Origin of the sequence: Streptomyces sp. A5-4 (assembly GCF_051131715.1) — a bacterium.
Classification (GTDB): domain Bacteria; phylum Actinomycetota; class Actinomycetes; order Streptomycetales; family Streptomycetaceae; genus Streptomyces.
The window spans coordinates 3108809-3164835 of sequence record NZ_CP178591.1 but is presented as its reverse complement, the minus strand read 5'-3'; the positions used below and the strand labels follow the sequence as shown (position 1 = coordinate 3164835).

56 protein-coding genes, 1 tRNA gene and 1 pseudogene (2 of these 58 running past the window's edge) are annotated in these 56027 nt (G+C 70.4%); 40 read left to right on the top strand and 18 right to left on the bottom strand.

Annotated features, from left to right (window positions below; translation table 11 throughout):
• The 6 genes and pseudogenes from ACLLJJ_RS14540 to ACLLJJ_RS14515 form a co-directional block, all read left to right on the top strand.
• A protein-coding gene (locus ACLLJJ_RS14540) for an MFS transporter (RefSeq protein WP_434590853.1) crosses the window boundary here: on the top strand, positions 1-563 show its 3' portion. Its footprint begins 547 nt before the window's first position; only the last 563 of its 1110 coding nucleotides appear in the window; its start codon lies off the left edge, out of view; the stop codon is at positions 561-563.
• Positions 560-2854, top strand: a pseudogene (locus tag ACLLJJ_RS14535) (molybdopterin oxidoreductase family protein); the annotation flags it as partial. The gene ACLLJJ_RS14540 and the pseudogene ACLLJJ_RS14535, both read left to right, overlap by 4 nt.
• A 91-nt stretch (positions 2855-2945) precedes the next feature.
• The gene (locus ACLLJJ_RS14530) at positions 2946-3545 is read left to right on the top strand and encodes a 4Fe-4S dicluster domain-containing protein (protein ID WP_434590851.1); all 600 of its coding nucleotides are present in this window, start codon (positions 2946-2948) and stop codon (positions 3543-3545) included.
• Entirely contained in the window at positions 3542-4189 is a 648-nt protein-coding gene (locus tag ACLLJJ_RS14525) for a Rieske (2Fe-2S) protein (RefSeq protein WP_434590849.1), read from the top strand. The genes ACLLJJ_RS14530 and ACLLJJ_RS14525 overlap by 4 nt, the downstream gene beginning before the upstream one ends.
• Positions 4186-4554: a hypothetical protein gene (locus ACLLJJ_RS14520; RefSeq protein WP_434590846.1), complete on the top strand. Its 369-nt coding sequence runs from the start codon at positions 4186-4188 to the stop codon at positions 4552-4554. Before ACLLJJ_RS14525 ends, ACLLJJ_RS14520 begins: the two co-directional genes overlap by 4 nt.
• A 60-nt stretch (positions 4555-4614) precedes the next feature.
• Positions 4615-4878 (top strand): hypothetical protein, encoded by a 264-nt coding sequence (locus tag ACLLJJ_RS14515; RefSeq protein WP_434590843.1) that lies wholly within the window; start codon positions 4615-4617, stop codon positions 4876-4878.
• 7 nt (positions 4879-4885) lie between these two features.
• Here ACLLJJ_RS14515 and mscL read toward each other — a convergent pair whose 3' ends face one another.
• From mscL to ACLLJJ_RS14485, 6 genes are all read right to left on the bottom strand, one after another.
• Positions 4886-5356 carry a large conductance mechanosensitive channel protein MscL gene (mscL, locus tag ACLLJJ_RS14510; RefSeq protein ID WP_434590841.1) on the bottom strand — a complete coding sequence of 157 codons (471 nt, stop codon included), beginning with the start codon at positions 5354-5356 and terminating at the stop codon, positions 4886-4888.
• 156 nt (positions 5357-5512) lie between these two features.
• Complete coding sequence (locus ACLLJJ_RS14505) at positions 5513-6091, bottom strand: hypothetical protein (protein WP_434590838.1); 579 nt, start codon at positions 6089-6091, stop codon at positions 5513-5515.
• A gap of 164 nt (positions 6092-6255) precedes the next feature.
• A complete protein-coding gene (locus tag ACLLJJ_RS14500; protein ID WP_434590835.1) occupies positions 6256-7092 on the bottom strand; it encodes an S-methyl-5'-thioadenosine phosphorylase in 837 nt (278 codons plus the stop codon).
• 157 nt (positions 7093-7249) lie between these two features.
• Entirely contained in the window at positions 7250-7627 is a 378-nt protein-coding gene (locus ACLLJJ_RS14495; protein WP_434590833.1) for an FmdB family zinc ribbon protein, read from the bottom strand.
• Positions 7628-7693: 66 nt separating this feature from the next.
• Entirely contained in the window at positions 7694-8959 is a 1266-nt protein-coding gene (locus ACLLJJ_RS14490) for an MFS transporter (protein ID WP_434590830.1), read from the bottom strand.
• A gap of 284 nt (positions 8960-9243) precedes the next feature.
• Positions 9244-10770, bottom strand: coding sequence for a potassium/proton antiporter (locus ACLLJJ_RS14485; RefSeq protein ID WP_434590827.1), 1527 nt, complete (start codon positions 10768-10770; stop codon positions 9244-9246).
• A 181-nt stretch (positions 10771-10951) separates the two neighbouring features.
• Here ACLLJJ_RS14485 and ACLLJJ_RS14480 point away from each other — a divergent pair, with 181 nt between their 5' ends.
• Entirely contained in the window at positions 10952-13711 is a 2760-nt protein-coding gene (locus ACLLJJ_RS14480; RefSeq protein ID WP_434590824.1) for a penicillin acylase family protein, read from the top strand.
• On the opposite strand, the gene ACLLJJ_RS14475 is transcribed toward ACLLJJ_RS14480, so the two are convergent.
• Positions 13701-14294, bottom strand: coding sequence for a 5-formyltetrahydrofolate cyclo-ligase (locus tag ACLLJJ_RS14475; protein WP_434590821.1), 594 nt, complete (start codon positions 14292-14294; stop codon positions 13701-13703). The two genes, ACLLJJ_RS14480 and ACLLJJ_RS14475, sit on opposite strands and share 11 nt — an antisense overlap.
• 83 nt (positions 14295-14377) lie before the next feature.
• Between ACLLJJ_RS14475 and galU the strand changes: the two genes are divergently transcribed.
• The 8 genes from galU to ACLLJJ_RS14435 all read left to right on the top strand — a co-directional run bounded on the left by galU (position 14378) and on the right by ACLLJJ_RS14435 (position 20672).
• Positions 14378-15280 (top strand): UTP--glucose-1-phosphate uridylyltransferase GalU, encoded by a 903-nt coding sequence (galU, locus tag ACLLJJ_RS14470; RefSeq protein WP_434590818.1) that lies wholly within the window; start codon positions 14378-14380, stop codon positions 15278-15280.
• Positions 15281-15284: 4 nt separating this feature from the next.
• Positions 15285-16625: a molybdotransferase-like divisome protein Glp gene (glp, locus tag ACLLJJ_RS14465; protein WP_434590816.1), complete on the top strand. Its 1341-nt coding sequence runs from the start codon at positions 15285-15287 to the stop codon at positions 16623-16625.
• A 62-nt stretch (positions 16626-16687) separates the two neighbouring features.
• A complete protein-coding gene (gene moaC / locus ACLLJJ_RS14460) occupies positions 16688-17167 on the top strand; it encodes a cyclic pyranopterin monophosphate synthase MoaC (protein WP_434590813.1) in 480 nt (159 codons plus the stop codon).
• A complete protein-coding gene (locus ACLLJJ_RS14455) occupies positions 17164-17685 on the top strand; it encodes a MogA/MoaB family molybdenum cofactor biosynthesis protein (RefSeq protein ID WP_434590810.1) in 522 nt (173 codons plus the stop codon). The genes moaC and ACLLJJ_RS14455 overlap by 4 nt, the downstream gene beginning before the upstream one ends.
• Positions 17682-18308 carry a GNAT family N-acetyltransferase gene (locus ACLLJJ_RS14450; RefSeq protein WP_434600419.1) on the top strand — a complete coding sequence of 209 codons (627 nt, stop codon included), beginning with the start codon at positions 17682-17684 and terminating at the stop codon, positions 18306-18308. Before ACLLJJ_RS14455 ends, ACLLJJ_RS14450 begins: the two co-directional genes overlap by 4 nt.
• A 162-nt stretch (positions 18309-18470) precedes the next feature.
• Positions 18471-19661 carry a hypothetical protein gene (locus ACLLJJ_RS14445; protein WP_434590807.1) on the top strand — a complete coding sequence of 397 codons (1191 nt, stop codon included), beginning with the start codon at positions 18471-18473 and terminating at the stop codon, positions 19659-19661.
• A gap of 60 nt (positions 19662-19721) precedes the next feature.
• Positions 19722-19795: transfer RNA gene (locus ACLLJJ_RS14440), tRNA-Ala, on the top strand.
• Positions 19796-20030: 235 nt separating this feature from the next.
• Positions 20031-20672, top strand: a complete 642-nt coding sequence (locus ACLLJJ_RS14435; RefSeq protein ID WP_434590804.1) for an NAD(P)-dependent oxidoreductase — start codon at positions 20031-20033, stop codon at positions 20670-20672.
• Positions 20673-20699: 27 nt separating this feature from the next.
• Here the strand turns inward: ACLLJJ_RS14435 and ACLLJJ_RS14430 are convergent, their stop codons facing one another.
• Positions 20700-21185, bottom strand: coding sequence for a GNAT family N-acetyltransferase (locus ACLLJJ_RS14430; protein ID WP_434590801.1), 486 nt, complete (start codon positions 21183-21185; stop codon positions 20700-20702).
• Positions 21186-21250: 65 nt separating this feature from the next.
• On the opposite strand from ACLLJJ_RS14430, the gene ACLLJJ_RS14425 reads away from it, so the two are divergent.
• The 9 genes from ACLLJJ_RS14425 (at position 21251) to ACLLJJ_RS14385 (ending at position 27599) form a co-directional block, all read left to right on the top strand.
• Complete coding sequence (locus ACLLJJ_RS14425) at positions 21251-22048, top strand: exodeoxyribonuclease III (protein WP_434590798.1); 798 nt, start codon at positions 21251-21253, stop codon at positions 22046-22048.
• A 192-nt stretch (positions 22049-22240) separates the two neighbouring features.
• Entirely contained in the window at positions 22241-22474 is a 234-nt protein-coding gene (locus ACLLJJ_RS14420; RefSeq protein WP_434600418.1) for an acyl carrier protein, read from the top strand.
• Positions 22471-23715 (top strand): beta-ketoacyl-[acyl-carrier-protein] synthase family protein, encoded by a 1245-nt coding sequence (locus ACLLJJ_RS14415; RefSeq protein ID WP_434590795.1) that lies wholly within the window; start codon positions 22471-22473, stop codon positions 23713-23715. The genes ACLLJJ_RS14420 and ACLLJJ_RS14415 overlap by 4 nt, the downstream gene beginning before the upstream one ends.
• Before the next feature lie 30 nt (positions 23716-23745).
• On the top strand, positions 23746-24654 hold the full coding sequence (locus ACLLJJ_RS14410) for an alpha/beta fold hydrolase (protein ID WP_434590792.1): 909 nt from the start codon (positions 23746-23748) through the stop codon (positions 24652-24654).
• 126 nt (positions 24655-24780) lie between these two features.
• Positions 24781-24951, top strand: coding sequence for a hypothetical protein (locus ACLLJJ_RS14405; RefSeq protein ID WP_434590789.1), 171 nt, complete (start codon positions 24781-24783; stop codon positions 24949-24951).
• 126 nt (positions 24952-25077) lie between these two features.
• A complete protein-coding gene (locus tag ACLLJJ_RS14400) occupies positions 25078-25521 on the top strand; it encodes a helix-turn-helix domain-containing protein (protein WP_434590786.1) in 444 nt (147 codons plus the stop codon).
• Positions 25522-25795: 274 nt separating this feature from the next.
• Positions 25796-26029 carry a chaplin gene (locus ACLLJJ_RS14395; protein WP_434590783.1) on the top strand — a complete coding sequence of 78 codons (234 nt, stop codon included), beginning with the start codon at positions 25796-25798 and terminating at the stop codon, positions 26027-26029.
• Positions 26030-26162: 133 nt separating this feature from the next.
• A complete protein-coding gene (locus ACLLJJ_RS14390) occupies positions 26163-27032 on the top strand; it encodes a chaplin family protein (RefSeq protein WP_434590780.1) in 870 nt (289 codons plus the stop codon).
• 258 nt (positions 27033-27290) lie between these two features.
• Complete coding sequence (locus ACLLJJ_RS14385; RefSeq protein WP_434590777.1) at positions 27291-27599, top strand: hypothetical protein; 309 nt, start codon at positions 27291-27293, stop codon at positions 27597-27599.
• Positions 27600-27805: 206 nt separating this feature from the next.
• Here ACLLJJ_RS14385 and ACLLJJ_RS14380 read toward each other — a convergent pair whose 3' ends face one another.
• Both ACLLJJ_RS14380 and ACLLJJ_RS14375 read right to left on the bottom strand, forming a co-directional pair.
• Positions 27806-28027 carry a chaplin gene (locus ACLLJJ_RS14380; RefSeq protein WP_434600417.1) on the bottom strand — a complete coding sequence of 74 codons (222 nt, stop codon included), beginning with the start codon at positions 28025-28027 and terminating at the stop codon, positions 27806-27808.
• A 234-nt stretch (positions 28028-28261) separates the two neighbouring features.
• Positions 28262-28657: a rodlin gene (locus ACLLJJ_RS14375; protein ID WP_434590774.1), complete on the bottom strand. Its 396-nt coding sequence runs from the start codon at positions 28655-28657 to the stop codon at positions 28262-28264.
• Positions 28658-28859: 202 nt separating this feature from the next.
• Between ACLLJJ_RS14375 and ACLLJJ_RS14370 the strand changes: the two genes are divergently transcribed.
• Entirely contained in the window at positions 28860-29255 is a 396-nt protein-coding gene (locus tag ACLLJJ_RS14370) for a rodlin (RefSeq protein ID WP_434590772.1), read from the top strand.
• Between the two features lie 179 nt (positions 29256-29434).
• Here the strand turns inward: ACLLJJ_RS14370 and ACLLJJ_RS14365 are convergent, their stop codons facing one another.
• Both ACLLJJ_RS14365 and ACLLJJ_RS14360 read right to left on the bottom strand, forming a co-directional pair.
• Entirely contained in the window at positions 29435-29935 is a 501-nt protein-coding gene (locus ACLLJJ_RS14365; protein ID WP_434590769.1) for a DUF5949 family protein, read from the bottom strand.
• A gap of 73 nt (positions 29936-30008) precedes the next feature.
• Positions 30009-30725, bottom strand: coding sequence for a MerR family transcriptional regulator (locus ACLLJJ_RS14360; RefSeq protein ID WP_434600416.1), 717 nt, complete (start codon positions 30723-30725; stop codon positions 30009-30011).
• Positions 30726-30887: 162 nt separating this feature from the next.
• Here ACLLJJ_RS14360 and ACLLJJ_RS14355 point away from each other — a divergent pair, with 162 nt between their 5' ends.
• The 4 genes from ACLLJJ_RS14355 (at position 30888) to ACLLJJ_RS14340 (ending at position 34607) form a co-directional block, all read left to right on the top strand.
• Positions 30888-32468 (top strand): flavin-containing monooxygenase, encoded by a 1581-nt coding sequence (locus ACLLJJ_RS14355; protein WP_434590766.1) that lies wholly within the window; start codon positions 30888-30890, stop codon positions 32466-32468.
• A complete protein-coding gene (locus ACLLJJ_RS14350; RefSeq protein ID WP_434590763.1) occupies positions 32465-33427 on the top strand; it encodes an alpha/beta fold hydrolase in 963 nt (320 codons plus the stop codon). Before ACLLJJ_RS14355 ends, ACLLJJ_RS14350 begins: the two co-directional genes overlap by 4 nt.
• Positions 33424-34305: an SDR family oxidoreductase gene (locus ACLLJJ_RS14345; protein WP_434590761.1), complete on the top strand. Its 882-nt coding sequence runs from the start codon at positions 33424-33426 to the stop codon at positions 34303-34305. The genes ACLLJJ_RS14350 and ACLLJJ_RS14345 overlap by 4 nt, the downstream gene beginning before the upstream one ends.
• 119 nt (positions 34306-34424) lie before the next feature.
• Complete coding sequence (locus tag ACLLJJ_RS14340) at positions 34425-34607, top strand: hypothetical protein (RefSeq protein WP_434590758.1); 183 nt, start codon at positions 34425-34427, stop codon at positions 34605-34607.
• Positions 34608-35346: 739 nt separating this feature from the next.
• Here ACLLJJ_RS14340 and ACLLJJ_RS14335 read toward each other — a convergent pair.
• On the bottom strand, positions 35347-38619 hold the full coding sequence (locus ACLLJJ_RS14335; protein ID WP_434590755.1) for a S41 family peptidase: 3273 nt from the start codon (positions 38617-38619) through the stop codon (positions 35347-35349).
• Positions 38620-38768: 149 nt separating this feature from the next.
• On the opposite strand from ACLLJJ_RS14335, the gene ACLLJJ_RS14330 reads away from it, so the two are divergent.
• Together ACLLJJ_RS14330 and ACLLJJ_RS14325 are read left to right on the top strand one after the other, a co-directional pair.
• On the top strand, positions 38769-39341 hold the full coding sequence (locus ACLLJJ_RS14330) for a TetR/AcrR family transcriptional regulator (protein ID WP_434590752.1): 573 nt from the start codon (positions 38769-38771) through the stop codon (positions 39339-39341).
• A gap of 104 nt (positions 39342-39445) precedes the next feature.
• Entirely contained in the window at positions 39446-41683 is a 2238-nt protein-coding gene (locus ACLLJJ_RS14325; protein WP_434590749.1) for an MMPL family transporter, read from the top strand.
• Between the two features lie 168 nt (positions 41684-41851).
• Here ACLLJJ_RS14325 and ACLLJJ_RS14320 read toward each other — a convergent pair whose 3' ends face one another.
• The gene (locus ACLLJJ_RS14320) at positions 41852-42283 is read right to left on the bottom strand and encodes an SsgA family sporulation/cell division regulator (protein WP_434590747.1); all 432 of its coding nucleotides are present in this window, start codon (positions 42281-42283) and stop codon (positions 41852-41854) included.
• Between the two features lie 155 nt (positions 42284-42438).
• Here ACLLJJ_RS14320 and ACLLJJ_RS14315 point away from each other — a divergent pair, with 155 nt between their 5' ends.
• From ACLLJJ_RS14315 to ACLLJJ_RS14295, 5 genes are all read left to right on the top strand, one after another.
• A complete protein-coding gene (locus ACLLJJ_RS14315; RefSeq protein WP_434590744.1) occupies positions 42439-43503 on the top strand; it encodes an energy-coupling factor ABC transporter permease in 1065 nt (354 codons plus the stop codon).
• A 1-nt stretch (position 43504) separates the two neighbouring features.
• On the top strand, positions 43505-44266 hold the full coding sequence (gene cbiQ, locus ACLLJJ_RS14310) for a cobalt ECF transporter T component CbiQ (RefSeq protein WP_434590741.1): 762 nt from the start codon (positions 43505-43507) through the stop codon (positions 44264-44266).
• Complete coding sequence (locus ACLLJJ_RS14305) at positions 44254-45045, top strand: energy-coupling factor ABC transporter ATP-binding protein (protein WP_434590738.1); 792 nt, start codon at positions 44254-44256, stop codon at positions 45043-45045. Before cbiQ ends, ACLLJJ_RS14305 begins: the two co-directional genes overlap by 13 nt.
• Before the next feature lie 147 nt (positions 45046-45192).
• Positions 45193-46350: a serine hydrolase domain-containing protein gene (locus ACLLJJ_RS14300; RefSeq protein ID WP_434590736.1), complete on the top strand. Its 1158-nt coding sequence runs from the start codon at positions 45193-45195 to the stop codon at positions 46348-46350.
• A gap of 7 nt (positions 46351-46357) precedes the next feature.
• Positions 46358-47158 (top strand): SDR family NAD(P)-dependent oxidoreductase, encoded by an 801-nt coding sequence (locus ACLLJJ_RS14295; RefSeq protein WP_434590734.1) that lies wholly within the window; start codon positions 46358-46360, stop codon positions 47156-47158.
• A 162-nt stretch (positions 47159-47320) separates the two neighbouring features.
• On the opposite strand, the gene ACLLJJ_RS14290 is transcribed toward ACLLJJ_RS14295, so the two are convergent.
• The 4 genes from ACLLJJ_RS14290 to ACLLJJ_RS14275 all read right to left on the bottom strand — a co-directional run bounded on the left by ACLLJJ_RS14290 (position 47321) and on the right by ACLLJJ_RS14275 (position 52220).
• Positions 47321-48172 (bottom strand): EamA family transporter, encoded by an 852-nt coding sequence (locus ACLLJJ_RS14290; RefSeq protein WP_434590732.1) that lies wholly within the window; start codon positions 48170-48172, stop codon positions 47321-47323.
• On the bottom strand, positions 48169-48660 hold the full coding sequence (locus ACLLJJ_RS14285) for a YbaK/EbsC family protein (RefSeq protein ID WP_434590729.1): 492 nt from the start codon (positions 48658-48660) through the stop codon (positions 48169-48171). Before ACLLJJ_RS14285 ends, ACLLJJ_RS14290 begins: the two co-directional genes overlap by 4 nt.
• 74 nt (positions 48661-48734) lie before the next feature.
• A complete protein-coding gene (locus ACLLJJ_RS14280) occupies positions 48735-50366 on the bottom strand; it encodes a penicillin-binding transpeptidase domain-containing protein (protein ID WP_434590727.1) in 1632 nt (543 codons plus the stop codon).
• A gap of 123 nt (positions 50367-50489) precedes the next feature.
• Complete coding sequence (locus ACLLJJ_RS14275) at positions 50490-52220, bottom strand: dolichyl-phosphate-mannose--protein mannosyltransferase (protein WP_434590724.1); 1731 nt, start codon at positions 52218-52220, stop codon at positions 50490-50492.
• A 139-nt stretch (positions 52221-52359) separates the two neighbouring features.
• Between ACLLJJ_RS14275 and rsmI the strand changes: the two genes are divergently transcribed.
• From rsmI to ACLLJJ_RS14255, 4 genes are all read left to right on the top strand, one after another.
• A complete protein-coding gene (rsmI, locus tag ACLLJJ_RS14270) occupies positions 52360-53241 on the top strand; it encodes a 16S rRNA (cytidine(1402)-2'-O)-methyltransferase (RefSeq protein ID WP_434590721.1) in 882 nt (293 codons plus the stop codon).
• Between the two features lie 127 nt (positions 53242-53368).
• Positions 53369-53749 (top strand): hypothetical protein, encoded by a 381-nt coding sequence (locus tag ACLLJJ_RS14265; protein ID WP_434590718.1) that lies wholly within the window; start codon positions 53369-53371, stop codon positions 53747-53749.
• Positions 53750-53808: 59 nt separating this feature from the next.
• Complete coding sequence (locus ACLLJJ_RS14260; RefSeq protein ID WP_434590715.1) at positions 53809-54678, top strand: TatD family hydrolase; 870 nt, start codon at positions 53809-53811, stop codon at positions 54676-54678.
• A gap of 229 nt (positions 54679-54907) precedes the next feature.
• Positions 54908-56027, top strand: partial view of a ubiquitin-like domain-containing protein gene (locus tag ACLLJJ_RS14255; protein ID WP_434600415.1) — the 5' portion only. 200 nt of this gene lie beyond the right edge of the window; 1120 of the gene's 1320 nt are visible here — the first part of the coding sequence; it begins with the start codon at positions 54908-54910; its stop codon lies beyond the right edge, outside the window.

Sequence of the window (56027 nt, the reverse complement as noted above, 5' to 3'; positions counted from 1 at the left end):
AGGTGCTCGGCTTCGACTCGGCGAACATCATCGGCTGGCTGCTGTTCCACGGCCTGGACATCGCGGCCGTGCTCGTCATCCCCGGCGCGTCCTACTTCCTGTGGCGCCGGATGAAGGACCGCGGCGCCATGACCGGCCAGCGCTTCGCGTACGACCTGGTGCCGCTCATCGCCCTGATCGTCATCTCCGTGACGGGCCTGCTGCTCACCTTCTCGTCGATCTTCCTGCACGGCGGCGGCTACGAGTTCCTGGCGATCCTCCACATGGTCTCGGTCGTCCTCACCCTGATCTACATCCCGTTCGGGAAGTTCTTCCACATCGTTCAGCGCCCGGCCGCCGTCGGCATGCAGTTGTTCAAGTACACGGCGAGGCAGAAGGACGAGATCTTCCACTGCCGCCGCTGCGGGACGCCGATCGACACCGCGCCGTACGTCGAGAACCTCGAAGCCACCATGCGCGACCTGAAGCTCGACTTCGCGACCTGGACCGAATACTGCCCACGCTGCAAGCGGGAACTGCGCGGCAACGCCTATCTCTCCCAAGTCAAGAAGGGCTTCAAGTGACGCAGCAGTTCATCCCGCTGGACCCGTCGATCGCCCCTCCCGGCACCCGCAACTTCCGCGACGCGGGCGGCATCCCCGCCGACCAGTGGCACGCCGACCAGAACGGCGAGACCCTCGTCCCCACCCACTGCTGCTTCTGCGGGGTGCAGTGCGGCATGTACCTGCGGGTCGACAAGGGCGGCAAGGTCTTCGGCGTCGAGCCCCGCAACCACGACATCAACCGGATGCGGCTGTGCCCCAAGGGCATCAACGCGTATCAGCAGGTCAACCACCCCGACCGGCTCACCGCCCCGCTAATGCGCCGCTCCCGCGACGAGGAGTTCCGCGAGGCGTCCTGGGACGAGGCCCTGGACTTCACGGTCTCCGAGATCAGACGCATCCAGGAGGCGTACGGACATGACGCGTTCGGCCTGCTCGGTGGGGCCAGCCTGTTCTCCGAGAAGACCTACCTGGTCGGCAAGTTCGGCCGGGTCGCCCTCAAGACCCGGCACGTCGACTACAACGGCCGGCTCTGCATGGTCAGCGCCGCGGGCGCCAACAAGCTGGCCTTCGGCATCGACCGCGCGGGCAACCCCTTCTCCGACATCCTCCTCTCCGACTGCCTCCTGATCGCCGGCTCCAACGTCGGCGAGTGCTTCCCCGTGATGACCCAGTACCTGTGGGGCGCCAGGGACCGCGGCGCGAGCCTCATCGTCATCGACCCGCGCGAGACCGCCGTGGCCCGCACCGCCGACATCCATGTCGCCCTCAAGCCCGGCACCGACTCGGCGTTCTTCAACGCCGTGCTCAACGTCGTCATCACCGAGGGCCTCACCGACGAGACCTACCTCGCCGAGCACACCACCGGCTGGGACGAGGTCCGCGCCAAGGCCCTCGAATACCCGCCGTCCCGCGCCGCCGAGATCTGCGGCATCCCCGCCGACCAGGTCGTCCAGGTGGCCCGTACGTTCGCCCGCGCCCCCAAGGCCATGGCCTGGCACGCCCGTGGCATCGAGCACCACTCGCAGGGCGTCGAGAACTGCCTCTCCGTCATCAACCTCTGTGTCGCCACCGGCCACATCGGCAAGCCCGGATCCGGTTACGGCACCATCACCGGCCAGGGCAACGGCCAGGGCGGCCGCGAACACGGCCAGAAGTCCGACCTCCTCCCCGGCGGCCGCTCGATCATGAACGACGAGCACCGCCGTCAGATCTGTGAGATCTGGGGCATCGAGGAGTCCGACCTCCCGCTCGCCGGCACCTCGATGATGGAAATGGTCTGGCAGATGCAACGCGGCGAGATCCGCGGCCTGATCGGCATCTGCAACAACCCGTTCGTCTCCCTTCCCAACTACAAGGTCACCAAAGAGGGTTACGACGCGACCGAGTTCCACGCCCAGTTCGACTTCTTCCTCTCCGAGACCGCGGCCAACGCCCATGTGGTATTCCCCGTCACCACCTGGGCCGAGGACGAGGGCGTGATGGCCAACGCCGAGGCCCGGGTGGTCAAGCACAACAAGGCCCAGGAACCGCCCGCCGGCGTACGCACCGACACCTGGGTGATGTGCGAGCTGGCCCGCCGCCTCGGGGTCGGCGACAAGTTCTCCTACCCCGGCGGCTCCCGCGAGGTGTTCGAGGAGCTGCGCGTGGCCTCCGCCGGCACGATCAACGACTACTACGGCATCACCTACGAACGCCTGGAGGAGACCGGCGGCATCGCCTGGCCCTGCCCCTCCACCGATCACCCCGGCACCCCCCGCCTCTTCGAGGACGGCAAGAGCTACCACGCAGACGGCAAGATCCACCTCCAGGTCGTCGAATGGCACCTCCCGATGGACCCGTACAGCGACGAATACCCCCTCTCCCTTACCACCGGCCGTACCGTCGCCCACTTCCTCTCCGGCAACCAGACCCGCCGCCTGGGCGCCCTCGTCGAACAGACCCCACGCCCCTGGGTCGAGGTCCACCCCTCACACGGCTTTCGCAGCGGCGACCCGGTCCGCGTCGTCACCCGGCGCGGCAGCGAGGTCTTCCCCGCCCTGGTCACCGAGGCCATCCGCCCCGACACCGTCTTCATCCCATACCACTGGCCGGTCCCCACGGCCGCCAACGCACTCACCATCGACGCACTCGACCCCCGTTCCAAGATTCCCGAGTACAAGGTCTGCGCCGCCCGGATCGAGGCAGCCGAACGGATCGACGAGGTGCCCGCGCCCCCGGTGGCTCCCGGCCACGTCGCCTACCCGGAAGCCCAGGCCTCCCGCACCGACCCCCTGCCGCCCACGGCCCCGCAGGGCCGGTCGACGTCGGAGGACCGATCGCTGACGGACGAGCGTCCCCTGCTCGACGTCCAGCCCATGTCCGACGCACGGCCCATGCCCGACGAGAGGAGTTGACCCCGCCATGATGGGTAAAACGATCTTCATCGACCCGGGGCGCTGCATCGGCTGCCAGGCCTGTGTCTCCGCCTGCCGCGAATGCGATTCGCACCGCGGCAAGTCGATGATCCACCTTGACTACACCGACCCCGGCCAGTCCGTCGCCTCCCTTCCCACGGTCTGTATGCACTGCGAGGACCCGGTCGCCCCATGCGCCGAGGTCTGCCCGGCCGACGCGATCCTGGTCACCGCCGACGGAGTGGTGCAGCAGGCCGACGCCACCCGCTGCATCGGCTGCTCCAACTGCGTCAACGCCTGCCCCTTCGGCGTCCCGAAGATCGACCTCCAGGCGAAACTGCAGATGAAGTGCAACCTCTGCTACGACCGCACCGCCTACGGTCTCGCCCCCATGTGCGCCACCGTCTGCCCCACCGGAGCGCTCTTCTACGGCACCCTCGAAGAGCTCCAGGCCGAACGCCCCGGCGTCCAGGTCGCCGATTCCTTCACCTTCGGCGATGTCGTCGTCAGCACAGGAGTGGCGATGGTCGTCCCCGCCGACAAGGTCAAGTGGCCGGTGCCCGGGGGGCTCCCGATCGTCGAGGTGAACGGAGTGGACGTCCGATGAGCGTCACCGAACAGCCGGCCCCGCCCCCGCCCGGCGGCCCCGACGCGGACCCCGCACAGGCGGCCCTGCACGACCGGATCAGCGCAGACTCCCTCACCACCCGCCGCGACTACCTGCGCATCGTCGTCACCGTCTCGGGCGGCCTCGCGGTCGGCGGCCTAGCCGTCGCCGGGGGCGTGCTCCACCGTCACGGGGACAGCGAGGACGCACCCGCCCCGAAGCGGATCGCCGACCAACTGCTCCCCGGCGAGTCCCTCGCTTTCCGGTATCCGGGGGACGAGGACCGGGCCGTCGCCGTACGTCTGAAGGACGGCTCCCTGGTCGGCTACTCCGCGGTCTGTACCCATCTGGCCTGCGCGGTCCTGTGGCGCAAGGAGCGGGGCACCGAGGGCGAGCTCTACTGCCCCTGCCACGAGGGCATCTTCGACGCCCGTACCGGCGAGGTCACAGCCGGGCCGCCACCTCGCGCACTGCCCAAGGTCGTCATCGTCGAGGAGGGTGACGGCAGCGTGTGGGCGATCGGCACCACCCGCTCCGGCGAGAGCATCGAGAAGGGGCTGTGCCGGCAGATCGTCGACGCGCGCCCGGAGATTGCCGCCGACCTCGGATGCCCCGGAGCACAGGCACCGGGGAGGCAGGCATGACCGAGCCGCAGCTTCCGCCCAGCCCTGACTACCGTCCCGGCAGCGCCGACCCCCGGCTGAACAGGCCCGTGAGCGAGCGGTACCCGCAGATCCGCCCCACCAGTGGGTACGGCGATCCGCGGATCCGCCACACCGGGCCGGGACCCGGCGCCGGCACCGAGCAGGAGCCCGAGCGGTCGGCGAAACTGACAGCCCGCCTGACCCTGGCCGTCACGGTGGTCATCGGCCAGCTCTGGGCCCTGACCGTCACCGTCAACGAGTGGATGAAGGGTGACACCGGCACCGCCTGGTGGGGAGCGGGCTTCCTCTGCCTGTCGTTCCTGGCGGTCCTCGTCCTGTGGCTCATCGACCCGAAGGACCGATGAGGCCGCGGCCCCGCTGCGAGGCCGGGGCCGCGAGCCACCGTCCCGCCGTACCCTTGAGGCATGAGCACCGCCCCCGCCCACGGACCGCGCGATCCGGAGTCCGAGCCCGACCAGAACCCGGAGCCCGCGCCCGCGCCCGCACCCGGGCGGAAGCCCGAGCCCGGACACCAGCCCCGGCCCAAGCCGACGCTGGACTTCGGCGATCCGATGGACCAGCAGTCCTCGGACGACACGGACCGTGGGTGGGGAGAGCGGCCCTCCGTCGGTGGCAGTGCGGCCGACCTCGCCCGCTTCCTCGACGAGAAGCCGCCCCACCACCTCTGAGCGGCCGCTACGGGGTGGTGTTGTCCGAGCCGCGCTGGGCGACCAGGGCGTCCCTGATCTCCTTCAGCAGCTCGACCTCGGTGGCCTCCATGACCTCGGCCGTGGCTTCCTTCGCCTTCCTCCGCCTGGCCTGCTTGGCCAGGTACTTGGACATGGGCAGCACCATGAGGAAGTAGACGACCGCTGCGGTGATCAGGAAGCTGAGCACCGCGCTGAGGATCGATCCCCACAGGATCGGGATGCCCTGCATCACGCCGGCCGAGTCGGCCTTGCACGGGTCTTTCAGGCAGGAGCTGTAGCTCTCCAGATCCTGGGTGCCGAAGGCGCCGACCAGTGGGTTGATCACGCCCTTGACGATCGAGTTCACGACATTGGTGAACGCGGCGCCAATGACCACCGCGACCGCCAGGTCGATCACATTGCCGCGCATCAGGAAGGTCTTGAAGCCTTCGAGAACGCTTGTCTTCTCCTCGCTCACGGGTGAGCCTCTTTTCGCATGTGGCGCATGTTTCGCATGTGCAGGGGGCGGAGCAAGCTGATCCGCAACCTACGGCAGCACGTGACGGGGCTGTCCAATCGGTGCTCACGAACCAGTGACATGACAGGGCGTCAGTTCTAGTCGGCGCAGAGCTCGTCAGCACAGTGTCACCGCCAGCCGTGCGGTCGTGCCCGCGCCGGCCAGTGCTGCCGCCGAGGCCCGGGGGACGGACAGGACGACCAGGGCGCCGCCGTCTCCGGCGGTCACCAGGGACTTCGGCACGGTGGCCACCCGAGCGCCCCTCGCCACCACTCGTGCGTCGGGGTCCCGGCCGCCCATCGCGGAGTCGGCCGTGGCGATCACATCGACGCGGTCCCCGCGCCGCAGCAGCCGTACCGTCTCCGCATCGGCGATACGCACCGGCGCCGACACCATCTCCACGGACTGCCGCGCCCGCGGCGGCGCCGAGGCCGCCTCCGCGTGAACCCCGCCCGCATGCCCCGCGTCGCGCACCCCCGCGGTGGCCAGCGCGGCAGCCGTCACCGCGAGCCCGGCCGCCACCGCCCGCCGCCGACGCCGGACCGCGCGCCGCAACCGATGGCTGCCGCCGCGCACCCGCACCGGGGCGAACGCGGGAACGCCGCCGGGCTCCGGCCCGGGGACGGACGCGTCAGGAACAGTGGGAGTGAGGGACAGGGGAGTGAGTGACGAGGGCGTATGAGACCTGAGGGACATAGCGAGTACCGCCTGCCATGAGGAGCCTGGTTCCGCGTGCTGCGTTCTTCTCGAACGCCCCTCACGATCCAAGATCCGGCCGGATCTCGCAGAGCCCTGTGGACGTCCACCGAGTTGTGGACAACTCGCTCACCCATGAGGGCGGTCGGGCCGCTCGGCCCGGTTCAGGCAGGCAGCTCGATCCCGATGTCGACCCCGTCCAGAGCGTGCGCGCACAGGCAGTCGCGTGTCTCGCTCGCGGGCAGCGCGGCCACCGCGTCGAAGAGCACCGCACGCAGCCGGCCGACGTTGGCCCCGAAGACCCTCAGCACCTCTTCATGGGAGACGCCCTCGCCTGTCTCGGCGCCCGCGTCCAGGTCCGTCACGAGCGTCAGTGACGTGTAGCAGAGCCCCAACTCCCGGGCGAGCACCGCCTCCGGGTGCCCGGTCATGCCGACCACCGACCAGCCGTTCGCCGCATGCCACCGCGACTCGGCGCGCGTCGAGAAGCGCGGCCCCTCGACGACCACCAGCGTCCCGCCGTCCACCGGCTCCCACTCACGCCCGCGCGCCGCCGCGAGCGCGACCTTGCGCCCCTCGGGGCAGTACGGGTCGGCGAACGTCGGGTGCACCACGTTCGGCAGCTTTCCATTGACCGGCGTCTCACCGTCGTAGAAGGTCTGCGCCCGCGCCTTCGTGCGGTCCACCAGCTGGTCAGGTACGAGGAGCGTGCCGGGACCGTACTCCGCACGCAGCCCGCCCACCGCGCACGGGCCGAGTACCTGGCGCGCGCCGACGGAGCGCAGCGCCCACAGGTTGGCGCGGTAGTTGATGCGGTGCGGCGGCAGATGGTGACCGCGTCCGTGGCGGGGGAGGAACGCGACCCGCCGTCCGCCGAGCTCGCCGAGGAACAGGGAGTCGCTCGGTTTCCCGTAAGGGGTGTCCACCTGGACCTCGGTCACGTCCTCCAAGAAGGAGTAGAAGCCCGAGCCGCCGATTACGCCGATCTCTGCGTTCACCATGGCGATCACACTAGTCGGGCGTCTCCGCGCGGAGACGGCGAGGCCGTCCCCGGCGTATCCGCACCGACGGGTCCCTCGGCCCCCGGGCGCGGACATGCAGAGGTCCCCGCCGTACGGATACGGAGGGGACCTGCTGAGGCGTGCGAAAGGCGGTGGGTCAGGCGGCCGAGGAGCTGCTGGAAGAGCTCGACGAGCCCGAAGAGCTGCTGGAGCTCGACGAGGAGCCCGCGTTCGACGAGGACGACTTCGACTCGGAGCCCGATCCGGAAGAACCGGAACCGGAAGAACCGGACGAGTTCGACGAGGACGACGCGGCCGTCTTCGCGGGCGACGTCGGCGCGGTGCTGCTCGACGAGGAGCCACGGCTGTCGTTCCGGTAGAAGCCGGAACCCTTGAAGACAATGCCGACCGCCGAGAACACCTTCTTCAGGCGTCCTTCGCAGCTCGGGCACACGGTCAAGGCGTCATCGGTGAACTTCTGCACCGCCTCAAGGCCCTCGCCGCATTCGGTGCACTGATACTGATAGGTCGGCACTTGCTCCTCCTGGCACTCTCACTCGATGAGTGCTAACGACGGTCCATAGTGACGTATTCCGCTGGATCAGTCCACCGTGACCGGCACTCGGTGACTCATGCCACGTGCCGCCACCCGCCCCGAGGACTTCGGCAGCAGCCGCGAGCGCAGTGCCACCAGGGTGCTGAAGGCGAGCACGGTACCGGCCAGCGGCACCAGGAATCCGGCGCTGGCGCCGTTCGCGTCCGCCAGTTGTCCGGCGACCGTGACGGCCGCGGCTTGGCCCAGCGCGACGGCGCCGGTCAGCCAGGTGAAGGCCTCGGTGCGAGCCGTGGCCGGCACCAGGGTCTCGACCATCGTGTAGCCGGTGATCAGCGCGGGCGCGATGCACAGGCCGACCAGCAGGCCCAGTCCCGCGAGCAGTGGCACGGAGTGCACCGCCCACAGTCCGGACGCGGCCAGCGTCAGACCGGCGTACCCGAACATCAGCCGGCGGCGGGGCCCGACCTTCCAGGCGATGGCGCCGCACGCGATGCCCGCGAGCATGTTGCCCGCGGCGAAGACGCCGTACAGCAGGCCGTTCACACCGGGACGGCCGATCTCCTCGGAGAAGGCGGTCAGTGAGACCTGCATGCCGCCGAAGACAGCGCCGATGCCGAGGAAGGCCACGGCCAGCACCCGTACGCCGGGCACGGACAGTGCGGAGACACGGCGCCCGTCGGCTGCGGTCACGCGTCCGATCTTGGGCTGCGTGCCGCGCTGGAGCGCGAAGAACAGGCCGCCGACCAGGGTCAGTGTGGCCTCGGCGATCAGGCCGGCCGCGGGGTGCACACCGGTGCACAGTGCGGTCGCGAGGACCGGTCCGACGACGAAGGTGAACTCGTCCGTCACTGACTCGAAGGCCGCCGCGGTGGACATCAGCGGCGAACCCTCCAGCTTCGCGGCCCAGCGGGCCCGGACCATCGGGCCGATCTGCGGCACGGAAGCACCGGTGGGGACGGCCGCGACGAACAGCGCCCACAGGGGCGCGTCCGCGAGCGCGAGCGCCGTCAGTGTGACGACGGACGCCGTGTGCACCAGGATGCCCGGGATCAGGACGGCGCTCTGGCCGAAACGGTCGGCCAGTTTGCCGCTCTGCGGCGCGAACAGTGCCATGGAAACGCCGGTGACGGCGGCGACGATGCCTGCCGTTCCGTATGAGCCGGTGGTGTGCTGCACCAGCAGCACGATGCCGATCGTCAGCATCGCGAAGGGCTGTCGTGCCAGGAAGCCGGGGAGCAGGTACGTCCATGCCCCCGGTGTGCGCAGCAGCTGCCCGTAGCCGGGACGGCTCGCGGTGACCGTGGATGCCACGGTCCTTGCCTTTCTGCCACCTGGTGACGCTCCCCTTGTGCCGCACATTGTGCGAGTGCACGCGAATGTACGAGCGTGCGGGAGCCGCCGAGAGCTGTCCTCTTGCGCAGGACCTGCGGTAGATACCAGGACACCCACTGCGAGGGGGGCCGGCCGCCGTGCGGTCGCGCCAGCTCTGCGTCAGGCAGAGTTGGTAAATCAGTACGCCTTCAGGCTACAGGCAATCTTCCCTGCCGTGCCTGCGATTGCGTATGAGAGCTGTCACGCGGCCTTGGAACCTGCGATCAACCGGATTTTCCCCCTCCGGTTCCCAACCAGTCGGCCAGCTTGCCGCCCTGCCCGACGGCGCGCAGCCGTCGCTCAGCCGCGTCGCGTACCGGATCGGTCGCCACCACGAGCAGCTCGTCACCCCGCCGCAGCACGGTCGTCGGCAGCGGCACGAAGCTGGTTCCGTCGCGGACGACCAGGGTCACCGCGGCTCCGTGCGGCAGCCGCAGCTCGGCCACCTCGACCCCGTGCATCCGCGACTTCGCGGGGATCGCGACCGAGAGCAGATGGCCGCGCAGTCGCTCCAGGGGCGCGGACTCGATGCCCAGGTCGGCGGCGCCCGGCTCGGTGTCGCCGAGCCGCAGCCGGGTCGCCAGCCAGGGCAGGGTCGGCCCCTGGACGAGGGTGTAGACGACGACCAGCACGAAGACGATGTTGAAGATCTGGTCGCTGCCTTCGACGCCCGCCACCATCGGGATGGTGGCCAGCACGATGGGCACGGCCCCGCGCAGCCCCGCCCAGGAGACCAGCACCTGCTCCCGCCACGGCTGCCGGAAGGGCAGCATGCTGAGCATGACGGACAGCGGGCGGGCCACCATCGTCAGTACCAGGCCGACGATCATGGCGGGCCAGAAGTCGTCCAGCAGCTCGTGCGGTGTGACCAGCAGGCCGAGCAGGACGAACATGCCGATCTGCGCGATCCAGCCGAGCCCGTCGGCGAACCCCCGCGTCGCGGGCCAGTGCGGCAGCTTGGCGTTGCCCAGCACCATCGCGGCGAGGTAGACGGCGAGGAAGCCACTGCCGTGCGCCATGGCGCCGGCTGCGTACGCCGCCACCGCGATCGCCATGACCGCGATCGGGTAGAGGCCGGAGGCGGGCAGGGCCACCCGTCGCATGCAGTACGCGCCCAGCCAGCCCACTGTGAGCCCGATGGCCGCGCCGATCGCCAGCTCCAGAGTGATCTCGCCGACCAGGACGTACCAGGCGTCCACCGGCCCCGCGGTCGAGAACGCCACCACCAGGATCACCACGGGGGCGTCATTGAAGCCCGACTCGGCTTCCAGCACACCGGTCAGCCGGGAGGGCAGCGGGACCTTGCGCAGCACGGAGAAGACGGCCGCCGCGTCCGTCGACGAGACCACCGCGCCGATGATCAAGGACTGGCGCCAGTCGAGTCCGACCAGACAGTGCGCCGCCGCGGCGGTGACGCCCACGCTCACCGCGACGCCGAAGGTCGACATCACGACGGCGGAAGGAAGGGCCGGCTTGATCTCTCTCCACTTCGTGCCCAGTCCGCCCTCGGCCAGGATCACCACGAGTGCGGCGTAACCGATCACCTGTGTGAGTTCGGCGTTGTCGAACTTGACGTTGAAGATCCCGTCCTGCCCTATCGCGACACCGATGCCGAGATAAATGAGCAGGCTGGGGAGGCCGCTGCGGGAGGACAGGCGCACGGCGGCGACGGCGAACAGCAGGACGAGCGAGCAGATGAGCAGGAGTTCATTGAGCTGATGGACAGTCAGTGGACGTTCCTTCCCTCGCACGCCTGCCGGATCGTTCCTCCGGCGGCCGGTACTTCGTTACCTTACCTAATCTTTAACGTTTCCTTGACGCCCTCGATCATCCGTACGATCACAGTTGGAGGCACCGCGTCGGGAGCGTAGGAGCGCTACGCCTATGGTTGCTCCAGCACTCCAGGACCACCCTGCCCCTCGAAGGACAGCGATGCCCGCCAACACCACCGCCTCTTCCGGCAAGAAGAAGAAGGGGCGTCGCGCCCGCCTGATTGTGATCGTGCTGGTGTTGGCGCTTGTTGCGGGTGTCGGCTATGGCACGTTCTGGAGCATCAGCACGGTGCGCGCGTCCTTCCCGCAGACCACCGGCTCGATCGAAGTCGAAGGCCTCTCCGGGCCCGTCGACGTCAAACGCGACAGCTACGGCATTCCGCAGATCTACGCGGACTCCGACGAAGACCTGTTCCGTGCCCAGGGCTTCGTCCAGGCGCAGGACCGTTTCTACGAGATGGACGTCCGCCGTCACATGACGTCGGGCCGCCTCTCGGAGATGTTCGGCTCCGGCCAGGTCGAGACCGACACCTTCCTGCGCACGCTCGGCTGGCGTCAGGTCGCGCAGCAGGAGTACGACACCAAGCTGTCGCCGGAGACCAAGAAGTACCTCCAGTCGTACGCCGCCGGGGTCAACTCGTACCTCGAAGGCCGCGACGGCAAGGAAATCTCGGTCGAGTACGCCGCTCTGGGCCTCACCAACGACTACAAGCCCGAGAAGTGGACGCCCGTCGACTCGGTCGCCTGGCTCAAGGCCATGGCCTGGGACCTGCGCGGCAACATGCAGGAGGAGATCGACCGTTCGCTGATGACGAGCCGGTTGACCACGAAGCAGATCAAGGACCTCTACCCGGGCTATCCCTTCGACCGCAACAAGCCGGTCGTCCAGGAGGGCACGGTCGACGAGGTCACGAAGAAGTTCGACCCGAAGGCCACCGCCACCACGAACAGCTCGGGTGCGGGCGCCGGGGCCGGTTCAGGTACCGGCGGCGCAGGCGGCACCGCGTCGAACGGCACCCAGGGTTTCCAGAGTCAGCTCTCCCGGGTCTCCGACGCCCTGGACGAGATCCCCGCGCTGCTCGGCCCGAACGGCAGCGGGATCGGCTCCAACTCCTGGGTCGTCTCCGGCAAGTACACGACCACCGGAAAGCCCCTGCTCGCCAACGACCCGCACCTGGCACCCCAGCTGCCGTCGACCTGGTACCAGATGGGTCTGCACTGCCGCAGCATCACCGCGAAGTGCAAGTACGACGTCGCCGGCAACACCTTCGCCGGTCTGCCAGGCGTGATCATCGGTCACAACAAGGACATCGCCTGGGGCTTCACGAACCTGGGTGCCGATGTCACCGATCTCTACCTGGAGAAGATCACCGGCGAGAGCTACCTCTACGACGGCAGGCAGAAGCCCTTCACGACCCGCGAGGAGACCATCAAGGTCGCCGGCGGCAAGTCGAAGAAAATCACCGTCCGCTCCACCAACAACGGCCCACTGGTCTCCGACCGCAGCGACGAGCTGGAGAAGGTCGGCGAGAAGGCACCGGTCGCCAACGCCGCGCCCGATCGCGGTGACGGCTACGCCATCTCCCTCAAGTGGACCGCGCTGATGCCCGGCAAGTCGATGGACGCCGTGTTCGAGCTGAACCGCGCCAAGGACTTCAACAGCTTCCGTGCGGCGGCAGGCCACTTCGAGGTCCCCTCGCAGAACCTGATCTACGCCGACACCAAGGGCAACATCGGCTACCAGGCCCCGGGCCGCATCCCGATCAGGGCCGCGGGCGACGGCACATTGCCCGCCGCGGGCTGGGACCGCCGTTACCGCTGGTCCGGGTTCATCCCGCAGGACGAGCTGCCGTACGAGTACAACCCAAAGCGCGGCTACATCGTCACCGCCAACCAGGCCGTGATCGACCAGAAGAAGTACCCGTACCTGCTCACCAAGGACTGGGGCTACGGCGCGCGCAGCCAGCGGATCAACGACCTCATCGAGTCGAAGATCAACGACGGCGTCAAGATCTCGACCGAGGACATGCGCACCATGCAGGGGGACAACAGCAGCGAGATCGCCAAGCTGCTCACGCCCTACCTGCTGAAGATCGATGTCTCGGATCCGAACGTCCGTGAGACGCAGAAGCTGCTCGAAGGCTGGGACTACACGCAGGAGCCGGACTCCGCCGCCGCCGCGTACTTCAACTCCGTGTGGCGTAACGTCCTCATGCTCGCCTTCGGCAACAAGATGCCCAAGGAACTGCGGGTCAAGGGGCAGTGTCTGATCGTCCGCCCCGCCGACAGCTCGGGCCCGGTCGACGACGCCGATGAACGGGTGCGCGAGTGCGGTCAGCGCGACCCGGACACGGCGCAGCCGGACGGCGGCGACCGCTGGTACGAGGTCGTCCGCAAGATGCTGACGGACGAGAACAACGCGTGGTGGCAGGCGCCGAGCAACCGTCTCGACAAGGCGACCGACACCCGTGACGAGCTGCTCGACCGTGCCATGAAGGACGCCCGCTGGGAGCTCACGGCGAAGCTCGGCAAGGACGTCGACACCTGGAGCTGGGGCCGGCTGCACCAGCTGACGCTGAAGAACCAGACGCTGGGCATCGAAGGCCCCGGCGTGCTGCGGTGGATGCTGAACCGCGGCCCGTGGAACCTGGGCGGCGGCGAGGCCGCGGTCAACGCCACCGGCTGGAACGCGGCGGGCGGCTACGAGGTCCTGTGGGTGCCCTCCATGCGGATGGTGGTGAACCTGAAGGACCTCGACAAGTCCCGCTGGATCAACCTCACCGGTGCGTCGGGGCACGCCTACAGCGCGCACTACACCGACCAGACGGACAAGTGGGCCAAGGGGCAGCTGCTCGACTGGGCGTTCACCGATGACGCCGTGGAGAAGAGCACCTCCGACAAGCTGGTGCTCAGGCCGTAAAGCGCCTGACTCCACTCGGCGTGACCACGGCGCGTACGGGGTGGTCGTGCGGCTCCTTCGGGACCCGCGGGACCACCTCGTTGTCGTACAGGAGCACCACCAGGTACGGCGCCACGCCGGCCGCGTCCAGCCGGGCGAGCACCCGGTCGTAACTGCCGCCGCCCCGCCCCAGACGCGTCCCGCGGCTGTCCACGGCGAGGCCGGGCAGCAGCACGGCGTCCGCGTCGAGGACGGCGTGCACGCCGAGCCGCGCGCCCCCCGGTTCCAGCAGCCCGAGCCGGGCGCGCACGAGCCGGTCCGCGCCCCGGTACTCGGCCCAGTCCAGATCGTTGTCCGCCAGGAGCACCGGAAGCAGCACTCGCACGCCCCGCGCGCGCAGCGCGTCAAGGAGCGCATGGGTGCCCGGTTCGCGCCCAATGGATACATATGCGGCCACGGTTCTGGCGTCGACGAGCTCCGGCAGCAGCAGCGCCCGCCGGGCCAGAGTGGCATCCGTCTCCTGGACGTCATCCCTGGTCAACCGGTTCCTCATGTCGACGAGTTCTCTTCGCAACCCGGCCTTGTCAGGCTCGTCACACAGCACAGCGGCTTCACAAACCCCTCGTATGAGAATTTATTGACCGGAGCCTAATCTTCCGCCCATACGCAACGGATATCGTTCTGCCCATGACTCAGTCCCACCCCAGGATCAGCAAGGCTGTCATCCCCGCCGCCGGTCTCGGAACCCGATTCCTGCCGGCGACGAAGGCCACTCCCAAAGAGATGCTGCCCGTCGTGGACAAGCCGGCCATCCAATACGTGGTCGAGGAGGCCGCGGCCTCCGGTCTCTCCGACGTTCTCATGGTGACCGGCCGCAACAAACGCCCCCTTGAGGACCACTTCGACCGTAACTACGAGCTGGAGTCGGCTCTGGGGCGCAAGGGCGATGCCGAACGCCTCGCGAGGGTGCAGGAGTCGAGTGACCTCGCCACCATGCACTACGTCCGCCAGGGCGACCCCAAGGGCCTGGGCCACGCGGTGCTGTGCGCCGCGCCGCACGTCGGCGACCAGCCCTTCGCCGTACTCCTCGGTGACGACCTGATCGACCCGCGCGACCCCCTGCTGTCCCGGATGATCCAGGTCCAGGAGGAGCACGGCGGCAGCGTGATCGCCCTCATGGAGGTCGACCGCGAGCAGATCCACCTCTACGGCTCCGCGGCCGTCGCGGGGACCGAGGACGCCGACGTCGTACGGATCACCGGTCTCGTCGAGAAGCCCGACCCGGCCGACGCGCCCAGCAACTACGCGATCATCGGCCGCTATGTCCTGGACCCCGGCGTCTTCGAAATACTGCGCAAGACCGAGCCCGGCCGCGGCGGCGAGATCCAGCTCACCGACGCCCTCCAGGCGCTGGCCCAGGACGAGACGGTCGGCGGCCCGGTGCACGGCGTCGTCTTCAAGGGCCGGCGCTATGACACCGGTGACCGCGGCGACTATCTGCGTGCCATTGTCAGACTCGCGTGCGAACGTGAAGACCTGGGCCCGGACTTCCGGACCTGGCTTCGCAGTTACGTCACCGAGGAGATGTAGCACCTTGAGCAGCACCACAGCGTCGCCGGCAGCGTCCACCGGACAGGACGGCCACATCTGGTCGGTGGACGAGCACCTGGAGGACATCCTCGGCGCGATCCGCCCGCTCGAACCCATCGAGCTGCAACTGCCGGACGCCCAGGGCTGTGTCCTCACCGAGGACGTGACGGTGCCCGTCGCGCTGCCCCCCTTCGACAACAGCTCGATGGACGGGTACGCGGTGCGCACCGCCGATGTGGCGGGCGCGAGCGAGGAGTTCCCCGCAGTCCTCACGGTGATCGGTGACGTGGCGGCCGGCAGCGGCGAGCTGCTCACCGTCGGCCCAGGCGAGGCCGCCCGCATCATGACCGGAGCCCCGCTGCCGCCCGGCGCCGAGGCCGTCGTCCCCGTCGAATGGACCGACGGCGGTACGGGCGGCGGTCCCGCCGCCACGATGCGCGCGCACAGCGCGTCGCCCGAGGACGCCTCGGGCGAAGTCCGTGTCCACCGCCCCGTCGAGGCCCGTGCCCATGTGCGTGCCCGTGGCAGCGACGTCCAGGCCGGTGACCTCGCTCTGGAGGCCGGCGCGATCGTGGGCCCGCCGCAGATCGGACTGCTGGCGGCCATCGGCCGCGCCACCGTCATGGTCCGCCCGCGTCCCCGCGTCGTCGTCCTGTCGACCGGCAGCGAGCTGGTCCAGCCCGGCGAGGAGCTGGGCCCGGGGCAGATCTACGACTCCAACAGTTACGCGCTGACCGCCGCCGCCCGGGACGCAGGAGCCATCGCCTACCGCGTCGGCGCAGTCACCGACGACGCCGAGACACTCCGCGCCACCATCGAGGACCAGCTGATCCGGGCCGACATGGTCGTCACCACCGGCGGCGTCAGCGTCGGCGCGTACGACGTGGTCAAGGAGGCGCTCTCGTCCGTCGGCGACGAGGACGAGCCGGGCAGCGGCATCGACTTCCGCAAGCTCGCCATGCAGCCCGGCAAGCCCCAGGGCTTCGGCTCCATCGGCCCCGACCACACCCCGCTGCTGGCGCTCCCCGGCAATCCGGTCTCGTCGTACGTCTCCTTCGAGCTCTTCGTGCGCCCCGCGATCCGCGCCCTGATGGGCCTCAAGGACGTCCACCGCCCCACGGCCCGCGCGACGCTGCGCGCCGACAAGCCGCTCGGCTCCCCGGCGGGCAAACGCCAGTTCCTGCGCGGCACGTACGACGAGGAGTCGGGCACCGTCACGCCCGTCGGCGGCGCCGGATCGCACCTGGTCGCGGCCCTGGCCCTGGCCGACGCACTGATCACTGTTCCCGAGGAGACCACCTCGCTGGAGCCCGGCGCGGAGGTCGTTGTGGTCCTGCTCGGGTGACAGGGGTCCGGTGGGGGTAGCGTGTCTGCCCTCACAGGCCCTGACCGGGAGCGCCACACGTAATGAGTACGCAGGAACGGCTCACCCACATCGACGAGGCGGGCGCGGCCCGCATGGTCGACGTATCGGCCAAGGACGTCACCGCGCGCACCGCCCGTGCCACCGGACGCGTCCTCGTCTCGCCGCGCGTCGTCGAGCTGCTGCGTGGTGAGGGCGTACCCAAGGGCGATGCGCTCGCCACGGCACGCATCGCGGGCATCATGGGCGCCAAGCGCACGCCCGACCTGATCCCGCTGTGCCACCCACTGGCGCTCTCCGGCGTGAAGCTCGACCTGTCCGTCGCCGACGACGCCGTGGAGATCGCCGCCACGGTGCGCACGACCGACCGCACGGGCGTCGAGATGGAGGCGCTGACCGCTGTCACGGTCGCCGCGCTCACCGTGATCGACATGGTGAAGGCGGTCGACAAGGGCGCGGTCATCACCGACGTCCAGGTCGAGGAGAAGACGGGCGGCAAGTCCGGCGACTGGAGCCGTTCATGACCGCCGCCGACCGAGCACCCCTCAGAGCCCTCGTCGTCACCGCGTCCAACCGGGCGTCCGCCGGTGTCTACGCCGACCGGGGCGGCCCGCTGATCGCCGATGCCCTGACCGCGCTGGGCTTCGAGGTCGCGGGTCCCGAGGTCGTCCCGGACGGCGACCCGGTGGAGGCGGCCCTGCGTGCGGGCGTCGCCACCGCGTGCGACGTCATCGTCACCACCGGCGGCACCGGCATCTCGCCCACCGACCGGACCCCCGAGGCCACCCGCCGCGTCATCGACTACGAGATCCCCGGCATCCCCGAGGCGATTCGGGCCGAGGGGCTGGCGAAGGTCCCGACCGCCGCACTCTCCCGGGGCCTCGCGGGTGTCGCCGGCCGGACCCTGATCGTCAACCTGCCCGGTTCCACCGGCGGGGTGCGTGACGGCCTGGCCGTTCTGGACCGGCTCCTGACGCACGCCGTCGACCAGCTCAGGGGCGGCGACCACCCCGGCACCCCACGACTCGGGAGCCCGAGCTGAACGGTTCACCCTGGCCCGTCGACCTCGCGGACGGCGATGTCGTCCTCCGCCCGATAAGGCTGCGCGACCAGCGCAACTGGCGTGACGTCAACCGGCGCAACCGCGACTGGCTGCGCCCCTGGGAGGCGACGATCCCGCCGCCCGCCCCCGCGGGCCCGGTCGCCCTGCGCCCCACCTACCGGCAGATGGTCCGTCATCTGCGCGCCGAGGCCAACGCCGGCCGGATGCTGCCCTTCGTCATCGAGTACCGGGGCCAGCTGGCGGGCCAGTTGACGGTCGCCGGGGTCACCTGGGGGTCGATGTGCTCGGGGCACATCGGCTACTGGGTCGACCGTGACGTGGCGGGCCGCGGCGTGATGCCCACGGCCGTCGCCCTCGCCGTCGACCACTGCTTCCGGACGGTCGGTCTGCACCGCATCGAGGTCTGCATTCGCCCCGAGAACGTCCCCAGCCGCAGGGTCGTGGAAAAGCTCGGATTCCGTGAGGAGGGCCTGCGCCCCCGTTATCTCCACATCGACGGTGGATGGCGTGACCATCTGGTCTTCGCACTCACGGCGGAAGAGGTGCCGGAAGGGTTGCTGTCCCGCTGGCGGCGAGCACGGCCGGGAACGCCCCGGAAATAAAATAAGTGTTCGAAATTGATCACCTACTGACCGTATGTGGACCCACAAAGCAGCCTGCTGATCCGATCAATCACAAAAAAAGTTCGAGTTATCAGCCAGATCGTGCGACACACCGGGCCAATTGGCGGATGGCCCAGCGCAGACCCCTCTACGGTGTGGGGTGTGAGTAGCAGTGGCCTCATCTACGCAGTCATCGTCGGGGCCTGGGCCGCCTACTTGGTGCCGATGTGGCTCCGCAGGCAGGACGAGCTCAATGAGGCCCGTCCGACGGAACGCTTCAGCACCGCCATCCGGTTGCTGTCCGGACGGGCGGCCATGGAGCGCCGATACGCCAAGGAGCTGCAGGACCGCACCGCTGGTGAGGCGCAGCCCGACGTGGACCCGGATGCCGTCACGGACCGAATGAGTTCCGTCGACGTCCGGGCCTTTGTCGCGCCCCCGTTGCAGACCGAACGCCCCGACGCGCGGGAGGCGCGCGAAAAGGCTCGGGAAGCACGGCAGGAGGCGCGCGAAGAAGCGCGAGAAGAAGCACGGGAGGAAGACGCGCGGGAGCACGCGCGCGACGAGGCGCGGGAGAACGCGCGGCAGAGTGCGCTGCAGAACGCACGAGACGGACGGCGCGCGCGCACTACGGGCGCAGCCGCCGAACGCGCCCGGCGCTCGAAGGTCCTCGCGCGCCGTCGGCGCACCATCATGGTCCTCTTCGTCGTCTTCACCGTGGGCGCGATCGTCGCGGCGGTCGGCGGTCTGCGCGCGCTGTGGGCACCGGCGATCCCCGCGTTCCTGCTGAGCATGTACATCGTGCACCTGCGGACGCGGGAGCGGCGGCGCTTCGCCTTCACCATGGACCGGCGCAGGGCCGAAGTGGCGGCGCAGCGGCTGCGCGAGCGCCGCCCGCACCAGGGGCGGCGCTCGGCCGGCGCGGAGCCGGACGAGGAGCCTGCCGTACGGCCGGAACCGGAACCGGCGCCCGCGGTCTCCCCGCAGGAGGCGGGCCGTCGCGCCCTGGTGGAGCAGACGGACCACGCGGAGTGGGTCGACCAGCAGCGCGAGCGCGAGCGGGGCTCGGCGCGTGGCGAGAGCTGGGACCCGGTGCCGGTCCCGCTGCCGACGTACGTCACCGCCCCGGTCGCGCCGCGCGCCACGGGCAGTGTGGACTTCGGCGACCCGAACACCTGGAGCTCGGCCCGGTCGAGTACCGCCGAACCGACTCCGGAGGCGGAGCCGCCGCCCGCCGCCGAGCAGCCCCCTCGTCAGCGCACAGCGCCACCGCGGCGCAATCGCGACCGGGGCCGCACCCCGCTCTTCGACCAGTACGCGGACGACGACCGACCGCGCGCGGTCAACGAGTGACCTGCGAGGAACGGATTTCCAAGCACCCCGATCGGAGTGCTAGAGTTTCTCTCGTTGCAAGGGCCTGTGGCGCAGTCTGGTAGCGCACCTCGTTCGCATCGAGGGGGTCTGGGGTTCAAATCCCCACAGGTCCACCGCAGCAGTTGATGAGCTCCCGTCCGATCGTTCAGATCGGGCGGGAGCTCATTTTTTTGTGCCCCGGGCCTGTTGGGCCGTCAGTTCCGTCCCGGCCGTACGGGCCGCCCGCGCCGCCCCCGCCATCCGCTTCCTGAAACCGGAGCGTCCCCGGCCAGAAATAGCTTAGCGGTAAGGTATATTGCTTAGCGCTAAGCAATCCATGGGTGAAGACGCAGAAGAGGAGCGCGAGCCATGCGCATCACCGTGTTCGGGGCGGCCGGAAATCTGGGGAGTCGAGTGGTGGCCGAGGCGCTGTCGCGCGGGCACGAGGTCACCGCCGTGGTGCGTGACCCGGCCCGCTTTCGCGAGCTGGACGCCGCCGCCACCGCCAAGGCCGGCGACGCGGCCGACGCCGAGGACGTGGCCGCGCTGAGCGCGGGCCAGGACCTCGTGATCACCGCGACCCGGCCGGCCCCGGGCCGCGAGGGTGAACTCCGGTCGACCACCGAGGCGCTGCTGGCCGGAGTCGCCCGCAGCGGCGTCCGGCTGCTGGTCGTCGGTGGTGCGGGCAGCCTGACGCTGCCCGGCGCCGACGGTGCCACCGTGATCGAAGGACCCGGCTTCCCCGCGTCCTGGCGCCCCATCGCGCTGGCGTGCAACGAGCAGCTGGAAGTGGTCCGCGCCGCCGCCCCCGGGGTGGACTGGGTCTATCTGAGCCCGGCCGCGCTGCTGGAGCCGGGGGAGCGCACCGGCGCGTACCGGCTGGGCGCCGACGAGCTGCTGGTCGATGCCGAGGGCAACTCGGCGATCTCCATGGAGGATCTCGCGGTGGTGCTGCTGGACGAGGCGGAGCGGCCCAAGCATCACCGGACCAGGTTCACCGCGGCGTACTAGGCCGCGCCGGGGCCTGTGCGGGGGGCGTTACGGCGTGAGCGGCTTGGCGAAGCAGCGGCTGTCCTCGTACTCGCGGAAGTGGCCGAACTTCGGCGTCGGGAGATAGTCGCTCGACGTGTAAAGGGCGATGGCCTCGGGCTGCTGGGTGCCCGTCTCCAGCACCATCCGGGTGCGGCCGGCCGCGAGGGCGTCCGCCTCCAGGAGGGCGAGGATGCGCCGCGCGAGCCCCAGGCCGCGGCAGTCGGGTATCACGTACATGCGCTTGATCTCGGCGTCGCCTGCCGCGTAGCCCTCGCCGTTCTCCTCCTGGGAGCGCCAGGCGCCGGTGGCGACGGGGCGGTGCCGGTCGTCGTACGCGATGAGGTAGATGCCCCGTGGTGGCTCGAACATGGAGGGATCGAGCGGCGTACTGTCGCCCTCGCCGTCGTCGTAGCGCAGCATGTATTCCTGCTGCACCTGGGCTTCGAGCTTGACCGCGTCGGGGTGGTCGTAGGCGCAAATCTGGATATTCATACGGGCGATCGTACAGCTATGCATTGCCGGGGTCGACCGTGCTTCGATGTCGGTATTGTGCCCGGATGCTCACTGTGACCAGCGTAAATGTGAACGGGCTGCGCGCCGCCGCGAAAAAGGGTTTTGTGCCCTGGCTGGCGGAGACCTCGGCCGATGTGATCTGTCTCCAGGAGGTACGGGCCGAGCCGCACCAGCTCCCGGACGAGGTGCGCGAACCGGCGGGCTGGCATGTCGTGCACGCCCCCGCTGCCGCCAAGGGGCGCGCGGGCGTCTCGCTCTATACACGGCGGGCGCCGGAGCGCACGCAGGTCGGTTTCGGCAGCGCCGAGTTCGACGGGAGCGGGCGGTACGTCGAGGTGGACCTCCCCGGCGTCACGGTCGCCAGCCTCTACCTGCCCTCCGGCGAGGTCGGCACGGAGCGGCAGGACGAGAAGGTCCGGTTCATGGCGGAATTCCTGCCGTACCTCCAGGGGCTGAAGGAGCGCGCCGCGGCCGACGGGCGCGAGGTGCTGGTGTGCGGCGACTGGAACATCGCCCACCAGGAGGCCGACCTCAAGAACTGGAAGGCGAACAAGAAGAACTCCGGGTTCCTGCCCGAGGAGCGGGCCTGGCTCACGCGGGTCTTCGACGAGGCGGCGTACGTCGACGTGGTGCGCGCGCTGCACCCGGACCAGGAGGGCCCGTACTCCTGGTGGTCCTATCGCGGCAGGGCCTTCGACAACGACTCGGGCTGGCGCATCGACTACCTGGTGGCGACCGGCCGGCTCGCCGGGCGGGCCGTCAAGGCATACGTGGAACGGGCGGCCGCACACGACCTCCGCTGGTCGGACCATGCGCCGGTGACCGTCGTATTCGATCTGTAACGCCGTGGCCCCGACCGGCACTTGAGGCTTCGTACACAGAAGCTATTACTCACCGCATTGAGCGAACGATGTAAGAGACCGTCCGAGTGAGCGCGTATAAAGGTTGCCGTTCAACTCAGCCAGATTCGCCGACACGTACGCACCAACATGCGGTTGGCAACATCGTGTACGAATGCGAAGGAGTGCCGAATGGTGAGTGCGGCAGAAGAAGTCAGCACGCTCATGGTGCAGAAATTCGGAGTCGACCCCGCAGCCGTCCAGCCCGAGGTGTCGCTCCATCAACTGCACATGGACTCCCTGGCCCTGGAGGAATTCCGGCTCCTCATCGAGGACCGTCTGGAGATCGACCTCGGGGACGCCGCACTGACCTCGCGGGACACCGTCGGTCAGCTCGTCGAGCTCGTACACAGCAAGATCCTCGTGTGACGGCGCCCACGCAGAAGCCCTTCAGCGCGGCGGTGACGGGGCTGGGCCTGGTCACCGCCGCGGGGGTCGGGGTCAAGGCCGCGTGGCACGGCGTCACCGAGGGCGCCGCACCCACCTCCGTGTCCCACCGCGAGGAGCTCCGCGACCTGCCGTGCGACTTCATGTACGGCGTCGACGACCTCGACACCGCGCTGATCCTCGGTGTCGCGGCGCAGCGGCTGATGGACCGGTTCTCCCAGCTCGCCGTGGTGGCCGCGCGTGAGGCCGTCGCCGACGCGGGGCTCGACGCCTCCGTGTGGGACGGCGGCCGGGTCGCGGTCGTCATCGGGTCGGCCCACGGCGGACTGCCCTTCTACGACGAGCAGTCCGCCGTACTCGCCGCGAAGGGCCCGCGCCGCGTCTCGCCCAAGCTCGCTCCGCTGACCGTCGTCAACAGCGCGGCCAGCAGCGTCTGCATGGACATCGGCGCGCGCGGACCGAGCCTCGCGGTGTCCACCGCCTGCTCCTCGGGCACCGTGGCGATCGGCACCGCGCACCAGCTGCTGCGCACGGGCGCCTGCGACATCGTCGTCGCCGGCGGCGCGGAGTCCGTCCGCTCGCGGCTGCTGATCGCCAGTGCCTGCCAGATGAAGGCCGTCTCCACCCGGCGGGAGAACCCGGCGGCGGCCTGTCGGCCGTTCGACGCGGACCGGGACGGGTTCGTGGTCGGCGAGGGCGCCGGTCTGCTCGTGATGGAACGCCCGGAGCACGCCAGGGCACGCGGCGCCCGTATCCGGGCCCACGTCGCCGGATACGGGGCCTCCAGTGACGCGTACTCGGCCGTGGCGCCGGATCCCGGGGGCCGGGGCATCGAGAGCGCGCTGCGCACCGCGATGGCCGACGCGGGCGTCGCCGCGTCCGAGATCGGCCACGTCAACGCGCACGGCACCTCGACCGTATTCAACGACCTGATCGAAGCGACCATGTTGCACCGAACCCTGGGCACGCATCCGCTCGTTACGTCGACGAAGGCAATGACGGGCCACACGCTGGGCGCGGCCGGCGGCATCGAGACCGCGCTGACCGTGCTCGCCCTGGAGCACCAACTCGTCCCCCCGACCGTCAATCTGGACACGCCCGACCCGCAGATCCCGATCGAGGTCGTCAGCGGCGCCGCCAGGCCCGCGGCGTTCGACTGCGCGGTCAAGACATCGCTCGGCTTCGGCGGCCACAACGCCGCACTTGTCCTCACCCGGGCCTAGACCAGCTAGACCACCAGAAGGAAGAGGCGCATGCCCGAGGAAGTCGTCCGATCCCTGTCGGTGAACGGGCTGCCTTACGCCTACCGCGTGCTGCGGCAGGCCGATGCGCTCACCGAGCCGGTCCTGGTCCTCGGAGGTGCGTTGCAGGGCATGCTCGGCTGGCCCCAGTTGGAGGACCGGCTGGGGCCGATGGCGACCATCGTGACCGCGGACCTGCCGGGCATGGGCACCGCGGCCCCGCTGCCACCCGGCCCCAGCGCGGAGCTCCTGTGCACTGCCGTCACCCAGATCATCGAGGATCTCGACGTACCGCGGGTCAACCTGTTCGGCTTCTCCTACGGCGCCGCACTGGCCTTCGGCTGCGCGCAGCGCAATCCGCGGCGCATCGCCCGGCTGATCCTCGGCGGCGTACCGACGTACATCAGCGACGAGCAGCGGGCCCACTGGCGGCGGGCCACCGGCCGGCTTGCCGCGGGGGACACCGAGGGCTTCGCCACGCTGGTGGCCGAGGCGCTCATGTGCGTCGACCCGGACCGTCATGTGACCCGCAGGGATCTCGCCTTCCGGTACGTCAGGCGGTCCATGCTGCATGCCGTCGCGCACTCGCCGCACGCCGCGGACTCGCTGGAGCGCTCGCTGGGGGACCGGCCCGATTTCTCCGGCGGCCTGTCCGGTGTCCCGACGCTGGTCTTCACCGGCGAACACGACACGGTGACCTCCGCCGAACGCCAGCGCGCCTTCGCGGCGACCATCCAGAGCAGCCGTTTCACCACCATCCGGGACGCCGACCACTGGGTCGTCCTGGAACGAGCCGACGAGGTGGCGGACTTGGCGGCACGGTTCTTCACGGACCAGCCGCTGGAGACGGCCAACTACCTGAGGTCGGTGCCCCGCCAGGCCCGATCGGTCTCCGAAGCGGTGCTCGGCGTCGTTTCCTGAGAGGACGCGAGGGCGCCGCGACCCCGGCCGCGGACGGGCGCCGTACCCACCGCGTCGGCGTTGTCTTTTGATATGTCCGTGACTTGTGGGCGCGTCCGCCGTTGGCAGGACATGAAGAAACGAAGCATGGCCGCTGTCGCATCCCTCGCAGCCGGAGTGGTCGCGGCTCTCATCACCCCCCCGCCCTCCGCCCAGGCCGACTCGACGGACCACCCGTTGGGGCTCCCCATCTCCGTTCCGGACCTGGTCGCGGAGGGGAGTTTCGAGGACGTGGACAAGCTCACCGGAGCCGAATAGCGCGGCCCGTCCCCGTCACACCGCACCCGCCGAGAGGCACAGCCCGTGAGGTGCTCCTGTGTAGTGCAGGGGCACCTCACGGCGTCCACGTCACACAGGCACCTTCACCTCAGGACGGAGTAGCCCATGCCGATGCAGAAGCGTCGTAAGCAGAAGGGCCGTCGCCACCGCCGGGTCAACCGCACCCCGCGCCCGGTCGCCAGGAGCAGAGCGGTCGAGGGCTCAGGGCGCGCGGAGAGCGCCGGCGGTACGAACAGCGCCGGGCCCGCGCAGACCACCGGACCGGTGCAAAGCGGCGAGCCTCCGCAGGGCACCGGCACCGAGGCGGCGGCCGTTGACGAAACGATCGTCTTCAGGCCCGTCCAGGCGGGTGGCATCGGGCGCCCCGCCGAGCGCACCTGGCAGCACTTGCGCACCTGCGGGGACGCCGGAGCGAGCGTTGACGAGCTGAGCGGCGTCGTCGGCTACCAGTCGGCCACGATCAACCGGCACGTGGACGGCCTCGCCGCCCATCACCTCGCCCAACAGCGCGACGGCCGTTGGTACGCCGCCCGGGCCGCGGCCCGCTGATTTCCGCGCCCCGCCATCTGCCCCGTGCCGTACGACAATCGTCAACCGATTCCCTCTTGCCCCGGCTCGGGCCGGCCCCGTTTGCCGGAGCTCCGACGGGCCGATCGTGTGGCGTTCGGGTGATAGCGCAAAGATAGGTTCATTTATTGAGTTTCCTCGGCGGAATCGGATCGTTACCGATGTCGACGGCGACGCTACGGGCGTGAGGAACAGACTCGTGCAGCGCGAAGGACGTGGCTGTGTAGGGCGTCGTCGCCGGAAAGGTTCAAAAACAATGAAGTACCTGAAGACCGCCGCCTTCATCGCCGGATCGCTCATGGCTGTCGGTGTCGCTTCCCCGGCCCTTGCGGACAGCGAAGCAAAGGGCATCACCAGCCACTCCCCGGGTGTCCTGTCGGGCAACAGCGTGCAGGTCCCCGTGCACGTGCCGGTGAACCTGTGCGGCAACACCATCTCTGTGATCGGCCTGCTGAACCCCGCGTTCGGCAACGTCTGCATCAACAAGTAACACCCGGCTTCACCGTTAAGTGGTGGGACCCAGTTGGCCCCCGAGCGCACGCCATGTGCTCGGGGGCCAGCTGAAAATCCTCGTGTGTGAGCAACGGGCTCGCCCGCAAGCATGGAAGACAGGGAACGGCATAGTGCGACAGGTATTGAGCAAGGGGGTCGTCGTCGCGGCGGCTGCCTCCGGGGTCCTCGCAATGTCCGGTGGCTACGCCCACGCGGATGCCGATGCCAGCGGGGCGACCACGCACTCGCCGGGGGTGCTCTCCGGAAACAGTGTGCAGGCTCCGGTCCATGTGCCGGTGAACGCGTGCGGCAACACCGTCGACGTCGTCGGGGCCCTCAACCCGGCCTTCGGCAACAAGTGCGCCAATGTCTCGTCCGGTCGTCACGGCAACCCCGGCCACCACGGAAATTCAGGCCACCAGGGCAGCCCCGGTCACCATGGAGACTCCTCCGGTCATGACAACGGCTACGGCGACGAGGGCGGCTCCGGTCACCACGGTGCCCCCGGTCACCACGGTGGCGGCAGCCCGAGCGGCTCGGCCGCGCACTCGGAGACGAGTCACTCGCCGGGCGTCCTGTCCGGCAACGCCGCCCAGGTTCCGCTCGACGTGCCGGTGAACGTCTGCGGTAACTCCGTCGACGTCGTCGGGCTGCTCAACCCGGCGTTCGGCAACGAGTGCGCCAACGGCGCCTCCACGATGCCCAGGGACAAGCCCCCGTCCGAGGAGCCGCCCGCGGAGGAGCCCCCGTCCGAGGAGCCGCCCGCGGAGGAGCCCCCGTCCGAGGAGCCGGTCACGGAGGAGCCCCCGTCCGAGGAGCCGCGGGCCAACGAGCCGCACGCGGACAACAAGCCGCAGGAGCACGGTCTCCAGGCGGACGCCGAGGCACCGGCCCTGGCCGAGACGGGCGCCGGCCAGGTCGGCACCGCCGTGGCGATCGGTGCCGCGCTGCTCGGTGGAGGATTCCTGCTGGCCCGTCGTGGCCGGGTGACGCAGAGCTGAAGTACCCGGCTGACGCGCTCGCGGCGCCCGGCGCCCGGACGAGCAGTCTGCACTCGACGAGGGAGCGGATCCACGGATCCGCTCCCTCGCGCGTTTGTTCCGGGCATTCGAGTGAATCGGCAAGAAGGCCGGTCGCTTCAGTTTCTCGGCGTGCGGGGATTCGTTAGCCATGGTGTCGGTGACATGGAAGAGCAGCATCAGCGTGTCACGGGATGCCAAGGTCGCGGATTACGCCACCACAAAAAGGGATTAATAAGAATGAAGTACATGAAGGCCGCATCGGCCCTTGCTGTTTCGGTGATCGCCGCGGGAGCGGCCGCGGGATCTGTCTCCCCGGCCATGGCTGCCCCCGAGGGGTCCATGAGTCTGAACTCCGGCGTCAAGACCCTGACGGACGCCATGAACACTGACCGGCCGCTGGACGGACCGGTCGCGAAGCCGCTGTTGAGCACTGTGACGAAGACCGCGCACGACGTGCACCAGGCCAAGGACGGCAAGCCCGCGGACCTGCTGAAGAGTGCCGCCAAGTCGGCTCCGCTGCTCGGCGGTCAGCCTCTCGGCGGCTGACCCGGGCGGCGCCTCGTGGCGCCGAGAGCATGGCCACAAGGCCGGCATGTGCGCCAGGAGCGCGTACGCCGGCCTTTTGGCGTGCAGGGTGCGTGCGCCCTCACCGGACTCGTGTGCCCCCGGCGGGTGCGTGGTCGGCCCCGGCTCCGAAAACGAGGGGCCCCGCGGACTCACGTCCGCGGGGCCCCTCGGGTGATTCCGGCGACTCAGGCGTTGGTCGCCTCGTTGCCGAACGCCGGGTTCAGGAGGCCAATGACGTTCACGGTGTTGCCGCTGACGTTGACGGGCACGTGAACCGGGATCTGAATCAGGTTGCCGGACAGGACGCTCGGCGAGTGGGTCGCGACGCCCGCGGCCTCGCTGTCGGCGGCGGCGGAGCCAGCGGCGAGACCCGCGGTGGCGATGACGAGAGCGGCCTTTTCGGCGATGCTGGCATACGGCGCTGAAGAATGCTTCGCAGCACGCCCGCCGACAGGGGAAGTTCATACCGACGGCTCAATAGTAATTAATATGGTGCCGATGACGTGCGGACAGGTTCGGGCAACAGTGCTTTTCGGGAAATGGCGGCGCGCCCCTGACCAGATCGATCAGGGGCGCGTAGACCCTGGCCCCGGGTGGAGACTTCCGGGGCCAGGGTCAGCGCACTGGACGCGCTAGAGGCGTCAGCCGTTCGAGGCGCCGTTGCCGGCGATGGCGTTGTCCAGGACGTGCGACAGCGTCTCGTCACCCTTGACCTGGCTCGAGTTCTCAACGCACTGCTGCTCCTGCGGGTTGGACAGGATGTCCTGAACACCGACGTTGACCAGCGCGACGAGCGTCTGGATGTTCCGCACCGGGACCGCGACACACGGCTTGTTGAGCGTGCCCTGGATGATCGACAGCGACGGGCTCTGGTTACCGTGGATGGTCGAGTTGCCGTAGGACTGCAGCGACCCGTTGCCGCTGGCGGTCTGGGTGGTCCGGTCGTCGCCAGCTGCGTTCGCCTGGCCGGCGCCTGCCACGCCGAGCCCGGCAACGGAAGCGGCAACAGCGGCCGTGGCCATCATCTTCTTGAGCATTTGATTTCCTTGTTAGTCCGGTACGCAGGATTCTGCGTCAGGCTCAACTTTCGTCACGAGGATTGGTTGCGCCCGTTCACCCGAATGGTATTTGGATTACAAATCCGCACCGCCGAATGGGTGGTGCAGGGTGACTTAACCGCTGATGCGAAGTTGCTCATGGTGCCTCAACTCGGGGTATGACATGGGAAAGAGGAAAACAGTGATCAAGAAGGTCATGGCTACTGCTGCCGTCGCCGCTTCCGTCATGGGCCTTGGTGTCGCGGCCGCTCCGCAGGCGCTGGCGGCCGGCGACGACCGGGCCACCGAGACCGCGAGTGGCAACGGGTCGATGCAGTCCTACGGCAACTCCTCCACCCACGGCGACATGAGTCCCCAGATGTCGCTCATCCAGGGCTCGTTCAACAAGCCGTGTGTCGCGATCCCGGTGCGGAACATCCAGTCGGTCGTCGGCCTCGTCAATGTCGGGGTCCAGGACATTCTGTCCAACCCGCAGAGCCAGCAGTGCGTTGAGAACTCGAGCCAGGTCAAGGGTGACGAGACGCTGTCGCACTTCCTGGACAACTTCCTCTCGGGCAACGGCGCGACGAACGACTGATCCCTCATTGACAGCTCGGGCGCCCCGCAGGGTTCTGTGCGGTTGCCCGGGCCTGGTGAGTGGCGCGTAAGGGAAGACCAGCCGCTTCCCTTGCCCCACCGCAGCGGTCAGGCCCCCCAGATGGAAGTCATCTGGGGGGCCTGACCGCTGCGGTGGCAGTTTCGCGGAACCGGGTGTGGTCACTTGCGCAGAGTTGTCACCGGGACGACGCAGTGCGCGGAGGCCGCGAGCACCTCCTCGTCGCCGATGAACGCCTTCAGGTCCTCTGCCGTGACGTCGGTGCCGGGGGCGCCCTGCGGCCACGGGCGGGTGGTGAACAGGAAGTGCACATGCTTCCGCTTGAGGGCCGCCTGGGTCCACTGCTCGGGAACGAGGCACTGCGCCTTGAGGCTCGGCATGGTCACCGACGCGCTGCCGCTCTCAAGGAGTACCGAAACCGGCGAGTTGGTCCGGGAGACCTCGAACACGCCGCCGCCGACCGGCAGCCCGGTCTGTTCGAGGAGAAGGCGGACGGCCTGCTCGCCGGCCTCGGGGCCGCCTTCGCCGTCGCCCAGCGAGTAGGCGAGCAGGAAGGGCAGGTCGCGGCCGTCATCGATGTTCTCGCCTGCCCAGCCGATCACCGTGATGGTGCCCAAGTCGGCGGGGTTCAGGCGGGTTTCAGCGGTCTCTGTTGAGGTCATAGCCCCGGACCTTAATTGCCCCGGGTACCGGGGCAGGTGCCCGATTCACCCGGCCGGGCTAAGCGGACGGGGCTCAATACCCCGTACGTGGAAGCTTCTCCGGTGAGTCGGTCGCGCGTTCTTCCGCTTTGGCCCGCGCGGTCCGGATGAGACGGTCCAGGGCCATCGACAGCTCGGCGTCGACGACGCTCTTCGCGAGCGGGCGCAGCCGCTCCAGCGACGCGGCCGGATCGCCGGCCGCCTCCGGTCCCATGTGGTCGCGGACCAGGCCGGTGAAGAGCCCGGCCATCGCCTCCGTGTGCTTGCGCACCTCGCGCCCCGCCCCCAGGACGGCGGCGAGCGGTACGCCCTCGCGGACCAGGGCAGCCGACACGTCGAGGAGGCGCCGGCTGATGTGGACGATTTCGTCGCCGTCGGTGCCCAGGTAGCCGAGGTCGAGCGCCGCCGCGAGATTCTCCGCGGTGACCTGGCCGGCGAAGTAGTCGGCGAGCGCCTCCGGGGTGAGGCGGACCGGGGTCTCCTCGCTCCAGGTGACGGGGTCGGCGTCCTCGCCGAGGCCGAGCAGTTCGCCGACGTCACGGCCGCTCTCGAAGGTGGCGGCGAGGTCGGCGATCCCGGTGAGGGTGTGGCCGCGCTCCAGGAGGGCGGCGATGGTGCGCAGCCGGGCCAGGTGGTGGTCGTCGTACCAGGCGATACGGCCCTCGCGGCGCGGTGGCGGGAGCAGTTTGCGCTCCCGGTAGAAGCGCAGGGTGCGCACCGTGATGCCGGCCGCCCTGGCCAGCTCCTCCATGCGGTACTCGCGTGCTGCTGCTCCTGATGCCACCAGGGAAGCCTATGCACTACCGCCGGTAACTTCTCTGGCCGGACCCCTACCCATCAGTACGCAGCTGTTCTACGCTCCCAACCATGCCAGTGATTGCTGGCAGAGTCGCGGAGCGCGGGAGGCGTCGGCATGGCCGAGCACGAGCACGTACGAGTGGCGGTGATCGGATCCGGATTCGGTGGCCTCGGGGCGGCCGTCCGGCTGCGCCGCGAGGGGATCACCGACTTCGTCGTCCTGGAGCGGGCCGAATCGGTCGGCGGCACCTGGCGGGACAACAGCTATCCGGGTTGCGCCTGCGACGTACCGTCGCACCTCTACTCGTTCTCCTTCGCGCCCAACCCGGACTGGCCGCGCACCTTCTCCGGACAGCGGCACATCCGCGCGTACCTGGACCATGTCGCGGACACCTTCGGGCTGCGCCCGCACATCAGGCTCAACCACGAAGTGACGATGATGCGCTGGGACAACGACGAGCTGCGCTGGGAGATCGAGACCGCGGGCGGGGTGCTGACCGCCGATGTGGTCGTCTCGGCCACCGGGCCGTTGTCGGACCCGAAGACCCCCGACGTGCCGGGGCTCGCCGGATTCCCCGGCAAGGTCTTCCACTCGGCGCGCTGGGACCATGACTACGACGTGCGCGGAAAGCGCGTCGCGATGATCGGGACGGGGGCGTCGGCGATCCAGATCGTGCCGGCGATCCAGCCCGACGTCGCGAAGCTGACGCTGTTCCAGCGGACGCCGCCATGGGTGATGCCGCGGATGGACCGGGCCATCACCGGGCCCGAGCGCTGGCTGCACCGGAACGTGCCGTTCACCGGGAAGGCGCGGCGCGGGGTCCTGTTCGGGCTGCGGGAGCTTCAGGTCACGGCGTTCACCAAGCACCCGGGGCAGCTGGGCGCCGTCGAGTCCATAGCCAAGGCCAATATGGCCAAGGCCATCAAGGACCCGGCGCTGCGGGCCAAGCTGACACCGTCGTACCGGATCGGCTGCAAGCGCATCCTGCTGTCCAGCTCGTACTACCCGGCGCTCGCCCAGCACAACGTGGACGTGGTGGCCTCCGGGCTCAAGGAGGTGCGCGGCTCCACGGTCGTCGCGGCCGACGGGACCGAGACCGAGGTCGACGCGATCATCTTCGGTACGGGTTTCCATGTCACCGACATGCCGATCGCGGAGCGGGTGGTCGGCGCCGACGGCATCACGCTCGCCGAGGCGTGGAAGGACGGGATGGAGTCGCTGCGCGGGGCGACCGCGGCCGGCTTCCCCAACTGGATGACGATCATCGGCCCCAATACGGGCCTCGGGAACAGCTCGATGATCCTGATGATCGAGTCCCAGCTGAACTATCTGGCCGACTACATGCGGCAGTTGTCCGTCCTGGGCGGCAAGGTCGCACTGGGTGCCCGTGCCTCCGCCGTGCACGCGTGGAACCGGCGAGTGCAGGACAGGATGAAGCGCACGGTGTGGAACACCGGCGGGTGCGACAGCTGGTACCTGGATGCCAATGGGCGCAACACCACGATCTGGCCGGGCACGCCGAGCGAGTTCCGGCGGGCCACTCGGGAAGTGAATCTCGCGGAGTACGAGGTCGTGCGGGTGCGTGCGGCGGAGTCCGTGGGCGTTTCGGCCGCCTCGGAAGTCATGAGTCCCGCCCGGGGCGCCAAGGGTTCCGGCAAGGCCTTGGGCCAGTCTGACAAGGAGGCGGTGGCATGAGCCGGCTCTTGACCACGGGGGGCAGCGGGGTGCTGGTGCCCTCGCGCGAGTTGACCGCGACGTCCGCCGACGGATCCCGGCTGCATGTGGAGGTGCATGGGCCCGACGGTTCGCCCGCCATCGTGCTCGCGCACGGGTGGACGTGCTCGACGCTCTTCTGGGACGCGCAGATCAGGGCGCTGGCCGGTGAGTACCGGGTGATCGTGTACGACCAGCGCGGGCACGGGCGTACCCCTGCCGTGGCGCACGGCGGCTACACCACGGACGCCCTGGCCGACGACCTCGAAGCGGTACTCGCCGTCGCGCTCGCCCCCGGTGAGAAGGCCCTGCTCGCGGGGCACTCCATGGGCGGGATGACGATGATGGCCGCCGCACGGAGGCCCAAGTTCGAGGAGCACGCCGCGGCCGTTCTGCTGTGCAGTACGGGCAGTTCGCGGCTGGTGGGGGAGTCGCTCATCCTGCCGATGCGTGCCGGGGGCGTGCGCACGCGCATCACCCGGGCGATTCTGGGGGCGCGCGCTCCCCTCGGGCCGGTCACGCCGCTCTCCAGGAAGATCCTCAAATACGGGACCATGGGCCCCGGTACGGCGCCGGAGCGGGTCGCGCGGTGCGCCCGTATCGTGCACGCCTGCCCTCGGGCCGCGCGGGTGGCCTGGTCGCACGTGCTGGGGGAGCTCGATCTCGAAGCCGGGGTACGGGACTTGCGGGTGCCCACCGCGATCGTCGCGGGCACCGCGGACCGGCTCACCCCGCCCGTGCATGCGCGGGCCATCGCCGATGCGCTGCCGCAGTCGTTGGGGATCACGGAGCTGACCGGCGTCGGGCACATGACGCCGGTGGAGGCCCCGGAGGCCGTCACCGCGAAGCTCCGCGAGCTCGTCGTGACGTACGTCGATGTCAGTGGTGCCGGCCGTGTCGGCAGTGACGGTGCCCGAAGCGAGAAGGAGGACGTCGTATGAGCAGGCAGAGTCTTGAAGGTCAGGTCGCGGTCGTCACGGGGGCGGCGCGGGGCGTGGGCGAGCAGTTGGCCCGCAAACTGTCGGCGCGCGGGGCGAATGTGGCGCTGGTCGGGCTGGAGCCGGAAGAGCTCAAGAGGGTCTCGGATCGGCTGCACAGCGAGAGCGACTACTGGTACGCGGACGTCACCGACCACGTGGCGATGGCGCGGGTCGCGCAGGAGGTGAAGGAGCGCTTCGGCAAGGTGGACATCGTGGTCGCCAACGCGGGAGTCGCCTCGGGCGGGCCGTTCATCGACTCCGACCCGGACGCGTGGCGACGGGTCATCGAGGTCAATCTGATCGGCGGGGCGGTCACGGGGCGGGCGTTCCTGCCCGTGCTCATGGAGAGCCGGGGGTACTTCCTCCAGATCGCGTCGCTGGCCGCGATCACGCCGGCGCCGATGATGACGGCGTACTGCGCGTCGAAGTCGGGGGTCGAGGCGTTCGCGCACTGCCTCCGGGCGGAGGTCGGTTACCGGGGTGTGCGGGTCGGGGTCGGCTATCTGTCGTGGACCGACACGGACATGGTGCGGGGCGCGGACCAGGACGATGTGATGCGGGAGTTGCGGCAGCGGCTGCCGTGGCCCTCGAACCGGACCTACCCCCTGGGCCCCGCGGTGGACCGGATCGTCGCGGGCATCGAACGCCGGTCCTCGCACGTGTACGCGCAGTGGTGGCTGCGGGGGATGCAGTCCGTACGCGGCTACCTGCCCGCCGTCATCGGGGCGGTGGGCCAGCGCGAGATGAAGCGGTTCGAGCCGCGGCTGGCCAGTGTCAGCAGGGGGCTCGTGGGGGCGGGCGGCGAGGCGGACGAGAAGGCGCGTACGCAGCGTTATTGATCGAAATGCGGAGAATGTCGGGGCGTGTCAGTCTGGTCGAGGCCCGAGGCAGGGGCGATGCGTTCGCCCCTGCCTCCGGCCGTCCCTGTACCCCTTCACCCCGTCTAGGAGTGCACGTCATGGGCATGGCAGACCAGTTCAAGGACAAGGCGCAAGAGCTCGCGGACCAGGCCAAGAAGGCTGCGGGCGGCGCGAAGGACGAGGCGTCCGAGCGTGGCAGTGAGGCGCAGGACAAGCAGGAGAAGATGCGCGAGGAAGGGGAGCGGGCGCGGGACGAGGGGCAGGACGGCTTCAAGGGATAGTGCGTGTGGAGGGGGCGTGCCCGTCGTTTCTGGGTGCGCCCCCTTTGGTGTGGGGTGCGCCGCCTTGGTGTGGGGGCGCGGGGGTGCGGGTCGGCCAGGGGTGCGGGTTGCCTGCGCCGCTATCCCCTACCCGCCCCTTCCCGAAACCGGGGCTCCGCCCCGGGCCCCGGTCCTCAAGCGCCGGAGGGGCTGGGTGGCGGGGTGGTGTGGGTGCGGGGGGTTTTCGGGCACCGGTCCCGGTCCTCAAGCGCCGGAGGGGCTGGGTGGCGGGGTGGTGTGGGTGCGGGGGGTTTTCGGGCACCGGTCCCGGTCCTCAAGCGCCGGACGGGCTGGGTGGCGGGGTGGTGTGGGTGCCGGGGGCCCGTGTTGCCGGGCTGGCTGGAACGGAGTGGTGGGGCGAGGGGGTGGGGGTGTTGGGCAGCGGTCCCGGTCCTCACCCGCCGGACCGGGTGACATGGCGGTGGTTGGGGGTTGATCGAGTGGATCCCGGGTCCCCTCCCACGCTGCCGGGAGGGGACGTGGCGGGGCGCTCCCCGCAGGGTGTCGGACGCAACCACCGCGAACCTCACGCAGCAGTGCCCGAACGTTCGGCACCCGAGGAGACGCTCCGCCGCGGCACCGACCCCGCCGCGGCACCGACCCCGCCGCGGCACCGACCCCGCCGCGGCACCGACCCCGCCGCGGCACCGACCCCCGCCGCGGCACCGACCCCGGGACCCCGCCCCGCCCGGCCGAGCGGTCACCGCCTTGGCGGCAGTTGTGGGCGGCGTTTGTTCGGGACGTTCTGGTAGCCGGGCGGGGTGGACGCCGGGTGGGTCTCCAGGAGGTCCAGGGCCACCCTGACCGCGTCGTCCAGTTGGGCGTGGCGGCCCTCTGCCCAGTCCAGGGGGGTGCGCAGGGCCTCGATGTCCGGTTCCACTCCGTGGTTCTCCACCGACCAGCCGTACTCGTCGAACCAGGCCGCGTTCATCGGGACAGTGATCACCGTTCCGTCACCCAGCGTGTGCCGGCCCGTCATGCCGACCACGCCGCCCCAGGTGCGGCGGCCCACCACCGGGCCGAGTTCCAGGAGCTTGAAGGCCGCCGTGATCATGTCGCCGTCCGACGACGTCGCTTCGTCCGCCAGGGCCACCACCGGGCCGCGTGGTGCGTTCGAGGCGTACGAGACGGGTTGGGCGTTCCGGGTGAGGTCCCAGCCGACGATGGTCCTGGTCAGCTTCTCCACCACCAGTTCGCTGATGTTCCCGCCCGCGTTGCCCCGTACGTCGACGATCAGCGCGGGGCGCTGCACCTCCAGGCGCAGGTCCCGGTTGAACTGGGCCCAGCCCGAGCCGCCCATGTCGGGGATGTGCAGATAGCCGCACTTGCCGTCGCTCAACTCCCGTACCACTTCTCGGCGTTTGGCCACCCAGTCCTGGTAGCGCAGCGGGCGCTCGTCGATCAGCGGGACGATCGCCACTCTGCGGGCCCGGCCCTCGCCCTCGGCGGGCTGGAAGGTCAGTTCCACCGTGGTGCCGCCCGCCGCCGCCAGCAGAGGGAAGGGCCCGGTGACCGGGTCCACCGGGCGGCCGTCCACGTGGGTGAGGACCGCGCCCTCCCTGATGCCCGTACCGGCCAGCGGGGAGCGCGCCTTGGAGTCCGACGAGTCGCCGGGCAGGATGCGGGAGATCAGCCAACTCCCGTCCCGGCACACCATATTGGCGCCCAGCAGGCCCATCGCCCGCTGGTAGTGACGCGGGCCTTCGCTGCGGCGTGCGGCGGCGACGTACGCATGCGAGGTGCCCAGCTCGCCCAGGACCTCGCGCAGCAGATCGGCGAACTCGTCGGGTGTGGCGATCCGTTCGAGGAGCGGGCGGTACTGGGCGAGGATCGCGTCCCAGTCGATGCCGCACATCCCCGGCTCCCAGAAGTACGCCCGGATAACGCGGCCCGCCTCGTCGTAGGCCTGGCGCCACTCGGCCTCCGGGTCCACGTCGTGCAGGATGCGGCGCAGGTCGAGGTAGACCGTGGAGTCGTTGTCGCCGGACTCCGTGGCGGGGACGGCCCGCAGCTCGCCCTCGTCCATGACCACCAGGCGGGAGCCGTCGCCGCTCACCGCGAACCAGTCGATGTGGTCGACGAGTTCACTCTTGCGCGCCTTGGTGATGTTGAAGTGTTCCAGGGTGGGGCGGCCCGACATGTCTGCCGGGTTGGCGAAGGTCTCGCCGAGCGCCCCCGAGATCGGCCAGCGCAGCCACACCAGACCGCCGCCGCTCACCGCGTTCAGCGCCGAGTACTTGGAGGCGGCCACGGGGAAGGGCGTCACCCGGCTCTCCAGGCCCTCGATCTCTACCAGGACGGTGCCTTCGGCGCTCTCGTCGTCCGTGGGGTCGAGGCCGCCGGCCGCCGGGCGGCCGTCCGGTGACAGGGCGAAGGGGGACGGGGTCGCGGAGGAGAGGGGGACGAGGTAGGGGCGGCAGCCCAGGGGGAAGGACAGGTCCCCGGTGTGCACGTCGTACACCGGGTCGAAACCGCGCCAGGAGAGGAAGGCGAGGTAGCGGCCGTCGCTGGTGAACACCGGGTTCTCGTCCTCGAAGCGGCCGTTGGTGACATCGACGGTGGTGTGCATCCCGGGCCCGGCGATCCGCGCCATCTTGATCTGCCGCAGCGAGCGGCCGATCCCGGGATGGGACCAGGTCAGCCAGGTGCCGTCGGGGGAGAAGGCCAGGTCGCGCACCGGCCCGTTGAGGGAGCGGATCAGCTCGGTGACCTCGCCGCCGGACTCCTCGGTCGCGTCGATGAGGAGCAGCCGCCCGTCGTGCGCGGCGATCGCGATGCGCTCGCCCTCCGGGTCCGACAGCATTTCCTGTACGCGCCCGAGCTCCCCGGACGCCAGTCGCCTCGGGGCGCGTTCGCCGCTGGCCCGCGGCAGGTAGGCGATCTCGATCGCGTCCTCGCCCTCCGCGTCGGTGACGTACGCGACCTGCCCGCCGCTGCCGAGCATCTCCGGCAGCCGGCTGCGTACTCCCGGCGTGTCGGTGATGGTGCGGGCCGGGCCGTCGCGGTGGGTGAGCCAGTACAGGCTGCCGCGCACCACAACGGCGCTCGCCCGGCCCGTCTCGTCCACCGAGAGAGCGTCGACGTGGCTGGCGGCGGGGACCTGGTAGCTGCGCCGTCCGGCGCGCGGCCCGCCCAGGCGCACCTCCAGCTTGCGCGGTACGCCTCCCTCGGAGAGCCCGTCGACCAGCCAGAGGTCGCCCGCGCACTGGTAGACCACCCGCTCGCCGTCACTGGACGCGTGGCGCGCGTAGTACGTGTCGTGGTCGGTGTGCCGCCGCAGGTCGGTGCCGTCGTACTGGCAGGAGTAGAGGTTGCCGATGCCCTCGTGGTCGGAGAGGAAGGCGATGCGCCCGCCGACGAACATCGGGCAGTCCAGATGGCCCCCGATGTCCGGCAGCAGCTGCTCCCCGTGGAGCCACAGCCGCCCTGTCGCCCCGCCCCGGTAGCGCTTCCATGCGGCGGGCTCGTGCGGCGGCTTTCCGGTGAGCAGGAGCGTGCGGCGCTCGCCGTCGATGTCCGCGATCGCGATGTCGGCGACCGGGCCCCACGGCAGCTTGCCGCCGGGGCTGCCGTCGGTGGGCAGGCTGTAGGCCCAGGAGTAGTAGGAGAAGGGCTGGCCGTGCGAGGACACCGCGAGGATGCTCGCCGGGCTGTCGGGGGCCTCGGGCGACCAGCCGCAGACCCGGGCGTCGATCGAGCCCCAGTAGGTCAGCCTGCGGGCCGGCCCGCCGGCGACGGGTGCGAGGTGCACCTCCGGGTCCAGGCTGCGCCAGGTCGTGTACGCGAGGTGCTTGCCGTCCGGGGAGAAGCGCGGGTGGGTGACCTTGGTGCGGTCGACGGTGATTCGCCAGGCCCGGGACGGCCGGTGTCTCTCGGGGACCAGCGGTGCGACCCAGAGGTCGTCCTCCGCGGCGAAGCACAGCAGATCGCCGTGGAGGTGCGGGAAGCGGAGGTACGCGCCGTCGTCGCTCACCCCCCAATGCTTCCCGCGGGCGAGGGGTGCGGCAACTTGTGGCGCAGAACACCATCGAAACGAGTTCGTTTCGTTCGAGTGAGGCGTAGTGTCGTGGTGTACGAAACAGTTTCGTTCCGTGCGACATCAAGTGCCCGAGGAGGTCGAGGATGGCCCGCAGCAGGCTCACGCCCGAACGTGAGACCGAACTGTACGAAGCCGTGCTCGACCTGCTGCGCGAGGTCGGCTACGACGCCCTGACCATGGACGCCGTGGCCACCCGTACCAAGTCCAGCAAGGCCACCCTCTACCGCCAGTGGGGGAACAAGCCCGAGCTGGTCGCCAGGGCCCTGCGGCACAACAAGCCCGTCCACTTCGCGGACATCGACACCGGCTCGTTGCGCGGCGACTTCTACGCCCTGGTGGAGCGCACCGACGACTGCCAGATGGAGAAGGACTCCGCGCTGATGCGGGGTCTGGCCCAGGCCATCCACGGAAATCCCGACCTGCACAAGGCGCTTCGGGAACTGCTGATCGAGCCCGAGATGACCGGACTCAACGGTCTGCTGCAACGCGCGGTGGACCGGGGGGAACTTGCCGCCGACACCCCGGCCATGCGCTATCTCCCGCACATGGTGGTCGGCGCCTTCGTCGCCCAGCAGCTGATCGAGGACCGGTCACCGGACCGAGCCTTCCTCGCCGACTACATCGACGCCGTGGTCCTCCCCGCCCTCGGCGTTTGACTCTCCCCGCAGCTTCACGCCTACCTGACGCGCACCGCTCTCGTCGTCGGGGTGGTTCTACACGCCCTGTTCCAGCTCCAACGACCCGACCGGGAGACGCCCTCGTGGCTACGTTCCTCTACAAAATGGGCCGGTTCGCCTTCCGCCGCCGCCCCTTCGTCGCCCTCGCGTGGGTGGCGCTGCTGGTGCTCGCCGGTGTCGGCGCCACCTCGGCGGCCACCGCGTCCTCCAGCTCCTTCTCCATACCGGGCACGGAGGCCCAGAAGGCCTTCGACCTGCTCGAACAGCGCTTCCCCGGGGCCAGCGCCGACGGTGCGACCGCCCGTGTGGTCTTCAAGGCGCCCGTCGGCGAGAAGATGACCGACCCCGACCACAGGGCCGAGGTCAAGAAGGTCGTCGCCGACCTGAAGTCCTCCGCCGAGCAGGTCACCCAGGTCGTCGACCCGTACGTGGGCAAGGCCGTCAGCCAGGACGGCTCGACGGCGTACACCCAGGTCTCGTACAAGGTCAGCGGCATGGAACTGACCGACGCGAGCAAGGAGGCGCTCACCGGCGCCGGTGACGAGGCGCGCGACGCCGGACTCACCGTGGAGATCGGCGGTGACGCGCTCCAGGCGGTGCCCGAGACCGGGTCCACCGAGATCATCGGGGTCGCGATCGCCGCGATCGTGCTGGTCATCACCTTCGGTTCGCTGGTGGCCGCCGGACTGCCGCTGCTCACCGCGCTCATCGGCGTCGGCATCGGTGTGTCCACGATCACCGCGCTGGCGAACGTGCTCGACCTCGGCTCCACCACCTCCACACTCGCGATGATGATCGGCCTCGCGGTCGGTATCGACTACGCGCTGTTCATCGTCTCCCGCTACCGCGCGGAGCTGGCCGACGGCCGCGAGCCCGAGGACGCGGCGGGACGGGCCGTCGGCACCGCGGGTTCCGCGGTCGTCTTCGCCGGTCTCACCGTGGTGATCGCCCTGGTGGGTCTGGCCGTGGTCAACATTCCGATGTTGACGAAGATGGGCTTCGCCGCGGCGGGCACCGTGGTCATCGCCGTCCTCATCGCGCTCACCCTCGTGCCGGCGCTGCTCGGCTTCGCGGGCAAGCGGATCGTCGGCCGCAAGGCGCGCAACGCGGCCACCGGGGGCGGGGCCGAGGACAAGGCCGAGGCCAAGCCGAACATGGGCACCCGCTGGGCGCGCTTCGTACTGCGCCGCCCGGTCGCCGTCCTGCTCACGGGCGTGATGGGGCTCGGCATCATCGCCATCCCGGCCGGCTCGCTGGAGATGGGCCTGCCCGACGACGGCTCGCAGCCGGTCTCCACCAGCCAGCGCAAGGCGTACGACCTGCTGTCCGAGGGCTTCGGCCCCGGCTTCAACGGCCCGCTGATGCTGGTCGCCGACGCCCAGGGCAGCGAGGACGCCAAGGCGGCGTTCCGTGCGGTCAACGACCGGGTGAAGGGCATGGACGGCGTCGTGGCCACCGTGCCGGGCGCCCCCAACAAGGCCGGTGACACCTCGGTGATCACCGTCATCCCCAAGGACCGTCCCTCTTCGATCGAGACCGAGGAGCTGGTCCACTCCATCCGCGACGCGGGCGCGGACCTCAAGTCCGACGAGGGCGTCGAAGTCCTCGTCACCGGCTCGACGGCCATGAACATCGACTTCTCGCAGAAGATGAACGACGCGCTGCTGCCCTACCTGGCGCTCGTCGTCGGCCTGGCCTTCCTGCTGCTGATGGTGGTCTTCCGCTCGGTCCTGGTGCCGCTCAAGGCGGCACTCGGCTTCCTGCTCTCGGTCGTCGCCGCACTCGGCGCGGTCGTCGCGGTCTTCCAGTGGGGCTGGCTCGGCTCGGTCCTCGGCGTGGAGCAGACCGGCCCGATCATGAGCATGATGCCGATCTTCATGGTCGGTGTGGTCTTCGGTCTCGCCATGGACTACGAGGTCTTCCTGGTCACCAGGATGCGTGAGGCGTACGTGCACGGGGAGCGGCCGGGGCAGGCCATCGTCACCGGGTTCCGGCACGGGGCGCGGGTTGTGTCGGCCGCCGCCGTGATCATGATCGCGGTCTTCGCGGGCTTCATCGGATCCAGCGAGTCGATGATCAAGATGATCGGCTTCGGGCTCGCCATCGCGGTCTTCTTCGACGCCTTCGTCGTACGGATGGCCATCGTGCCCGCGGTGCTCGCGCTGCTCGGCAAGGCCGCCTGGTGGCTGCCGCGCTGGCTGGACAAGGCACTGCCCAACGTCGACGTCGAGGGCGAGCAGCTCCGCAAGGAGCTGGGCGACGACGCGTCGGCCGATCAGGGCAAGGGCCCGGACGGGGACCGTGAGCTGGTGAACGCCTGAGCGTCGAGTGGTCGCGGCGCGCACATCGCGCCTGAGTGATCGCGGCGTTCGACTACTCCCGGGGGCCCGCGTCAGCGGAGCGCGGCCCCCGGGCACGCACCGGCTCGTGGGGACGGGACCCGGTGCGTCGAGGAGGCCCCCCGGCCAGTGCGGCCGGGGGCCTCCGCGTCATCCGAGCTGGGGCAGGGCCGTGGATCCGGCCGCCGGTCCGGAGGCGGGGGCGACCGCGGGCGCGTCCGCCCCGGAGGCGGCCGAGTGCGTACGGCGCAGGAAGCGCAGCAGGGGCGCGCGGTCGAACTGGATCACCGCGACGCCCTGGGGCGAGTGCAGCTCCAGCACGGCCTGCACCCGGCCGCACGGCCAGACCCGGACATTGCCGCTCTCGGTCTCGACGGGTCGGCTCAGCCCCGTCTCAAGGAGGGTGCGGGCCAGCACCCACTCGTTCTCGGAGTCGCCGGGGGAGATGCCCGCGGGGAAGACGAGGCATACGGCGAGGGGGTCCTCGTCCATGTCGTAGCGCAGCGCGACGGGGACGGACCGGTGGTACGGGGCATCCGTAATGAGGCGGGCCCGTGCGTGGTCTTCGATGACGGGGTGCATGGGTCGGCTCCTCACATTCACGATGTTATTAACCTAATGTCCCATATTTTGTGGTCCATGCTCCAGGCCGGTGCGGGAACCGTGCGCTCTTGCAACCTCTTCGCAACAGGGCACTATTATCGAACGGCTAACCAACCCGCCCGAGCGGAGCACCCATGCATGTCCCCGACGGATTCATCAACCTGCCGGTTTCCGCGATCGCCGGAGTCGCTGCCGCCGGTGCCGTAGCCGTCAGCCTGCGCGGTGCGCGCCGCGAGTTGGACGAGCGGACCGCGCCCCTCGCGGGCCTGGTGGCGGCGTTCATCTTCGCCGTGCAGATGCTGAACTTCCCGGTCGCGGCCGGCACCAGCGGGCACCTGCTGGGCGGTGCGCTCGCCGCGATACTCGTCGGCCCCTTCACCGGAGTGCTCTGCGTATCGGTCGTCCTGCTGATGCAGGGCATCCTCTTCGCCGACGGCGGTCTCACCGCGCTCGGTGTGAACATCACGGTCATGGGCGTGGTCACGGTCGTCGTGGCGTACGGGATCTTCCGCGGCCTGGTCAAGGTGCTGCCGCGCGGTCGGCGCTCGGTGACCGCCGCCTCCTTCGTCGCCGCCCTGGTGTCCGTGCCGGCCGCGGCCGGTGCCTTCACGCTGATCTACGCGATCGGCGGGACCACCGACATCCCGGTCGGCAAGGTGCTGACCGCGATGGTCGGCGTGCATGTCCTCATCGGCGTCGGCGAGGCCATGATCACCGCCGCGACGGTGGGCGCCGTCATCGCCGTACGACCCGACCTGGTGCACGGCGCGCGCGATCTGGCCGCGCCGCTCAAGCTGCTCGTTGGCGGCAAGCTCGTCGACGCGACCCCGGAGCCCGCCCCGGCCCCCGTCGCGGCCCGCTCCACCCGCAAGGTCTGGGGCGCGGGCCTGGTCTCCGCCCTCGTCATCGCCGGGGTCGTCAGCTTCTACGCGTCGGCGAGCCCCGACGGCCTGGAGAAGGTCGCCGCCGACCAGGGCATCGACAAGAAGGTCGGGGAGCACGCCACCGCGAACTCCCCGCTCGCCGACTACGGCATCAAGGACATCGCCAACCCGCGGATCTCCGGCGGTCTCGCGGGCGTGATCGGTGTCGGCGCGACCGTCGTGGCGGGCACCGGCATCTTCTGGGCGGTACGCCGCCGTCGCGAGGACGGGTCGCGGAGCGACACCACCCCGGTCCGCGCCGAGGAATCGGCCTGACATGGGTGCGGGTCATGCGCACCGGCTCTACCGGCACGGTCACACGGCGGTCCACGAGCTGCCTCCGCACTGCAAGCTCGCCGCCGTCTTCTGCTTCGTGCTCGTCGTGGTGTCCACCCCGCGCGAGGCGGTCTGGGCCTTCGGTCTGTACGCCGTGCTGCTCGGCGCGGTCGCGTACGCGTCCCGCGTACCGGCCGGTTATCTGCTGAAGCGGCTGCTCATCGAGGTGCCCTTCGTCGCCTTCGCCGTGCTGATGCCGTTCGTGGCGCAGGGCGAGCGGGTGGAGGTGCTCGGCGTGTCGCTGAGCGTCTCCGGGTTGTGGGGGGCCTGGAACGTCCTGGCGAAGGGGACGCTCGGCGTCGCCGCCTCCGTCCTGCTCGCCTCCACCACCGAGCTGCGCTCCCTGCTGCTCGGCCTGCAACGGCTGCGGCTCCCGCCGCTCCTGGTCCAGATCGCGTCGTTCATGATCCGCTACGGCGATGTGATCACCGACGAGATGCGGCGCATGTCGATCGCCCGCCGCTCGCGCGGCTTCGAGGCGCGGGGGGTGCGGCACTGGGGTGTGCTGGCCAAATCGGCGGGCGCGCTGTTCATCCGCTCGTACGAGCGGGGCGAGCGGGTGCATCTGGCGATGATCAGCCGGGGGTACACCGGGACGATGCCGGTGATCGACGAGGTGACCGCCTCGCGGGCGCAGTGGTCGACGGCCGCGGCGCTCCCGTTGTCCGCGCTCGCGGTATGTCTGTTGGGATGGACCCTGTGACCACACCCGTGCCCTCTCCGTCCCCCGCCGCCGCCTCGCTCGAAGTCTCGGGTCTCGCCTACGCCTATCCGGACGGGCATCAGGCCCTGTTCGGCGTCGACCTGACCGTCGCGCGCGGTGAGCGGGTCGCGATCCTGGGACCCAACGGCGCCGGCAAGACCACCCTCGTGCTGCACCTCAACGGCATCCTCACGGCCGGGGCGGGCACCGTGACGGTGGCCGGGCTGCCCGTCGGCAAGCAGCACCTCGCCGAGATCCGCCGCCGCGTCGGCATCGTCTTCCAGGACCCCGACGACCAGCTCTTCATGCCTACGGTCCGCGAGGACGTCGCCTTCGGGCCGGCGGCCGCCGGAATGCGCGGCCCCGAGCTGGAGGCGTGCGTCGCGAAGGCGCTGGGCCAGGTCGGCATGGCCGGTTTCGCGGACCGCCCGCCGCACCATCTCTCCTTCGGGCAGCGGCGCCGGGTGGCGGTCGCGACCGTACTGGCGATGGAGCCGGAGATCCTGGTCCTCGACGAACCCTCGTCCAACCTCGACCCGGCGTCCCGCCGCGAACTGGCCGACATCCTGCGGTCGTTGGACGTCACCGTGCTGATGGTCACGCACGATCTGCCCTACGCGCTGGAACTGTGCCCGCGTGCCGTGGTGCTCAGCGACGGGGTCATCGCGGCGGACGGGCGGACCCAGGACCTGCTGACCAACGAGGAACTGATGCGCTCGCACCGGCTGGAGCTGCCGTTCGGCTTCGACCCGCGCTCGGTGACGACGACCGGGCGCTGAGAACGGAAGGACCCGCGACCGATCCGGGACCGGGGCACCGGACTGACCCCACCGGACCACTGGACCGGACCACGTTGCACCATGGGGGTGCGCGGCGCCATCGGGCGCGCGAACGCGGGACGAAGAGTGAAGAGCGGGAGTGCGGGCGTGGACGTCCAAGGCACGGTTGCGGCCGGTTTCGAGCCGGTCAAGGACGCTTTCGTACGCAACTTCGAGCAGCGCGGCGAACGCGGCGCCGCGGTCGCCGTCTACCGGCGCGGCATCAAGGTCGTCGATCTGTGGGCGGGCACGCGTGACGTGGACGGGCCCGAGCCGTGGGCCGTCGACACCGCGCAGGTCGTGCACTCCGCGACCAAGGGTGTCGCCGCGGCGGTGCCGCTGCTGCTGCACCAGCGCGGGCAGATCGACCTGGACGCCTCCGTCGCCACGTACTGGCCGGAGTTCAAGGCGGGCGGCAAGGAGCGGGTACTCGTACGGCATCTGCTCTCGCACCGCGCCGGCGTTCCCCTGCTGGACCGCCCGCTGACCCTGGCCGAGGCGATCGACGGGGTCTCCGGGCCGCGCGCGGTCGCCGCCCAGCAGCCGCTGTGGGAGCCGGGCACCGACCACGGCTACCACGCGCACACGTACAGCTGGCTGATCGGCGAGCTGGTCAAGCGGGTCACCGGGCGGACCATCGGGCGGTGGATCGCCGAGGAGATCGGCCGGCCGCTCGGGCTCGACTTCTGGATCGGCCTGCCCCCGGACGAGGCCCACCGGGTGGGCAGGACAGGGCGGGTGGAGGCACCGGCCGAGGCCCCGGGGACGCTGCGGGTGCGGCCCCGGCGCAGTGTGACCGAGGCGTACGGGGACCCCGATTCCCTCACCCGGCGTGCGTTCGGGGCGATCGATCCGGTCGTGGACGACAACGACCCCGCCTACCGCGCCGCAGGTCTGGCCGGCTCGGGCGGGATCTCCACCGCGCGGGCGCTGGCACGGTGTTACGCGGCGATGATCGGGGCGGTGGACGGGCACCGGCTGTTCGCGCCGGCCACGCTCACGCTGGCGCGGACCGAGGAATCGGCGGGCCCCGACCGGGTGCTGGTCGTCAACACCCGCTTCGGGCTCGGCTTCATGCTGCACGGCTCCGGGGCGCCGCTGCTCGGGCCCGGCTCGTTCGGGCACCCGGGGCGGGGCGGCTCGCTGGGCTTCGCCGATCCGGAGGCGGGCATCGCGTTCGGCTATGTGACCAACGGGCTCCAGAAGGGGGTCACCGCCGACCCCCGCGCACAGGCCCTGGTCAGGGCCGTACGGTCCGCTGCATGATCGGTGGATGACACCCACACTTGAATCGACGCAGCCGCCGGTGCCCGTACCCCCGCGGTTCGAGGGGTACGGCGTACTGGTCACCGGCGCCGGGCGCGGCATCGGCGAGGCGGTGGCCCGCAGACTCGCGGGCGAGGGCGCGCGGGTGCTGGTCACGGACCTGGACGGGGAACGGGCGGCGAAGGCGGCGGAGTCGATCCCGGGAGCGGTGGCGCTGCGCTGCGACGTGGGGGACCGGGACTCGGTCCGGGCGGCGGTGGAGTGCGCGGTAGGGGAGTTCGGGGCGCTCGACGTGCTGGTCAACAACGCGTGCTCGTGCGCGCCCGACGCGGCGCTCTTCGAGGACGAGGACGACGCGGAGTGGGAACGGGACCTCGACATCACGCTCACCGGCGCCTTCCGCTGCGCGCGGGCCGCGCTGCCGCACCTGGCGGCTTCGGGGCGCGGGGCGATCGTCAGTGTCGGCTCGGTCAACGGCGAGCAGGACTTCGGCAACCACGCGTACAGCGCGGCCAAGGCGGGCCTCGCGAGCCTGACCCGCACCCTGGCCGGCCACGCGGCGGCGCGGGGCGTACGGGTCAACCTGGTGGCGCCGGGGACGGTCGCGACGGAGGCGTGGGCGGGGCGGGAGGCGAGCCTGGAGCGGGCCGCGGCGCACTATCCGCTGGGCCGGGTGGGACGCCCCGACGACGTGGCCGCGGCGGTCGCCTTCCTCGCGTCGCGCGACGCGGCGTGGATCACCGGAGTGACACTGCCGGTGGACGGCGGTCTGCTGGTCAGCAACCTGGGGTTCCGGGGCGCGATGTAGGGGTGAGGCGGGACGGGGGCGTGGGCCGGTGCGCGCCCTTCGGCCGTACCGCCCCCAAGTGCCGCCCCCAACTGCCGCCCGGACGGGCCGAATCGAGACGTCTGCGACCTGCGCGCCCCTCGCCGTTGGGCGGGGCGACCCGCCCGGGGCCGGGCCGCGCCGTCAGCCCGTGTGGAGCATCAGGCCGATCCCGACCACCATCAGGCTCGCCGCCGCGATTCTCGGAGCCCCGAAGCGCTCCTTGAAGAACAGGGCCCCGATCGCCGCCCCCACGATGATCGACGACTCCCGCAGCGCCGCGATCGGTGCCAGCGGTGCCCGGGTCTGGGCCCACAGCACCAGGCCGTACGCCGTCACCGACAGGGCCGCGCCGATCAGCCCGCGCACCGCCAACGGGCGCAGCTGGAACAGGAGTTCACCGCGTCGGCGGTAGCAGGCGTACGCCGGGATGGCCAGGCCCTCCAGGATCATCAGCCACGCGATGTAGCCGAGGGACGAGCCGGACGCGCGTACGCCCATGCCGTCCACCACCGTGTAAGCGGCGATGGAGAGGCCCGTCGCCAGCGCCGCTACCAGCGCCGGCCAGTGCGGGCGCCCGCCCGCGCCCTTGATGCCCCAGAGCGCCACGCCGACCAGCCCGGCGCAGGCGACCGCGACGCCCGCCAACTGCCAGCCGCCCGGCCACTCGTCGACGAAGACCGCCGCCAGTACCGTGACCGCGAGCGGCGCCGTGCCCCGGGCGATCGGATACATCTGGCCGAAGTCGCCGAGGCTAAACGACCGCATCAGCAGCACCATGTAGCCGACGTGCAGCGCCGCGGACAGGATCAGGTACGGCCACGCCTCCGCGGCGGGGAAGGGCACGAACCCCGCCGCGAGCAGGCCGATCAGCGCGCCGCCGCCGGAGATCAACGTGAAGGAGACGAGCTGGTCCTTGATGTGGTGGGCTATCGCGTTCCAACTGGCGTGCGTGAACGCGGCGATGAGCACCGCCGTGACGACGAGCGGCGTCACGCGGTCTGCTCGCGCAGATCGGCGACGGTCGCGCCGGAGTGGCCGACCAGCGTCCTGGGGTCCATCGCGAAGACCGTGTGCGGGGTCCCGGCCGCGGCCCAGACCTCCTCGTGGGCGAGCAGCCCCCGGTCGGCGAGCACGCGTGTCTTCGTGCGGTGCCCGAAGGGCGGCACGCCGCCGATCGCGTAGCCGGTCGTCTTCCGTACGAGATCGGCGTCGGCCCGCCCGACCTTCGCCGCGCACAGCTCCCGGCGCACCAGCTCCACATCGACGCGCGAGGCCCCGTCCAGCAGGACCAGGACGGGCACGCCGTCCGCCTCGAAGACCAGGGACTTGACGATCCGGCTCAGCTCGCAGCCGACGGCGGCAGCCGCCTCGACGGCCGTGCGGGTCGCGTCGGGGAAGCGGCGTACCTCGATGTCCGCGATGCCCAGTTCGCGCAGGGCCTCGGTGAAGCGGGGGTGGCCGGTGCTTTCGGGAGTGCTCATGGCCCGCACGCTAGCGTTGGCTGTACGGGCCATGCGACTCGGTTACCTGGTGTGCGGTGCCGGCCGACGCGCGGTCAGCCCGCGCGCAGCACCGTGGCGACCAGTGGGCCCGCCGCGTCTCCGCCGTGCCCGCCGGACTCCACGACCGCGGCAGCCGCCACGTCGTCGCTGAACCCGGTGAACCAACTGTTCGACGTACCCTGCCCGTCGACCTCCGCCGAGCCGGTCTTCGCCCCCTTGTCCCCGCCGACCGAGGCCATCGCCTGCGCGCCGGTGCCGCTGCTCGCGGTGACCCGCATCATGGTGCGCAGCTGCTCGGAGACGCCGCCGGGCAGCGAGCGGGGCGCCTGCGCGATCTCCCGGCCGTCGAGCGAGCGCGGGACGAGAACCGGCTGCCGGAAGGTGCCGGTCTTGGCGGTGGCGGTGACGGACGCCATGTTGAGGACGTTCATCTGGACCGTACCCTGCCCGATGTACTGCGCCGCGGCCTCGCCGCCGGACGCCATCGGCACGGAGCCGTCCGCCGAGGTGACGCCGGTCTGCCAGTCGAGCCCGATGCCGAAGACCTCCTGGGCCTCCTTGGCCAGCGCCGCGTCGTCCTTCGTGTCGTCGATCTGCTTGATGAAGGCGGTGTTGCAGGACTTGGCGAAGCTCTGCGTGAAGGTGCCGTTCTTGATGTCGAAGTTGTCGAGGTTGTGGAAGGTCCGGCCCTGGTACATGACGTCCGCCGGGCACTCGACCGGGCGGTCGGCGCCGACCAGGCCCTTCTCAAGGAGCATCGCCGCCGTCACGATCTTCATCGTGGAGCCGGGCGCCTGCTTGCCGAGCATCGCCGCGTTGAACGCGTCGTCGCGGTTGTTGGCGACGGCCCTGATCTCGCCGGTGCTCGGCTTGACCGCCACCACCGAGGAGTTCCGGTAGCGCCGCACGGCCTTCTCGGCAGCCGCCTGGATGCCCGCGTCCAGCGTGGTGGTCAGCTTCCCCGGCCGGCCCTTGGTGAGGGTGAGCAGCGAGCGTACGGGCGCCTCGCCGTCCGCGCCCTCGATGGCCAGCTCGACGCCGGGCTTCCCGCCCGCCCTCTTGCCGTACTTCTCGCGCAGGGTGTCCAGGACCGGGCCGAGGGACGGGTACTTCTCCTTCGTCAGCTCCGCGCCGTCGCGGTCCACCGCCTTGATGGGCGGGGCCGCCGCCTCGCCCGCCGTCAGCCTGTCGTCGGCCTTCAGCCGCGGGTGGACCACGGCGGGGGCCCAGTCGACCAGGGGGGCGCCGGTGGTGAGCCCGCGGACGACGGTCAGTTCGGACGCGTACGACCAGGGCTTGCTCTTCGCCTCCGGGTACGTCACCGTCGCCTTCACGGTGAACGGCACCTTCGCGCCGACCGGGGCGCCCGGCGTCAGCGTCACCGCGGACACGTGCGCCACGGTGCGGTAGGCGTCGAGGGCGGGCCGCGCGGCAGCGGCGTTGTTGGTCAGGTCGGCGGCGGCCCGCACGTCGCCCTTCGACCAGGCCGTCAGGAACGCCTTGGTGGTCCTGTCGACCTCCGACACGCTCGGCGGGCCGGTCTTCCTGGGTGCCGAGCGGGTGTTGACGTCCGGACCGGTCTCGTCGCTCTCGCCGCTCAGCAGGGTGTAGCCGCCGTAGGCCACGCCCCCGGTCGCGACGAGAAACACCCCGCCGACTATGGCGGCCTTCGCTCCACTGCGCATGCGATGCAGTCCCCTCCCCAGGAGTCCTCTTGAACTGAACATGTTCAAAGAAGTGCTGAGGCGTACCCTACGGGACAGCCGCGACACATGGGGTGACTGTTATCGGACCGGGATCCGCGCCCCTCACACCCAGGTGTCGAGCCACATGCGACTGCGCCAGGCGTCCATCGGGAGGGTCTGGCCCGTGTAAATGGGCCAGAAATAGATGAAGTTCCAGATGATGAGCAGGACGAGCACACCCGCGCCGATCGCGCCGATCGCGCGCCGGCGCTCGTCCGAGCCCGGTGGCCCGAGCATCGCGCCGATCATCATCGCCACCGCCAGGCACAGGAACGGGACGAACACGACGGCGTAGAAGAGGAAGATCGTCCGCTCCTGGTAGAAGAACCAGGGCACCCAGCCGGCCGCGATGCCGCAGGCGATCGCCCCGGCCCGCCAGTCGCGGCGGAACGCCCAGCGCCACAGCACGTACAGCACCGCGAAGCACGCCGCCCACCACAGCAGAGGTGTCCCGAGCGCCAGCACCTCGCGGGCGCACTCGTGCTTCTCGGCCGCCGAGCAGCCGTCCTTCCCGGGCTTGGGCGACTCGTAGAAGTACGAGACCGGGCGGCCCAGGACGAGCCAGCTCCACGGGTTCGACTGGTAGGTGTGACCGGACGTCAGATTGACGTGGAAGCTGTAGACCTCGGTCTCGTAGTGCCACAGGCTGCGCAGCCAGTCGGGCAGCCAGGTCCAGCTCCCGCCGCGCCCCGCGCCCGCGGCCCAGTCGCGGTAGTAGCCGTTCTTGGAGACGATCCAGGCCGTCCAGGAGGCGATGTACACCGCGAAGGTGACCACGACCGTCGAGCCGAACGCCGGCAGGATGTCGCGCTTGAGCACCGCGAGATACGGCCGCACCGCACCCGCCGTCCGCCGGGCGCCCACGTCCCACAACACCGTCAGCAGACCGAACGCGGCCAAAATGTACAGGCCGTTCCACTTGGTGCCGAACGCCAGACCCAGGCACACCCCGGCGGCGATCCGCCACGGCCGCAGGCCCAGGCGCAGCTTCTCCGCGACCAGGGCATCGGGCCGCAGCACTCCCTCGTCGTCGCGCGGCAGCGCGGCGGCCAGCCGCCTTCGCGCCCAGTCCCGGTCGACCAGCAGGCAGCCGAACGCGCCGAGCACGAAGAACATCAGCACCAGGTCGAGCAGCGCCGTGCGGCTCATCACGAAGTGCAGACCGTCGACGGCGAGCAGGGTGCCCGCCAGGCACCCCAGGAACGTCGAGCGGAACAGCCGCCGCCCGATCCGGCACAGCATCAGCACCGAGACCGTGCCGAGCACACAGACCATGAAGCGCCAGCCGAACGGCGTGAAACCGAAGAGCTGTTCACCGATCCCGATGACCCATTTGCCGACCGGCGGGTGCACCACATAGCCGGGGTCGTCCGGAATGGGGACCCGCGACGGGTCGGCGAGGATCGATTTGTCGATGTCCTTGGGCCACTGGCCCTCGTACCCCTGGTTGACGAGCGCCCAGGCGTCCTTCGCGTAATACGTCTCGTCGAATATCACCGCCTTGGGGCTGCCGAGGTGCCAGATCCGCAGCAGCCCGGCGACGAACGCGACCAGCAGAGGCCCGCCCCACGCCGACCACCGCACCAGCCGCGCCACGACTCCCATGGCGGCCGGCGGCACCCCGAGGCCTCTCCAGAGCTCGGTGCCAGGCTTGCTGTACGGCGGCACAAGTCGGTCACTCAGGCCGACGGTCTGCCTGGGTGCATGGCCGAATCGGCGCAGCCGGCGCTGCCACGAGGGCGGCTGCTCTTCGGCGGCGTGGCCCTGCTGGGCTTCTGACGCGGTACTGGTCACCGCGCCATCGTAGGGAACACATCTGTGCCCGTGGTCGCTGCGCGGCCGGGAGGGCCCCGTCGTGATGGGGCGCTGTGCCCGCCCCAGTCCGTCAGACTGGACACGCAGAACGTCGGTCGACCTCGGTGAGAAGGCAGTAATGACCAGCAGCGGAACCCTTGTCCTCGCAGGGACCCCCATCGGTGACGTCGCGGACGCCCCGCCCCGGCTCGCCGCCGAACTGGAGCGGGCCGACGTCATCGCCGCCGAGGACACGCGTCGGCTGCGCCGCCTCACCCAGGCGCTCGGTGTGCGCACCACGGGGCGTGTCGTGTCGTACTTCGAGGGCAACGAGACCGCGCGTACGCCTGAGCTCGTCGAGGCGCTGGAGGGCGGCTCGCGGGTGCTGCTGGTGACCGACGCGGGCATGCCGTCCGTCTCGGACCCCGGCTACCGGCTGGTCGCCGCCGCCGTCGAGAAGGACATCAAGGTCACGGCGGTGCCAGGGCCGTCCGCCGTGCTGACCGCGCTCGCGCTGTCCGGGCTGCCCGTCGACCGCTTCTGCTTCGAGGGCTTCTTGCCGCGCAAGGCGGGCGAGCGGCTGAGCAAGCTGCGCGAGGCCGCAGGTGAGCGCAGGACCCTGGTGTACTTCGAGGCCCCGCACCGCCTCGACGACACGCTCGCCGCGATGGCCGAGGTGTTCGGCGACGAGCGGCGGGCCGCGGTCTGCCGCGAGCTGACCAAGACGTACGAGGAAGTGAAGCGCGGGCCACTGAAGGCGCTCGCCGAGTGGGCCGCCGACGGCGTGCGCGGCGAGATCACCGTCGTCGTCGAGGGCGCCCCCGACGCGGTGCTCGACCTGGACCCGGCCGAGCTGGTGCGCAGGGTGCAGGTGCGCGAAGAGGCGGGGGAGCGGCGCAAGGAGGCCATTGTGTCGGTCGCCGCAGAAGTGGGACTGCCCAAGCGCGAGGTATTCGATGCCGTCGTCGCGGCAAAGAATGCGGCACGGGCGGGCTCTGCGGACGGTAAAGGACTATCGTAAAAAGTAAAGCGCAGGCCGCGTATCGGGCCCTTTTCCATGGAAAGGCCAAGACCGCTCCATATATCGGCAGGACCTGATGCGCTCCCGCCCGAATGGGCATCCACTGGATCAGTGGAAAGGAGCTGGCATGAGCGAGATCGCAGACACCGCCGGCGCAGGAACCACCGTTCACGAGGCCTACGCCTTCGCCTGCATGAGGTGCGGGCACGGCTGGGAGCAGGCGTACGAGATCAAGCACCACACCGACGGTACGGGGCACGAGTTCGTGGTCTATACGGCCGACGGGATGCGGGTGCCGTCACCCCTGTCCCGCCCCCTGTGCCTGAACTGCGGCGGCCGTGTCGTGCGGATCATGCGGTCGGGGCAGGTGTCCTCGGTGCAGGCGGCCCAGTGGGCGCAGCCCGCGACGGCGCCGGCCGGGCCCCTGGTGGTGCCGGCCGGGGAGCGGCCGGAGCCGCATCACTGGCACTTCTCGAATCTGTTCCATCCCTTCCAGCACCGCAAGTGAAGGCTTGCGGTGAAGTGGCGGAGTGAGGCACGGGGCGTGGTTTTCGTACGATCGTGACCATGACCCCTCAAGACGCCCCACCGCCGCTGCCCGAGCCGCTTCGGGTGGCGGTCGCCGATTCGCACACTCACCTGGACATGCAGGACGGCACGGTCGAGGAGGCACTGGCGAAGGCCGTGTCGGTCGGTGTCACGACTGTCGTCCAGGTGGGCTGCGACGTAAAGGGCTCGCGCTGGGCGGTGGTCACCGCCGAGACGTACGAGAACGTGCACGCCGCCGTGGCCCTGCACCCCAACGAAGCTCCCCGCATCGTCCATGGCGACCCGGACGGCTGGTCGCGCCAGGGCGCGCGCCCCGGCGGTGGCGAGGGGGCGCTCGACGAGGCGCTGGCGGACATCGACCGGCTGGCGGGCCTGCCGTACGTCAAGGCCGTCGGGGAGACCGGGCTCGACCACTTCCGCACCGGCCCCGACGGAATGGCGGCCCAACTGCTGTCCTTCCGGGCCCACATCGAGATGGCCAAACGGCACGGCAAGGCACTCGTCATCCACGATCGTGACGCGCACGCCGATGTGCTGCGGGTCCTCGACGAGGAGGGTGCGCCCGAGCGAACCGTCTTCCACTGCTACTCCGGTGACGCGGCCATGGCGGAGATCTGCGCACGCAAGGGCTACTTCATGTCCTTCGCCGGAAACGTGACGTTCAAGAACGCCCAGCCACTGCGCGACGCGCTCGCGGTCGCACCGCTCGAACTGGTCCTCGTCGAAACCGACGCGCCGTTCCTGACCCCCGCCCCGTACCGCGGACGGCCTAACGCGCCGTATCTCATTCCGGTCACGGTACGGGCGATGGCGGCGGTCAAGGGACTCGAAGAGGACGTCCTGGCCACGGCGCTCGCCGCCAATACGGCACGCGCATTCGATTACTGAGCCGAACAGCGGTCAATCCGGCGACACAGCGTAGCTGTGTCACTTTGGAGAGTGACCGGCGCTCCGCTAGTGTCCCGGCCCGCAGCGTCATCTGGGCGGGCCGGACCTCTGGAGCGTCGTGAGCAATTCGCAGGGCAGTCACCGCGCGGCGCGCGGCGGCAGTGGCCGACGTGCGGCGGGCAGGGCGTCGGGACCGGGCACATATGATCCCGACACGCACGGGCAGGACCTGTACGGGCCCGAGGAGTACGCGTCGCTGGAGACGCTGCCCTACGGCGCGCCGCTGTACGGCGCCCACGCGGCGCCCGAGCGGCAGCTGCCGCGCCAGGCCTCCCCCGCCGCCCCCGCCGCCGACGCGGGCGACGCGGCCGACGCGGGCGCGGCGGCGGGGACGGGGGCCTCTTCGGGGGCCGACCGTCGCGGAGGGGCCCGGCGGGCCGCACGGCGGCGCAAGGGGGAACGGCCCGACACGTTCCGGCGGCTCGTCCCGCAGGCCCTGGTCGTCGCCTTCCTGGCCGGCGGCACCTCCGCGTTCATCGCCAACGACAAGGCGATCAGGCTGAGCGTCGACGGCGTGCCCCGGACCATGCACACCTTCGCCGACGACGTGGACGAACTGCTGGCCGACCAGGGCGTCACCGTCGGGGAGCACGACCTCGTCGCCCCCGCCCCCGGCGAGGCCCTGGCCAGCGGCGACGAGATCGTCGTCCACTACGGCCGGCCCGTGACCCTCACCCTGGACGGCCAACGCCGACAGCTGTGGACCACCGCCCGCACCGTGGACGGCGCACTGCGCCAGCTCGGGGTGCGCGCGGAGGGCGCGTTCCTCTCCACCTCGCGCGCCTCCGCGATCGGGCGCAGCGGGCTCGCACTGGACGTCCGCACCGAGCGGTCGGTGACGTTCATGGCGGACGGGCGGGAGCGGACCATCCGCACGAACGCCGCGACCGTGGGGGAGGCCCTGGACGAGGCGGGCATCAGCCTGCGCGGCCAGGACACCACCTCCGTGCCGTCCGGCACCTTCCCGCGCGACGGGCAGACGATCACCGTGATGCGGATCACGGGCAGCAAGGAAGTGCGCGAGGAGCCCATTCCCTTCACCGTCGAGCGGACCCAGGACCCCACGCTGTTCAAGGGCACCGAAGTCGTCGCGCAGGCGGGCAAGCAGGGCGCGCGCCGGGTCACGTACGCCCTGCGCACCGTCAACGGCGTCAAGCAGAGGCCCAGGAGGATCGCCGAGGAGATCGCCCGCGAGCCGGTCACCCAGCGAGTGAAGGTCGGCACCAAGGCGATGCCGACCGCCGTCGCCGGGGCGGACGGGCTCAACTGGAGCGGGCTGGCCCACTGCG

What these genes read in the sequence shown, in the direction of transcription:
- ACLLJJ_RS14530 (WP_434590851.1), top strand. Translation starts at nt 2,946, where the DNA reads ATGATGGGTAAAACGATCTTCATCGACCCGGGGCGCTGCATCGGCTGC.
- ACLLJJ_RS14525 (WP_434590849.1), top strand. Translation starts at nt 3,542, where the DNA reads ATGAGCGTCACCGAACAGCCGGCCCCGCCCCCGCCCGGCGGCCCCGAC.
- ACLLJJ_RS14520 (WP_434590846.1), top strand. Translation starts at nt 4,186, where the DNA reads ATGACCGAGCCGCAGCTTCCGCCCAGCCCTGACTACCGTCCCGGCAGC.
- ACLLJJ_RS14515 (WP_434590843.1), top strand. Translation starts at nt 4,615, where the DNA reads ATGAGCACCGCCCCCGCCCACGGACCGCGCGATCCGGAGTCCGAGCCC.
- ACLLJJ_RS14505 (WP_434590838.1), bottom strand. Translation starts at nt 6,091, where the DNA reads ATGTCCCTCAGGTCTCATACGCCCTCGTCACTCACTCCCCTGTCCCTC.
- ACLLJJ_RS14500 (WP_434590835.1), bottom strand. Translation starts at nt 7,092, where the DNA reads ATGGTGAACGCAGAGATCGGCGTAATCGGCGGCTCGGGCTTCTACTCC.
- ACLLJJ_RS14480 (WP_434590824.1), top strand. Translation starts at nt 10,952, where the DNA reads ATGCCCGCCAACACCACCGCCTCTTCCGGCAAGAAGAAGAAGGGGCGT.
- galU (WP_434590818.1), top strand. Translation starts at nt 14,378, where the DNA reads ATGACTCAGTCCCACCCCAGGATCAGCAAGGCTGTCATCCCCGCCGCC.
- moaC (WP_434590813.1), top strand. Translation starts at nt 16,688, where the DNA reads ATGAGTACGCAGGAACGGCTCACCCACATCGACGAGGCGGGCGCGGCC.
- ACLLJJ_RS14455 (WP_434590810.1), top strand. Translation starts at nt 17,164, where the DNA reads ATGACCGCCGCCGACCGAGCACCCCTCAGAGCCCTCGTCGTCACCGCG.
- ACLLJJ_RS14435 (WP_434590804.1), top strand. Translation starts at nt 20,031, where the DNA reads ATGCGCATCACCGTGTTCGGGGCGGCCGGAAATCTGGGGAGTCGAGTG.
- ACLLJJ_RS14430 (WP_434590801.1), bottom strand. Translation starts at nt 21,185, where the DNA reads ATGAATATCCAGATTTGCGCCTACGACCACCCCGACGCGGTCAAGCTC.
- ACLLJJ_RS14425 (WP_434590798.1), top strand. Translation starts at nt 21,251, where the DNA reads ATGCTCACTGTGACCAGCGTAAATGTGAACGGGCTGCGCGCCGCCGCG.
- ACLLJJ_RS14410 (WP_434590792.1), top strand. Translation starts at nt 23,746, where the DNA reads ATGCCCGAGGAAGTCGTCCGATCCCTGTCGGTGAACGGGCTGCCTTAC.
- ACLLJJ_RS14405 (WP_434590789.1), top strand. Translation starts at nt 24,781, where the DNA reads ATGGCCGCTGTCGCATCCCTCGCAGCCGGAGTGGTCGCGGCTCTCATC.
- ACLLJJ_RS14400 (WP_434590786.1), top strand. Translation starts at nt 25,078, where the DNA reads ATGCCGATGCAGAAGCGTCGTAAGCAGAAGGGCCGTCGCCACCGCCGG.
- ACLLJJ_RS14395 (WP_434590783.1), top strand. Translation starts at nt 25,796, where the DNA reads ATGAAGTACCTGAAGACCGCCGCCTTCATCGCCGGATCGCTCATGGCT.
- ACLLJJ_RS14385 (WP_434590777.1), top strand. Translation starts at nt 27,291, where the DNA reads ATGAAGTACATGAAGGCCGCATCGGCCCTTGCTGTTTCGGTGATCGCC.
- ACLLJJ_RS14375 (WP_434590774.1), bottom strand. Translation starts at nt 28,657, where the DNA reads ATGCTCAAGAAGATGATGGCCACGGCCGCTGTTGCCGCTTCCGTTGCC.
- ACLLJJ_RS14365 (WP_434590769.1), bottom strand. Translation starts at nt 29,935, where the DNA reads ATGACCTCAACAGAGACCGCTGAAACCCGCCTGAACCCCGCCGACTTG.
- ACLLJJ_RS14360 (WP_434600416.1), bottom strand. Translation starts at nt 30,725, where the DNA reads ATGGAGGAGCTGGCCAGGGCGGCCGGCATCACGGTGCGCACCCTGCGC.
- ACLLJJ_RS14355 (WP_434590766.1), top strand. Translation starts at nt 30,888, where the DNA reads ATGGCCGAGCACGAGCACGTACGAGTGGCGGTGATCGGATCCGGATTC.
- ACLLJJ_RS14350 (WP_434590763.1), top strand. Translation starts at nt 32,465, where the DNA reads ATGAGCCGGCTCTTGACCACGGGGGGCAGCGGGGTGCTGGTGCCCTCG.
- ACLLJJ_RS14345 (WP_434590761.1), top strand. Translation starts at nt 33,424, where the DNA reads ATGAGCAGGCAGAGTCTTGAAGGTCAGGTCGCGGTCGTCACGGGGGCG.
- ACLLJJ_RS14340 (WP_434590758.1), top strand. Translation starts at nt 34,425, where the DNA reads ATGGGCATGGCAGACCAGTTCAAGGACAAGGCGCAAGAGCTCGCGGAC.
- ACLLJJ_RS14330 (WP_434590752.1), top strand. Translation starts at nt 38,769, where the DNA reads ATGGCCCGCAGCAGGCTCACGCCCGAACGTGAGACCGAACTGTACGAA.
- ACLLJJ_RS14320 (WP_434590747.1), bottom strand. Translation starts at nt 42,283, where the DNA reads ATGCACCCCGTCATCGAAGACCACGCACGGGCCCGCCTCATTACGGAT.
- ACLLJJ_RS14315 (WP_434590744.1), top strand. Translation starts at nt 42,439, where the DNA reads ATGCATGTCCCCGACGGATTCATCAACCTGCCGGTTTCCGCGATCGCC.
- cbiQ (WP_434590741.1), top strand. Translation starts at nt 43,505, where the DNA reads ATGGGTGCGGGTCATGCGCACCGGCTCTACCGGCACGGTCACACGGCG.
- ACLLJJ_RS14305 (WP_434590738.1), top strand. Translation starts at nt 44,254, where the DNA reads ATGGACCCTGTGACCACACCCGTGCCCTCTCCGTCCCCCGCCGCCGCC.
- ACLLJJ_RS14295 (WP_434590734.1), top strand. Translation starts at nt 46,358, where the DNA reads ATGACACCCACACTTGAATCGACGCAGCCGCCGGTGCCCGTACCCCCG.
- ACLLJJ_RS14285 (WP_434590729.1), bottom strand. Translation starts at nt 48,660, where the DNA reads ATGAGCACTCCCGAAAGCACCGGCCACCCCCGCTTCACCGAGGCCCTG.
- ACLLJJ_RS14280 (WP_434590727.1), bottom strand. Translation starts at nt 50,366, where the DNA reads ATGCGCAGTGGAGCGAAGGCCGCCATAGTCGGCGGGGTGTTTCTCGTC.
- rsmI (WP_434590721.1), top strand. Translation starts at nt 52,360, where the DNA reads ATGACCAGCAGCGGAACCCTTGTCCTCGCAGGGACCCCCATCGGTGAC.
- ACLLJJ_RS14265 (WP_434590718.1), top strand. Translation starts at nt 53,369, where the DNA reads ATGAGCGAGATCGCAGACACCGCCGGCGCAGGAACCACCGTTCACGAG.
- ACLLJJ_RS14260 (WP_434590715.1), top strand. Translation starts at nt 53,809, where the DNA reads ATGACCCCTCAAGACGCCCCACCGCCGCTGCCCGAGCCGCTTCGGGTG.